This is a genomic window from Streptomyces albiflavescens, assembly GCF_014645835.1.
Taxonomy (GTDB): domain Bacteria; phylum Actinomycetota; class Actinomycetes; order Streptomycetales; family Streptomycetaceae; genus Streptomyces; species Streptomyces albiflavescens.
The window spans coordinates 1-55,651 of record NZ_BMMM01000027.1; the positions used below are offsets into that span (position 1 = coordinate 1).

Below are 55,651 nucleotides of genomic sequence, written 5' to 3' on the forward strand. Positions count from 1 at the left end.
AACGATCTTGGACGCCCTGTCTGCGTTGCCGGACACACCGTCAGCATTCGGAATGACTCGTCTAGGGCTTTTGTCCGGTGCGGCGAGAGTGCGTGCCGGGCGTCGCGACGCCGCGGAGATCCATCAGAAGCCCCCTAGCCCACAACGGCCGGTGGGCTGGTCTCGAATGCCTGGGCGGTCACCCCCATGGCCCGCAGCAGCAGCCGGTCGCGCACGCCGTCCGGGAGGAAACGCAGCAGGGCGAGCACCCGTCCGTCGCGTCCGGTGGTGTAGAGCGTGTCGGGCCGACGGGCGGTCAGGGCTCGTACGACGGCGTTGACGGCCGGGGCGACCGGCCCCAGCGGCTGGCGGGCCGCGGCGGTCCGTACGGCGTCCAGGGCGCTCGCGTACCGGTGCTGGGTCTCCGGCGAGCCGGCCCAGCCGATGTCGGCGCTCGCCTTGTCCGCCGTGGTGAAGATGGCGGTGTCCATGGCTCCCGGCTCGACCAGGGAGACCTTGACGCCCTGGTGGCGCAGTTCCATCCGCAGGGCCTGAGTGAGCGCCGACAGGGCGGCCTTGGAGGCGGCGATCGGGCCGAAGAAGGGCGGTGTGACGCGGGCGGACACGGCACCGAGGTTCACGATCCGGCCGCCGGCCGCGCGCAGGGCGGGCAGGAAGCCGCGGATCACCGCCGCCTGCCCGATCACGTTGATCTCGAACTGGCGGCGCCAGGCCTCGGCCGGCACGAGTTCGACGGGGCCCTGCCCCATGATGCCCGCGCTGTTCACCAGGGCATCGAGGCGGGGCCCCACCATGTCGGCGGCCGCCGCGATGGACTCCTCGTCGGTCACATCGAGGAGGACGGGCGTCAGGCCCGCGTCGCGCAGCGCTTCGGCGTCCGCGAGTTTGCGGTGCACGGCGTACACGATCCAGCCGTCGCCGCCCAGCCTGCGCGCGAGGGCGCCACCCACACCTCCGGTGGCGCCGGTGATCACAACGGTTCGGGGAGGGGTCAGCTCAGCCACAAGGGCCGCCTTTCACAAGGGAGTTCGCTTTCCCTTCCACCCTCCGCCCGGCCGCGTCCCCGGTGAAGAGTGCAGAATTTACTGGTGGCAGCGACACCAGGATCAGCACCCGGCACCGGCGACCAGGCCCGCGAGGCGCGCACCCCGGTTCCGGACGATCACGGCCGCAAGGCCCTCGCCGCGTTTCTGCGCTCCCGCCGCGAACGCGCCGACCCCGCGGGGACCGGGCTGCCACCGGGTGGCCGCCGCCGTACTCCCGGGCTGCGCCGCGAGGAGGTCTCGCTGCTCTCCGGGGTGAGCCTGACCTGGTACACCTGGCTCGAACAGGGCCGGGACATCCATGTCTCCCCGCAGATCCTGCTCGCCCTGGCGCGCGCCCTCCGGCTCGACGAGGTGGAGCGGGCCCACCTCTTCCGGCTCGCGGGCCTTCCGGCGCCCGAGCCCGCCGAACGCTCCCTGGAGGTCCCGGACGCCGTCCGCGCCTTCCTGGACAAGCTGATGCCCAACCCGGCGTTCGTCATCGACCGCTGCTTCGACATCCTCGCCTGGAACCCGGCGCAGGAGCGCATCCTCGGCCCGGCCCTGCTGGACCGCCCGCGCCGCGAACTCAACAGCGCCTGGATGCTGTTCCGCGTCCCGGAGATCCGCGCGCTGATGCCGGAGTGGGAACGGGAGGCCCGCTGGATGGCCGGGCTGCTGCGCCAGCAGGCGGCGTACGAACTCGACAACCCGCGCTTCTCGGAACTGGTCGCCGAACTCGTCGACACCAGCCCGTACTTCGCCGCGGCCTGGGAGACCCACGACGTCGTGGAGTTCCGCTCCTCCGTACGCCGCTACCGGCACCCAAAGGTCGGCGACCTCGAAGTGTCGTACGTACGCCTGGCAGTGGAGGAAGCACCCCGGCTGAGCCTGATCTGCCACTTCGCCGAGCCGGGCAGCGCGTCCGAGGAACGGCTGCGCAGGCTCGTGGCTCTGGGCCGATGACGACTCTCGTTACGCTTCGTGGGTGACCACTACAGATTTCGCCACGTACATCGCGGGCCTGCCCCGCGTCATCGTCGGCGCCGCCGCCCTCTTCCGCGACGCCGATGGCCGGGTGCTGCTCGTCGAGCCGAACTACCGCGAGGGCTGGGCCCTTCCGGGCGGCACGGTCGAATCGGACGACGGGGAGACCCCTCGGCCGGGCGCGCGCCGCGAGACGGCCGAGGAGATCGGCCTCGACATCGAACTCGGCCCGCTCCTCGCGGTCGACTGGGTGCACGGGACGGCGCGACCGCCGCTGGTGGCGTATCTGTACGACGGTGGAGTCCTCGGTGAGCAGGAGCTCAAGGCGATCCGCTTGCAGGAGGAGGAGCTGCTGTCCTGGCGGCTTGTGCCGCGCGAGGAGCTGGCCGAGTACCTGCCGGGCGCGCTGGGGCGTCGTGTCCTCGCGGGGCTCGATGTGCTGGCAGAGGGCACGGGGACGGCGGAACTGGAGAACGGCCATCGGGTGGGCTGACGGGGCAGGGCAGGGCAGAAGGCAGGCATACCGCTGTTGCCCCCGCCGCTCGCCCGCGGCGGTCAGGAGGCGAGGATCCTGCGCTTCTGATCCTCGAATTCGGCCTCGGTCAGAACGCCCTGGGCCTTGAGCTCCCCGAGTTGCTTCAGCTGATCGATCTTGCTGCTCATGTCGTCGACCGGCGGGGCGGGAGGGGGCGCGGCGGACGGCGCGGGCTGCGGCGGGGCCTGCTGATACTCCTGCTGATAGTCCTGCTGAGCCCATCGCCCCTGCTGACGGCGTGACACACGGTTCGACACGGCAGTCGCCGTACCGGCCACTACGGCTGTGCGGGCGACCCCGCGAAGGAGACCTGGCACGGCGGTTTCCTTTCTCGCAGGAGGCATGTGCAACAGACGCCTCCCCGGCCGACGCGCACATATCGGCGCACCGGGCACTTCCATTGGAGCACCGCATGAATGCCCTCGCACATCGACCTCGGCGCCGCCCTGCGTACATGTCATTGGGCCGTTCAGACCGAGCGGCAACCCCGACCGTGTGACGGGAGACGCGCCACCGAGCCGTGCTGTCCCACCGGTGCTTTCGTGGTGGGGCGGATTCTTCCGGATGTCCGCGTCGGACCCACAGGGAGACACGAGTGGATACCAGCGCCAGCACCGTTCCCCAGCCCCTTGCCCACCCCTTCCTCAAGGGTCAGAAGGCCTTGGTGACGGGCGCGAATTCCGGCATCGGCAAGGCCACGGCGATCGGTCTGGGGCGAGTGGGCGCCGATGTGGTGGTGAATTACGTGGCCGGGCGGGACGCCGCCGAAGAGGTGGTGCGCGAGATCGAGAGTTTCGGCGTCCGTGCCTACGCGCACGAGGCGGACGTGTCACAGGAGGACCAGGTCGTCGACATGGTTTCCCGCATGGTCAAGGAGTTCGGGACCATCGATGTCATGGTGGCGAATGCGGGGCTCCAGCGCGATGCCCCCATCACCGATATGACGATGGCACAGTGGCAGAAGGTCCTTGACGTCAATCTGAACGGGCAATTTCTGTGTGCCCGCGAAGCGACCAAGGAATTCATGCGGCGAGGCGTCGTCCCGGAGGTCTCCCGTTCCGCCGGGAAAATCATCTGCATGAGTTCGGTCCACCAGATCATCCCCTGGGCGGGCCACGTGAATTACGCGTCGTCCAAGGGCGGGGTGCAGATGCTCATGGCGACCCTCGCCCAGGAACTCGCGCCGCACAGGATCCGGGTGAACGCCGTTGCTCCGGGAGCGATTCGCACCCCCATCAACCGCAGCGCCTGGGACACCCCGGAGGCCGAGGCCGAGCTTCTCCGGCTCGTCCCTTACCGCCGCGTCGGCGACCCGGACGACATCGCGAACGTGGTGGCCGCTCTGGCCTCCGACTTCTTCGACTACGTCGTGGGGACCACGATCTACGTCGACGGCGGCATGACCCTGTTCCCCGGTTTCGCCACGGGCGGCTGAAGCCCACTGCCCTCAGCCGTCCGGTACGAGCCACCGAGGCCCATGTGCACAGCGCGATCGACCACCTTCTGGCGGACGGGCCGCCCCAGCTTCTGCCCGCCCGGGAGCTGATGGCCTTCACCCTCGCCTCCCACATCCTGCTGGTGCCCTTCGGCGTGGCCCTGCCCGCGATCACCCTCCTGATGCACTACCGCGGGCTGCGCAAGGGTGACGCCGTCGCCCTGTTGCTGGCGCGGCGCTGGTCGGCGGTGATGGCCGTCCAGTTCGCCATCGGCATCGTGACCGGCACGGTGCTGTCCTTCGAATTCGGTCTGCTGTGGCCGGGGATGATGGGCCGGTGGGGCGACGTCTTCGGCCTCGGCTTCGGGGTCGAGGCATGGGCTTTCTTCCTCGAAGCAATCCTCATCGCCATCTACCTGTACGGCTGGCGCCGGCTCAACCCCTGGACGCACTTCTGGCTCGGCCTGCCCCTGCCGTTGACCGCCCTGCTGGGGGCGTTCGGCATCGTGGCCGCGAATGCCTGGATGAACACCCCGCGCGGGTTCACGCTCGACCGGTCCGGCAACCCCGTGAACGTCAACGTGCGGCAGGCGGTCTTCACGCCGATGTTCGGCCCCGAGTACTGGCACTTCGTGGTCGGCGTCATCCTGACCGCCGGATATGTCGTCGCCGGGGTGTACGCAGTCGGCCTGCTGCGGGGCCGCCGGGACCGCTACCACCGGCTCGGCTTCACCGTGCCGTTCTCCGTCGCCGCGATTCTCACCCCCGTGCAGTTCATGCTCGGGGACTCGATCGCCCGCTCCATCTTTCACCAGCAGCCGGTGAAGTTCGCGGCCGCCGAGATCGTCTGGAAGACCGGCACCCACGTGCCGGAGTACATGTTCGGGCGCCTGCATCCCGACGGGACGATCTCCGGCGGGATCAAAATTCCCCAACTGGACTCGATCCTGGCCGGATTCAGCCCGGACACCAAGGTGACCGGGCTGACGTCGGTCCCCGCGAGCGACCGCCCCACGGCGACCCAGGCCACCATCGTCCATTGGGCGTTCGACATCATGGTGACGATCGGCAGCCTGCTCGTCCTGCTCGCGCTCTGGTACGGCTGGTGCTGGCTGCGCCGCCGCGATCTGCCCAGGTCGCGCTGGTTCCTCCGGTGCGCCGCGCTCGCCGGCGCCGCCTGCCTGGTGACCGTGGAGTGCGGCTGGATCACGACCGAGGTGGGCCGGCAGCCCTGGATCGTCTACCAGAACATGCGAGTCTCGGAGGCGGTGACCGGCACCCGTGCCTCGTCCCTGTGGGCGATGTTCGGCCTCGTCGTGGTGGTGTACGCGCTTGTCTTCGGTTCCTTCCTGGCCGTCCTGTTGAAGATGAGCCGCCGGTGGCGGCTGGCCGACGAGGGCGCTCTCGCGGGAACTACCGCCGAGGACCTGGAAGGCGACACCCCCTACGGACCCCGCCCGTTGTCCGCGGCCGGAGGCAGGGACAGGGGAGACGAATGATCGAGGACGTGGTCGCCTGGGTGCTGCTGGCCGCCGTGGCCGCGTACGCGTGCGCCGGTGGCACCGACTACGGCGCCGGATTCTGGGACCTCGTCGCGGGCGGCGCCGAACGCGGCAAACGCCCCAGGTGGCTCATCGACCACGCCATGGAACCGGTGTGGGAGACCAACAACGTCTGGCTCATCTTCGTCCTGGTCATCACGTGGACCGGCTTCCCGGTCCTGTTCCAGACGATCTTCTCGGCCATGTGGCTCCCCCTGGCGCTCGCGGCCGTGGGACTCGTCCTGCGCGGCGCGGGGTTCGCCCTGCGCAAACCCACGCGGCGCCTCGCCCGGCGCAGGGTCTACGGCGCCGCCTTCGCCGTCTCCTCCCTTCTGACGCCCTTCTTCCTCGGAGCGGCGGTCGGGGGGCTCGCCACGGGCCGGGTGGCTCCCGGCACGAAGGCGTCCGCCGACGCATGGTCCAACGGGACGTCCGTGATCACCGGGCTCCTCACCGTCGCCGCGACCGCCTTCCTCGGGGCGGTGTTCCTCACCGCCGACGCCCGCCGCTTCGAGGCCGCGGACCTTGTCGGGTACTTCCGGCTGCGGGCCTGGTGCAGCCTCGGCGTCCTCGCCGTGCTGGCGGTCGTCGGCCTCGCCGTGACCCACAATGACGCGCCCTACGTCTACGACGGGCTGACCAGCGGAGTCAGTCTCGCCCTCGTCCTGGTCGCCGTCGTCAGCGCGTTGGCGACCGCGGGTCTGCTGTACCGCACCGCGACGGGATGGGCGAGGATCACCGCCGTCGGCAGCGTGGCCCTCGTCGTCGTGGCGTGGGGGCTGGCCCAGCGGCCGTATCTCATCCCCACCTCACTGACCGTGTCCCAGGCGGCCGGCGCGTCGACGACGCTGCGCTGGCTGATGCTGGTCACCGTCGTCGCGGTGGTGCTCGTAGGACCGCCCCTGGTCCTGCTCTACCGGCTGGACACCCGCGGGGTCCTCCAGCCCCTCACCGAGGCGGACCTGCGCAATACGGCGCCCGGACGCGAACCGGAGAATCCGTGACCGGGGCCGCGAAAGAACCGCCGATCGTGGTGGTCCTGGGCGTGTCGGGTTCCGGGAAGAGCACCGTCGGCAAGGCGCTCGCCGAGCAGCTCGGACTGCCGTTCGTCGAGGGCGACGACTTCCACCCCGCCGCGAACATCGCCAAGATGGCTGCCGGCCACGCCCTGGACGACGCCGACCGCGAGCCCTGGCTGCGTAGCCTCGCCGACCGTATCCGTCAGTCCGCCGAGGCAGGTGAGGGGCTGGTCGTAGCCTGCTCGGCCCTCAAGCGCGCATACCGCGACGAGTTCCGTGCGGCCGCGGGCTCACGGCTGTGGTGCCTGTACCTCGTCCTGGACCGGAACACCGACTTCGACCGCGTGTCCCGGCGCACCGGTCACTTCATGCCCGCGCGGCTGGTCGACTCCCAGTACGAGACGCTGGAGCCGCTGGGACCGGACGAACCGGGCATGAGCGTGGACGCCACTGCCGACCTCACGGCGAATCTCACCCGGGCGCGGGCCGCCGTCGCGCGCTTCGGTGAGGGCACGGCCCGCTGACGGGTCAGCCGCTCAGGAGTACGGCGACGTCTCCGGACTGCGGGGTCGGGCCGCCGGTACGGGTGACTCCCGAGCAGCGGTTGGGCCACGAGCGCCGCGGAAGCGCCGGTGAACAGCGCGCCGGACCAGATCAGCCGCACCACGAACCGGCGCGTGTGGGCGATGAACCTCCTCAGGTCCAGGCCGAGCCCGGCATCGTAGAGGATCACGGCGACGGCCGGCGAGACCAGCGGCTGGAAGCTGCCGCACCTCGGTGCGATCTTCATCCGTCGGGCCCGTTGGGTGCCCCGCCGAAGGCGGCCCAGCTCACGCTCGCGGTCGCGCGGGCAACTCATCGGCCTGTGCCGCGTCGCCGTCGCACCGGCTCCGCGGCTACGCCGTCCGCCTGACGGCGTGCTCGCGTCGGCGTTCGCTCACCCGCCGCCAGATCGCCCGCTGGCATTTGAGCGTGCCGGTCCCGACCGCGATCAGCAGGACGATGTTGAGCAGGAGCTGGAGCAGCGAACCCCAGGCCTGGTCCCAGCTGCCGAACGCCAAGGAGACCGCGATGTCGGCCCCGGCCGGAATGGTGGTCACCGAGATGAAGACGCCGAGCAGTGCGCTCGTCCGCTCCTCGGCCAGCGAGACGATGCCGACGATCCCGGCCAGCACCGCCACCACGACCGAGTAGAAGTCGGGGGTGTCGATCAGATGCGACACGGGCCTCAGTCCCAGCTCGAAGGCCGGCGGTTGCAGCCCGAAGCCCCGGACGAGGAGGGCGAAGAGAAGGGTGGCGGCAATGGCCAGCAGGAAGCCCACGAGCAGGGCCGTGAGGCCCTTCCGGATTCTCGGCCGGGAGCGGCGGTCGATCCCGAGGGCGACGCTGGTGATGGCTCCGTACTCGGGTCCGACCACCATGGCCGCGACGATGAGGATCTGGGAGTTGGTGAGGATGCCCACCGCGCCGATGACTCCGGCGATGGCCAGGAAGAGGTAGAAGCTCGGCGAGTATCTGCCCTCGGCCCGGATCCGGGCCTCCACCTGCTCCCACACCGGCGCACGCAGCCGGGCCCCGAGCACCTCGGCTCCGACCTTGTCCGCGCGCTCCGAGAACACCGTGTCGACCGGATCGAGGACGATGGAGCCACGGTGTTCGATGCCGAGATCCCGCAGGCCGCGCAGCACCTCGTTGGCGGCCCCGGTCAGGATGTCGCACTCGATGGCGTCGCCGTCGGGGTTGCGGACGCCGCCCACCTGGAGATGCAGGTTCAGGACACACGGCTCGGCGGTCAGCAGGGCCATGGTGCGTTGCGTGAGGTCCGGCGGGCACACCGCTCGGACGTGGATCATGTCCATCCGGACCTCCGCGTATCGGTGCGGTGCGCGGGTTGTGGCCCGGACAGGCCGCTCATCCCTCATTAACGCGGCGGTCCCTGCGCCCGGCAACTCGGCGTGCCGGAATCCGGCGGCTGCCGGATGGTGGGGACATGCGGACGTCCGACGAGCTGAGCGAGGCCGACTTCCGGTCGCTCTACCGACGCTTGCGTGGCATTGCCCCCGGCGGTGCCAACCGCCGGGGCGCCCTGGATACGATCACCGAAGAGCAGGTGCTGGCGGCCGTGCGCGAGGTCCGGTCGGGGCGCGCGGTGTCGCTGGCCGCCCCCGTGAACACCCGCACCGAACCCGACGACGCCGATCCGGCCCAGCACCGGCTCACCGCCCCGCCCGGCGGCCGACCGAGCTCAGAGGGCCTGGAATTCGCCCGGGACCGCTTCGCCATGAACATTCACGGCGACGTGGACAGCCACATCGACGCGCTGTGTCACGTCATCTACGACGGCACGCTGCACGGCGGCATACCGGCGGCGGACGCACTGACGCCGGACGGAGCCGGCGTCCTGTCCATCGACCTGGCCGACGACGGCATCGTCGGACGCGGGGTCCTCCTCGACATCCCGCGTCTGCACGGCGTCTCCTGGCTCGAACCCGGATCGAACGTGACCGCCGAGGACCTCGTCTGCGCGGAGGCACGGCAGGGGCTCCGGGTCGGCCGGGGCGACATCCTCCTCGTACGGGTCGGGCACCGCAGGCGCCGCGAGGAGCTGGGTCCCTGGGACACGGCCAACGCTCGTGCCGGACTGCATCCGACCGCCATGGAGTTCCTGGCCGAGCGGGGGGTGGCCGTACTCGGCGGTGACGGCAACAACGACACGGCCCCGAGCGCGGCGCGGGGCATCGCGTTCCCGGTGCATGTGCTCGCCATCCACGCGATGGGGCTGCATCTGCTGGACTATCTGCGGTTCGAGGACCTCGCGCCGATCTGCGCGCGGGAGGGCCGCTGGTCGTTTCTCTGCGTGATCGCCCCCCTCCGGCTGCCCGCGGCCACCGGCTCCCCCGTCAATCCCCTCGCGATCCTGTAAAGACCCGGCCAATCCCCTCACCATCCCGTGAGAGCCGCCCCATCCCCTCACCATCCCGTGAGAGCCGCCCCATCCCCTCACCATCCCGTAAGAGGCGAACCCGCTCAGGCGGTCAGCTGGTAGATGCTTCTGCCCACCAGCCAGAGCCCCAGCAGCAGCGACAGCGACACGACTGCCTGGTCCTGATGGCTCTCCAGCCATGTACGGAGCCTCCCGAGGCGTGCCCGGGCCGGGCCGGGGGCGAAGGTCGCGTAGATCTCCATCGTCAGCAGGCTGGAGGTGGCCAGCAGGCAATAGCCCAACAACGCCGCGTACGAAGCCGCATGGGAGAGATCGGCCTGCACCACGGTGGCGGCACCGGCGGCTACCAACCCCCACGGCTGGAGGAAGAGTGCCAGTCCGGCCGCCGTCCATGGAGAGACCCGGTCGAGCCGCGACATCAGCCCGGACGACTTGTGCCGTGTGCGCGGCCTGCGGCGGGCGTGGTCGGCGTACCAGACGAGCCCGACGCCGAGGGCCAGTTTGGCGGCCAGCGCGGCCGTGGAGGGCGGGGACCTCGGCGGCGGTGGCTCCCCGCCGGTCATCAGCAGCACCGCCGCGATGATCCCGACGAAGGAGGCCAGCCACGCGAGGACGAAGGCCAGCCCGTTCCAGATCCCGCCCCGCGCCGACAGCACCAGGACGAATGCGGTGATCGGCAGAGGGTACAAGGTGATCGCCAGGCCGATGAGGACCAGGTCAAGGACCATCGCTGCCCCCAGGTGGCCTCGCGCTCCCCGCAGCAGCGGCGCCGCCGACATACCGCATGATCCCATCGTCACCGCGCCCGCCCGCACCCACAAATCCGCGGTTCCGGCCGGAACGCCACCTCCGGTCCGCCTCCCCCGTATGGCGCAACGGCGCTCGCGCCGCAGGTCCCGCCGCCGCCCGGGGCGGCACCCTGGTGGCGTGGTCACGCCCCGGGGCGTGGAGCTCAGGCCCGACCGGGGAGCAGCATGCGCGCAGGCAGAGGATCCGGCTCGCCCAGTGGCGGCAGGGCAGGCCGCCCGCGCGGGCGGGCGGCGGATCTGCGGGCGCGGCTGCTGCGGCTGAGGAACACCGTCGAGAGGCGGTTCCCGGTGATCACCCGCCTCACTTCCCACCTGATCGCGGTGAACCTGCTGGACTCCGCGACGCGGCTGGCGGCCCAGGCCTTCCTGACCGCCGTTCCCCTGCTCTTCCTGGTCGCCTCCTTCGCCCCGCAGGACGTGCGCAACCAGATCGTCACCTCGCTGCAGGACGTCCTGGGCATCGAAGGCTCCGCCGACCAGCAGCTGAAGCTGGTCATGCAGGCCGATCCCGCAAGCCTGCGCCAGAGCACCGGGGTGGTGAGCGGGCTGATGGTGCTGCTCTCCGCCACCGCGGTCAGCCGCGCCATGCAGCGGCTGTGCCAACGCGCTTGGCGGTTGCCGAGTGCGGGCGCGAGAGTCGCCGCCTGGAGATGGCCCGTGTGGATCGCCGTCTGGCTGGCCGTGTTCGTTCTGCAGGGGCCGCTGCGGAACGGATTCGGCGTGGGGCTGTGGCTGGGCCTGCCGCTTCTGCTGGCCACCGAGGTGGGCATCTGGTGGTGGACCCAGCACCTGCTGCTGGCCGCGCGCGTGCCCTGGCTGCCGCTGCTGCCCGGTGCGCTACTCACCGGGGTGGCCGTGACCGTACTGACGGTGATCGCCAAGCTGTACGTGCCCGCCGCGCTCAACCACAGTCTGGACCGGTACGGGTCACTGGGTGCGGTCTTCACCCTGCTGTCCTGGCTGATCGGACTCTGCGTCGTCGTGGCCCTCGGCATCACCGCTGGTGCGGTCATCGCACGCGAACCCGCCGTGTCCAGGCGCCTCGGTTCACCCGACCGGCCCAACTCGCCGGAATTTTAGCCCGGAGATACGTTGGTGGTCGGGGCAGATTTTCCTCTTCAACCGGCGGCATCCGGCGCATGCTCCGAGGACGGTGGCCGACATGACCGACGCACAGCACTATGACGTCATCGTTATTGGCACCGGTGCGGGCGGTGGCACGATCGCTCACCGACTTGCTCCCACCGGCAAACGGATCCTCCTTCTCGAACGCGGTGGCTATCTGCCCCGGGAGCGCGACAACTGGGATTCCACCGCGGTTTTCGTCAAGGGGAAATACCGGGCTCCGGAATTCTGGTTCGACAAAGACGGAAACCAGTTCCCGCCCGAGGTCAATTACTACGTGGGCGGCAACACCAAGTTCTACGGCGCCGCGCTCTTCCGTATGCGCCCGGAGGACTTCGGTGAACTCCGCCACCACGACGGCATCTCCCCCGCCTGGCCACTGAGTTACGAGGAACTCGAGCCGTACTACACGCGGGCCGAACACCTCTATCTCGTCCACGGCCGGCACGGCGAAGACCCGACCGAGGGTCCCACCAGCGCGCAGTACGCCTACCCGCCGGTCCAGCACGAGCCGCGCATCCAGCAACTGAGCCACGACCTGGAAAAGCAGGGGCTGCACCCCTTCCACCTCCCGATCGGGGTGAACCTCACCCAGGACGACCGGGGCCGGGCCGCACACACCAGCGCCTGCATCCGCTGCGACCGCGTCGACGGCTTCCCCTGCCTGGTCGGCGCGAAGTCCGACGCACAGGTCATCTGTGTCGACCCCGCCCTCGAACACGCCAATGTCGAGATGGTCACCCACGCGCATGTGCAGCGCCTCGCAACCGATGGGACCGGCCGGAGTGTCACCTCGGTCATCGCGACGGTGGGCGACGGGAACCCCTCGACCGTGGAGTTCAGCGGCGACATCGTGGTCGTCGCCTGCGGCGCCGTCAACTCCGCGGTCCTCCTGCTGCGTTCGGCCGATGACCGCCATCCGCAGGGCCTGGCCAACAGCTCGGACGTGGTGGGTCGGCACTACATGAGGCACAACAACCTGGCCCTGATGGCCGTGTCCAAGGAACCGAACGACACCAAGTTCCAGAAGACCCTGGCGCTGCACGACTGGTATCTGGGATCCGACGACTGGGACTATCCCCTCGGCGGCATCCAGATGCTCGGCAAGTCCGACTCCGAGCAGATCCACGGCGAAGCGCCCCGCTGGGCCGGGGCCGTCGCCCCCGACATGCCCTTCGAGGTACTCGCCCACCACGCGGTCGACTTCTGGCTGTGCGGAGAGGACCTGCCCGCCGCCGGCAACCGCGTCACCCTGGACCGGGACGGCGGTATCCACCTGGCCCTCGACGAGAAGAACAACATCGCCGGGCTGAAGCGACTGCGGCACAAACTGCAGGACATGCTCAGCCACTTGGGCATGCACGAACACCATCTCCTGTCGCGCAGCATCTACCTGCACAAGGGCATGCCCATCGGCGCCACCGCGCATCAGGCGGGTACGGTCCGCTTCGGCCGTGACCCCCGCAGTTCCGCTCTCGACGTCAACTGCAAGGCCCACGACCTCGACAACCTCTACGTCGTCGACACGAGCTTCTTCCCGAGCATCGGAGCGGTCAATCCCTCGCTGACGGCCATCGCCAACGCCCTGCGCGTCGGTGACCACATCGCGGAGCGGTTGCAATGACCGTCAACCACCCGGCCGATGGCGGCTCCCGGCACCGCACACCGCAGGAGCGAGCCGCGCGCGGCAAGGCCGCCCGATCTTCCGTACCCCGCTCCAGCCAGGCCGAGTTCGCTCCCTCGGAGAAGCGGCCCGACCCGGTGGACATCATCGAGGCCCAGTCGGCGACGCGGGTGCCCGAGCTCGTCCCGATCCGCTACGGCAGGATGACCGAGTCGCCGTTCCGCTTCTACCGGGGGGCCGCCGCCATCATGGCCGGGGATCTCGCCGACACCCCCCGGTCCGGGATCAGAACGCAGTTGTGCGGGGACGCGCACCTGCTGAACTTCCGGCTGCTGGCCTCTCCGGAGCGCCGCATGATGTTCGACATCAATGATTTCGACGAGACGCTGCCCGGCCCCTGGGAGTGGGATGTCAAGCGACTGTCCACCAGTTTCGTCATCGCCGGCCGGGCGAACGGCTTCAGCACCAGGGAGCGCGCCGACGTCGTACAGTCGACGGTCCGGTCCTACCGGGCGTGGATGCGGCATTTCGCCGGGATGGCCAATCTCCCCGTGTGGTATGCCCAGTTCGAGAAGGAGTGGGTGGAGGAGCAGTTCGTCCAGGAGGTGGGCGCACGGGCCCGCGACCGCTGGTCCCGGTCGGTGGCGAAAGCACACACCAGGGACAGTATCCAGGCCTTCGACAAGCTCACCCACATCGTCGACGGGAAGCGTCGCATCGCCCCGGATCCGCCACTGATCACGCCGCTGCACGAGCTGCTTCAAGGTGTCGAGCGCGGCGCTCTGGAGAAGGTGATCCGGCGTCTGATCGATCGTTACGGCCGGACCCTGCAGTCGGACAGGCGGTTCCTGCTGGAGCAGTACCGGGTGGTCGACATGGCCCGCAAGGTGGTCGGGGTCGGCAGCGTGGGCACTCGCTGCTGGATCGTGCTCCTGCTCGGCAGGGACGACATGGACCCGCTGCTCCTGCAGGCCAAGGAGGCCGACAAGTCGGTGCTGGAGCCCTTCGCCGGCTCCGGCGACTACCGGACACAGGGCGAGCGCGTGGTCTCCGGCCAGCGGCTCATGCAGGCCACCAGCGACATCTTCCTGGGCTGGGAACGGGCCGACGGCTTCGACGGCCGCCGACGGGACTTCTACGTACGGCAGTTGCGGGACTGGAAGGGCATCGCCGAGCCCGAGTCGATGGTGCCGACCGGAATGCGGGCCTTCGGTGAGCTGTGCGGTGCCACGCTGGCCCGCGCGCACGCGAGGTCGGGCGACCGGATCGCCATCGCGGCGTATCTGGGCGGGGGCGACGTCTTCGACCGGGCGCTCGTGACCTTCGCCGAGCGCTATGCCGACCAGAACGAGAAGGACCACCAGGCACTCGTCGACGCCGTCCGCACGGGGCGGGTAACCGCTGAAGCAGCCTGAAAGGAGACCGCCATGGATCGCTATCCGCCGATCGCCGACCATGGGCTCGTCGGGGACCTGCAGACCGCGGCTCTGGTGTCGTCGAAGGGGGTGATCGACTGGTTCGCGGCACCGCGCTTCGACTCGCCCAGCGTCTTCGCCGCCCTGCTCGACCACGACGGCGGCGGCTATTTCCGCTTCGCGCCCGAGCACCCCGAGGGAACCTGGAAGCAGCTCTACTACCCGGACACCGCCCTCGTGGTGACCCGCTTCATGTCACCCGACGGAGTCGGCGAGACCATCGACCACATGCCGGTCCAGACGGGCCTGGCGGCGACCGACCGGCACAGTCTGGTGCGGGTCGTACGCGCGGTGCGCGGCACCGTGCAGTTCGCCCTCGAATGCCGACCCCGGTTCGACTATGCGCGGGCCACCCATGAACTCGACCTGACGCCCGACACGGCGACATTCCGGTCCCCGGGGACGACCGCCTACCTCCAGAGCACCATCCCACTCGATCGGGACGGGCAGGACGTCCGGACCACCATCACCCTCAACGACGGAGAGACGGCGGCCGTGGTGTTCACCGTGTGCGCGCCGGACGGAGAGGCGCCACCGCCGCCCACCACCGAACGGATCACCAACGAGCTCTGGGAGAACATCGACTTCTGGCAGAAGTGGGTGCGTACCTCGCGTTATCGCGGGCGTTGGGCGGCGATGGTGCACCGCTCGGCCATCACTCTCAAGCTCCTCACGTACGCACCCTCGGGGGCACCGGTCGCCGCCGCCACCATGGGACTGCCCGAACAGGTCGGCGGTGAGCGCAATTGGGACTACCGCTACACCTGGGTGCGGGACGGCTCCCTGTCGGTGCGGGCACTGCTCGACCTCGGCTTCGTGGAGGAGGCGACCCGCTTCACCCACTGGCTCGGCGCCCGCCTGGCCGCCCACGAGGGACCGGACGGCGAACCCCTTCAGATCATGTACCGGGTCGACGGCGACCCCCATCTGACGGAGGAGATCCTGGAGCACTTCGAGGGCTACCGCGGCTCCTACCCCGTCCGGGCCGGCAACGCCGCCTCCGACCAGCTGCAGCTCGACATCTACGGCGAGGCCCTCTACGCCCTGGCCGAGAGCCGCTCGATCGGGGAACAGGCCGGCTATCACGGGTGGAAGGGCCTGGCCGGCACCCTGGACTGGCTCGCCGACTCCTGGGACCGGCCCGACGAGGGCATCTGGGAGACCCGGGGAGGACGCAAGGACTTCACCTACAGCCGGGTGATGTGCTGGACCGCCTTCGACCGCGGTCTGAAACTGGCCGCCGAGTTCAGCAGGCCGGCCGACACCGTCCGTTGGACCCGGGCCCGTGACACGATTTTCGAACAGGTCATGGAACGCGGCTGGAACGAGAAGGAGCAGACCCTGGTCCAGTATTACGGCGGCGACGTGCTGGACGCCTCCCTGCTGCTCGCCCCCCGGGTCGGATTCCTGTCCCCCCGGAGCCCCGGCTGGCTCAACACCCTGGACGCCATGGACCGCGTCCTCGTCTCCGACAGCCTCGTCTACCGCTACGACCCCGAGGCCTCCCCCGACGGACTGCGCGGCTCCGAAGGAACATTCAGCCTGTGTACGTTCCTGTACGTCGATGCCCTCGCCCGCGCGGGGCGGCTCTCCCAGGCCCGCTACGCCTTCGAGAAGATGCAGACGTACGCGAACCACGTCGGCCTGTTCGCCGAGGAGATCGGCCCCAGCGGGGAGCAACTCGGCAACTTCCCCCAGGCCTTCACCCATCTCTCCCTCATCATGGCCGCGACGACGCTGGACGACGCTCTGGATCGGCTCCCGCACTGAACGCGGGGATTCCCGGCCCCTGCGGCAGCAACTCGGTGGTCAGGAAGGACACCACGCGATCGCTCGGATCCCCTACCGGAGGCCACCATGGGTCAAGTTCTCGGTGATGTCCTGGGTTTTGCGGCGGCCGTCGCCGTCAGCCCGCTCCCGATCGTCGCGATGATTCTCGTCCTCGCCACACCTCGGGGACGGCGCAACGGGTTACTGTTCGCCGCCGGCTGGGTTCTCGGGCTCTCCGCGCTGGGCGCGATAGTGCTGGCGATCGCCGGACCAGGGGGCGCCTCCTCCAAGAGTCAGCCGGCTACCTGGGTGGGCGGCCTCAAGCTTGCCCTGGGATTGCTGCTCGCCCTCTTCGGCCTACGGATGTGGCGTCGGCGCCCGAAGGATGCCTCGCAGGCGCAGCTGCCGAAGTGGATGTCCACGATCGACCGACTCGCACCGTTGAAGGTGTTCGGACTTGCAGTGGCACTGGCAGCGCTCAATGCCAAGAACGCCCCGCTGACCATCGCCGCGGCCGCCTCGATCGCTTCGGCCGGGCTTCCTGTCGGGCAGCAGATCGCGTCGCTGGCGATCTTCGTACTGATCGGCTCACTCGGACTGCTGGCTCCGCTGGGGGTCTTCCTGATCGGGGGCGATCGGGCAAAGACCACGCTCGGCAACTGGAAACAGTGGGCCGCACAGCACAACATCGCTGTGATGGCCGTCTTGTTCTTCGTTCTGGGACTGAAACTGATCGGCGACGGTATCGGCATTCTCACCTCCTGACAGCGGCCACAGAACCCTCCCTCTGGCGAAACATGTCGGATATGCCGGAGGCCGCCGGGAGTATTTCCCGAAGCGTGCCGGACAGTCCCTTCGGCACACCCCATCCGCCCAGTTCGGAGGCGTACTTGACCTGTTCCGTCCGCCCTCGGACGCCGGGGTGACCGACGCGCGCACGTCCCTTTCCCGGGGTGCGGGCGACGTGCGCGCGGGATAGGCTTTTACGGCAAGGTCAGGTTCTCCCGGCGGTTTTGCGGACGCGGGAACCTCATTCGCGATGATCGACTCTTCCTGCGGAGACCTTTGACGAGCGTGGTGCACCCTTACCCTTCGTTTTCGCAGGGGTGAGAAGCGGCCGAATCCTTCCTCGAAGGCGTGCCTCGCGCTTTGGGCGCCGTAGTAGTGCCGCCCCAGGGCCCGCAGCGTCCCTGAAAGGGAGCTCGGGATGAAAGTTGTCGTTGATCTTTCCCGGTGTCAGGGATATGCGCAGTGCGCGTTCCTGGCTCCGGACGCTTTCCGGATGCACGGCGAGGAAGCGCTGATGTACAACCCGAACCCCGACGACGTGCAGCGCGAACAAGTGCTGCGCGCCGCGGCGGCCTGCCCGCTCCAGGCCATCCTGGTCGACCAGTTGGAGGGGCGGGACGCACCGGTGGAGGCGACACCGTCATGAGCAGCGCCGACACCTTGGAAGCGTTCAAGCGCGACGGCCGCATCGTGATCGTCGGGGCGTCACTGGCGGGACTGCGGACCGCGGAGGCGCTGCGCGACAAGGGCTTCACCGGATCGTTGACCATGATCGGTGACGAGTTGGGCGAGCCCTACGACCGGCCCCCGCTGTCCAAGCAGGTCCTGACCGGGTGGGTTCCGGCCGACGGCACCGTGCTGCCGCGACGTCGCGACATCGATGCGGAGTGGCTGCTGGGCGTGCCCGCCGACGGGCTGGACCTGGCGACCAACCATGTACATCTCGCCGACGGCCGCGAGGTTCCCTTCGACCGCATGCTGATCTCCACCGGTGTACGGGCTCGGCCCTGGTTCGTCGAGGCCGAGGCGGCCCTGGACGGAGTGTTCGTCGTCCGCACGCGCGAGGACGCCGAAGGCCTTCAGCAGGCGATGGCCGCCGGGCCCTCCCGGGTACTGATCATCGGTGCGGGCTTCACCGGCTCCGAGATCGCCTCCATCTGCCGCGAGCGTGACATCGCGGTGACCGTCGCCGAGCTCGCGCCGGCCCCGCTGGTCGGGGGACTCGGCGCCATGATCGGTGAGGTGGCTGCGGACATTCAGCGCGCTCATGGTGTCGACCTGCGCTGCGGTGTCAAGGTCACCCAACTGGAGGGCGACGCGCAGGGGCACTTCCGCCGTGCCCACTTCGACGACGGCAGCACCGTCGACGCCGACGTGGCCGTGGTGGCACTTGGGGGCATCCGCAACACCGAGTGGCTGCGGGACTCGGGACTGGCGGTAGGCATATGGGGAGTCGCCTGCGACGCGGGCTGCCGCGCCTTCGACCTCAACGGCCTGGTCACCGACGACATCTTCGTCGCCGGAGACGTGGCACGCTGTCCGAACCCGATCTACGAATACCGGTTCATCTCGCTGGAGCACTGGGCGAACGCCGTGGAGCAGGCCGAAATCGCGGCGCACAACATGCTCAGCGCCCAGGCGGACCGCTGGCCCCACCTGTCCATCCCGACGTTCTGGTCGATCCAGTTCGGCATCAACATCAAGTCCGTCGGTGTACCGACCTTCGCCGACGAGGTCGTCGTCACCCAGGGCTCCGTGCCCGACCACCGCTTCGTCGCCGCATACGGGTACCAGGGCCGCGTCACCGCGGCGGTCAGTTTCAACAACGCCAAGTGGCTGGACCACTACCGGCAGTTGATCGAGACGGCCGCGCCCTTCCCGCCTCCCTGCCCCACGCCCGACACGCCCGCCGACGCGAAACCGGTGCCCGTCGACTTCCCCGGCCCCACTCTGCTCGCCCAGGGCGCCACGGTGGTCGTCACCGGCCATGACCCGGGCGAGCGTCGCGTCACCGCCATGCGGCAGCACCGGTAGGAGGGAGAGCGACATGACCACGACCGAGGCGCCGGACCTCCTGCACCGGATCCTGGACTACTCCTCCCGGTCCGACCCGTACCCGCTGTACGCCGAACTGCGCGAGACGCCGGTGGCCCTGCAGGAGGACGGCAGTTACGTCATCAGCACCTATCGCGAGATCGCCGGCATACTGCACAACCCACACCTGAGCTCCGACGTCCGCAATCTGTCGCGGCCGATGCCCGGGGCCGAGGAACGCGCCACGCCGTCGTTCATCAACCTCGACCCGCCCGAGCACGACCGCCTGCGGCGCCTGGCCATGCGCCACTTCGGTCCCCCGCACACCCCGGGGCTGGTGAGCGGCATGGCACCCGACCTGACGAACATCGTCAGCAGCCTCATCGACGACTTCGCGGGCAAGGAGCAGATCGACATCGTCGACGACTTCGCCTACCCGTTCCCCGTCACCGTGATCTGCCACCTGCTCGGCGTGCCACGCGAGGACGAACCGCGGTTCCGCGTGTGGGTGAACGCCATCATCGACTCGATCAACTACGACCCCAAGACAGACCCGAAGGAAAAACTGGACAACGGCGTGCAGGCCACCAAAGACCTGCGCCAGTATCTCGGCGGGCTGCTGGAGCAACGCCACGGCCACCCCGGCGACGACCTGCTGACACGGTTCGCCAACGACGACGGGCCCGACGGGCGGATGACCGACGAGGAAATCATCAGCACTGCCAACCTGCTGCTCATCGCCGGCCACGAGACCACCGTCAACCTCATCACCAACGGCATGCTGACGCTGCTGCGCCACCCCCAGGTACTACAGCGGCTGCGCGACGAACCGGACCTGGTCGTGCCGCTGGTCGAGGAGCTGCTGCGCTACGAGCCCCCCGTGCACATCATTCCGTGGCGGGCGGCGTACAGCGACATCACCGTCGCCGACACCGTCATCCCCAAGGGCTCGCAGATCATGCTCATGCTCGCCTCGGGCAGCCGCGATCCGGACCGTTTCGGCGATCCCGACCGCTTCGACCCCGACCGGCAGGACAACCAGCACCTGGGCTTCGGCAGCGGCATCCACCTGTGCTTCGGCGGCCCGATGGCCCGGCTGGAGACCCAGATCGCGCTGACCGAGCTGGTACGTCGCCTGGAGGGGCCCAGGCTGGTCGCCGACCCGCCGCCGTACCGGCCCAGCCCCGTCCTGCGAGGTCCCATCCACCTCCCCATCGAGCAGAGCTGATGGCGAACGCGACTGCCGGGGCAGTGGCACATGTGCGCCGGCGCCGCGCTCACCTCAGTGGCTGTGGCCACCGGTGTCGGACTCGCTCACCGTCAACGGCAGACGTCATCGACGCCGAGCAGCACGACCCGGGAGACGGGTGCGCCTCGATATCCGTTCGCTGATATCCGTTCGCTCTGAGCGGGCAGGCGTCCTACTCTCGCCCCATGAACAGGCCCCTCGTCGCCATCCTCAGTGGCGCAGGTATCTCCACCGATTCCGGAATCCCCGATTATCGCGGGCCCAACGGGCTGTGGCGGCGGGATCCGGAGGCCGAAAAGCTTGTGACGTACGAGTACTACATGGGGGATCCGGAGATCCGGCGCCGCTCCTGGCAGATGCGGCGGAAGAACCGGACGCTGAAGGCGGAGCCGAACGCGGCACACCGCGCGGTGGCCGAGTTGGAGCAGTCCGGGGTACCGGTACGGGTGATCACGCAGAACGTGGACGGGCTGCACCAGCTCGCCGGGATGCCGGCGCGGAAGGTGCTGGAACTGCACGGGACCGCACGGTCCGTGGTGTGCACCAAGTGCCATGCCAAGGCGCCGATGGAAGACGCTCTCGCGCGGGTCGAGGGCGGTGAGGCGGACCCGCCGTGCCTGGAATGCGGCGGCATCCTCAAGTCGGCAACCGTCATGTTCGGCGAACGGCTCGACCCGGTGGTGCTGGGTGAGGCGGTCGCGATCACCAAGGCCTGCCAGGTGTTCATCGCGGTCGGGAGCAGTCTGCAGGTGCAGCCCGCCGCCGGGCTCGCCGGCGTTGCCGCCGATCACGGGGCGCGGCTGATCATCGTCAACGCCGAGCCGACGCCGTACGACGAGCGGGCCGACGAGGTCGTACGCGAGCCGATCGGCACCGCCCTGCCCGAACTCCTGCGCAGGCTGAGCGGCTAGCGGGCCGAACGGCCGGCGGGCCGAACGGCTAGAAGAGGGCCGCTCCGCTCTCGAAGTCCAGCAGCCGCTGCTTGCGGTCCAGGCCGCCGCCGTATCCCGTGAGGCTGCCGTTCGCGCCGACGACGCGGTGGCAGGGCACGATGATGCCGATCGGGTTCTTGCCGTTGGCGAGGCCGACCGCGCGGGAGGCGCCCGGGTTGCCGAGGGCCTCGGCCAGTTCGCCGTACGAACGGATCTCGCCGTACGGGATCTTCCGGAGCTGTTCCCAGACGCTGCGCTGAAAGGTCGTGCCGGCCAGACGCAGTTCGAGCGTGAATTCTTTCAACTCGCCTGCGAAATAGGCCCGTAGCTGGTCGGTCGCCTCGTCGAAGAGCGTGTCGTCGCGTTCACCGAACGCTTCCTCGGGCGGGCGATGGCGCTGGCCGACCATGTAGAGCCCGCACAGGACACCGTCGTCGGTGACGAGCGTCAGGGGGCCGTACGGGCTGTCGATGACCGTGTGCTGTTTCACCGGGTGTCCTTGAACTTGCCTATACGGGAAGGAAGTTGATCGGGTGACTGTCGGTCGCCCACAGGTACTGGACGGCGTACGCGCGCCAGGGTCGCCAGGCCGCGGCGCGTGCCGTGAGGGCGGCCGGAGTGGACGGGAGGCCCAGCTCTTGGGCGGCGCGCCGGATTCCCAGGTCGGTGGGGAGGAAGGCGTCGGGGTCGCCGAGGGCACGCATGGCGATGACGTCGACCGTCCAGGGACCGAAGCCGGGGAGCGCCAGCAGCCTGGCGCGCGCCTCGGCCCAGTCGCTCTCCACCCCCAAGTGGAGCCTTCCGTCGGCGAGTTGGCGTACCAGCGTGGTGAACGTGGTGCGGCGGGTACGTGGCATCGCGAGTGACTCGGGGTCGAGTGCGGCGAGCGCCGCGGCCGAGGGGAAGAGGTGGGTGAGGCCGCCCTCCGGGTCGTCGACCGGCTCGCCGTGCGCGGTGACCAGGCGGGCTGCGTGGGTGCGGGCGGCTGCCGTGGAGACCTGCTGGCCCAGCACCGCTCGTGCGGCGAACTCGGCCTCGTCGACCGTACGCGGCACCCGGCGTCCGGGGGCCTTGTCGACGAGCGGGGCGAGCAGCGGGTCGGTGCGCAGTTGGTCGTCGACCGCGACGGGGTCGGCGTCCAGGTCGAGCATCCGGCGGCAGCGGCTGATGGCGACGGGCAGGTCGCGCAGATCACTGAGGGTGAGGCGGCACGCGATGTGGTCCGATTGCGGCGTCAGGGCGACGATCCCGTGCCCGTACGGAAGCCGTAGGGTCCGTCGGTACGCCCCGTCGCGCCACTCCTCGACGCCGGGTACGGCGGTCGCCGCCAGATGGCCGAAGAGGTTGTCGGGGTTGAGCGGGGCACGGAAGGGGAGCCGGAGGCTCAGCACGCCGGGCGTGACCCCTGCCCGCTTCTTGGGCAGGCGGGCACGCAGCTCGCTCGGCGACAGTGCGAAGACCTCACGCACGGTGTCGTTGAAGGTGCGGATGGAGGAGAACCCGGCCGCGAAGGCGATCTCCGCCATCGGCAGCGGGGTGGTCTCGATGAGCAGCCGCGCGGTCTGAGCGCGCTGGGCCCGGGCGAGCGCCAGCGGCCCCGCGCCCAGCTCGGCCAGGAGCTGGCGTTCGATCTGGCGGGTGCTGTAGCCGAGCCGGGTGGCCAGGCCGGGGACGCCCTCGCGGTCCACGACGCCGTCGCCGATCAGCCGCATCGCGCGGGCCACCAGGTCGGCGCGCTGGTTCCACTCGGGCGAGCCCGGGCTGGTGTCCGGGCGGCATCGCTTGCAGGCCCGGAACCCGGCCTGCTGGCATGCGGCCGCACTGGGGTAGAAGGTCATGTTCTCCGGCTTCGGCGGCACGGCCGGGCAACTGGGCCGGCAGTAGATCCGTGTGGTCAGCACCGCCGTGAAGAACCATCCGTCGAAGCGCGCGTCCTTGCCCTGGACAGCGCGCACGCAGCGCTTGGTGTCCGTGTGCATCCCGTTCCGCATGCCTCAAGCATCGGGCATGCACGGGGGCGGGGCTGGCGAGAATACGACATGTACCTCACCCGGCCTGCGGCCGACCCGCGGGCCTCCTTCGGCCGGGGGTTCGGCCTGCGGCGTCCGTCTTCCGCCACGCGGACTCCCTCAGCAGCCGCAGTCCATTGAGGCCGACGAGGACGGTGGAGCCCTCGTGGCCCGCGACGCCGAGCGGGAGCGGCAGGTGGCCGAGCAGGTCCCACAGGACCAGGGCGGTGATGAACGTACCCGCGACGACCAGGTTCTGGGCGACCAGGCGGCGGGCGGCGCGGGAGAGCCGTACGGCCGCGGGGATGGCCGCCAGCTCGTCTCGGACGACAACGGCGTCGGCGGTCTCCAGGGCGAGGTCGGATCCGGCGCGCCCCATCGCGATCCCCGCGTGGGCGGCGGCCAGGGCGGGCGCGTCGTTGACGCCGTCACCGACGAACAGCACGTTGCGGTCGGCGAGTTGGAGTACGGCGTCGACCTTGTCCTGCGGCAGCAGTCCGGCACGTACGTCGGTGATGCCGGTGGCGGTGGCCACCCGGGCGGCGGCACGCGGACTGTCGCCGGTGAGCAGCGCGGGTGAGGCGCCGGTCAAGGCGGCGAGCGCGGCGACGGTCCGGGGGGCGCCGGGGCGGAGGCGGTCGGTGAGGGCGAGGGTGCCGACCGGCGTGCCGTCGCGTGCGACGAGGACCACCGTGCCGTCGTCGGCTTCCGTGCGCGGGACCGGACGGCCGGCTGCACCGGCGTCGGCTTCCGCGTGCGACGCCGGAAGGGCGACCACACCGGCGTCCGACCCCCCGCGCGACGCGACGTCCGCGGGCGGCCGCGGGCGGCCGACCGTGATGACGTGGCCGTCGACTACGGCACTGACACCGTGCCCCGGCTTCGCCGTGAAGTCGGCGGCGGGTGCGAATCGCAGGCCGCGGGCGCGCGCGGCGGCGACGACGGCACGGGCGAGCGGGTGTTCGCTGGGATGCTCGGCGGAGGCCGCCAGCACCAGCAGGGCGCCCTCGTCCAGCCCCGAGCCCGGTACCGGCCGCACGGCCGTCACCTCGGGGGCGCCTTCGGTCAGCGTGCCGGTCTTGTCGAGGGCGACCGCGTCGATCTCGCCGAGGCGTTCCATGGCGAGGGCCGACTTGACCAGCACGCCGTGCCGTCCGGCGGTGGCGATGGCGCAGAGCAGCGGCGGCATGGTGGCCAGCACCACCGCGCACGGCGAGGCGACGATCATGAAGGTCATCGCCCGCAGGAGCGCGCCGGTGAGGTCCGCCCCGAAGGCCACGGGCACCGCGAAGACGGCGAGCGTGGCGGCCACCACGCCCACCGCGTACCGCTGTTCGATCTTCTCGATGAACAGCTGCGTCGGCGCCTTGGTCCGCGAAGCCTCCTCGACGAGGGTGACGATCCGGGCGATCACCGAGTCGGCGGGGTCGCGCTCGACACGGACGCGCAGCGCACCGGTGCCGTTGAGGGTGCCCGCGAAGACCTCGTCGCCGGGTGTCTTCACGACCGGCAGCGGTTCGCCGGTGATGGTCGCCTGGTCGGCCTCGCTGGTGCCGTCCAGTACCCGTCCGTCGGCACCGATCCGCTCGCCGGGGCGGATCAACAACACATCTCCGACGGCGAGTCGAGCAGTGCGGACCGACTCCTCGCCGTCGGTGGTCAGCCTGGTCGCCGTGGCGGGCGCGAGATCGAGCAGACCGCGCACGGAGTCGGCGGTGCGGGCGGTGGCGAGGGCCTCCAGGGCACCGGAGGTGGCGAAGATGACGATCAGCAGGGCGCCGTCCAGGACCTGCCCGATCGCGGCCGCGCCGAGGGACGCGACGATCATCAGCAGGTCGACGTCCAGGGTCTTCTCGCGCAGTGCCCGGAGCCCTTCGAGGGCGGGCTCCCAGCCGCCGGCGGCGTACGCGATCGCGTAGAGCGGGCCGTACGTCCACCCGGGCGCGCCACCGAGGTGCAGCGGGAGCGCGAGCAGGAAGGCGGCCGTCGCGAGGAACGCCCAGCGGGCCTCCGGCAGGGCGAGGACGCGGGTGCGGCGGCGAGGAGGCGCCGAGGCAGGGCGAGAGTGGGAGTCACGTGAAGCACCATACAGGAATACATGAAGACTCATTCATTTCTTCATGTGTGGTGGGTAAGATACCGCCCATGGGTCATGGAGCCGTCACCACCGCGCGGGACGCCACCGAGCGCGTACGTCTGGACGCTGTCAACGTCGCGAAGGTGGCCACCACGCTCCAGGCGCTGTCGACCCCCTCCCGCCTGCTGATCCTCGCGCGGCTGCGCGAAGGCCCGCTCCCGGCAACGGAGTTGGCCGCCGCGGTCGGCATGGAGCAGTCCGCCTGCTCGCACCAGCTGCGTCTGCTGCGCAACCTGGGCCTGGTCGTCGGCGAGCGGAGCGGACGCTCGGTGGTGTACGCGCTGCACGACCACCATGTCGCCGAACTCCTCGACCAGGCGGTCTACCACGTAGAGCATCTGCGGCTCGGCCTCAGTGACACGCCCGAGTGAGGTGAAAACGGCGCCCGCGCGCCAGATGTGGCCGCTGTACGCCGCCGGGTTCACCACCGCGTTCGGGGCGCACGGCATCGCCGCGAACCTGGGCGGGCACTCCGCGGACCGGGTCACCTCGCTGCTCGTCCTGGGCGGGCTGCTGGCCCTCTACGACGGGGCCGAGGTGCTGCTCAAGCCGGTGTTCGGCACGATCGCCGACCGGATCGGCGCCCGGCCCGTACTGCTCGGCGGGCTCGTCGCCTTCGCCGCGGCGTCCGCGCTGTACGTCGTGGTGGACAGCCCCGGCCTGCTGTGGGTCGCCCGCCTCGGTCAGGGCGCGGCGGCCTCCGCGTTCTCGCCCGCGGCCTCCGCGCTGGTGGCCCGGCTCAATCCGTCCGCCAAGCACGGGCGGGTGTACGGGAGTTACGGCTTCTACAAGTCCATCGGCTACACGCTGGGGCCGCTGCTGGGCGGTGTGCTCGTGTGGGCGGGCGGGCTGCGGCTGCTGTTCGGTGTGCTCACGGTCCTGGGTGCGGTGGTCGCCGTATGGGCCCTGCTCGCCGTACCGCGCGTGGCGCCGCTGCCGCGTGCCCGGCAGACCGTGCTCGACCTGGCGCGCCGTCTGGCCGACCCCGCCTTCCTCACCCCGACGGCGGCGCTCGCGGGCGCGACCGCCGCGCTCTCCGTCGGGGTGGGCTTCCTGCCGGTCTCCGGCGCGGGCGCGGGCCTCGGCACCGTGGCGACCGGCGCCGCCGTGTCCGTCCTCGCGGCCTGCTCCGCCCTCGTCCAGCCGCGAGCCGGGCGGGCGTTGGACGCGGGCCGACTGACCGCCCGCACGGGCATCGGCGCCGGCCTGCTGACCGCCGCCGCGGGGCTCGCCTGTGCGACGATTCCCGGGCTGACGGGCGTGCTGCTCGCGGCGGCCCTGATCGGCGTCGGCACCGGTCTGATCACCCCGCTGGGCTTCGCCGCCCTGGCGTCGGGCACGCCTCGGGAGCGGCTCGGACAGACGATGGGCGCCGCCGAGTTGGGGCGTGAACTGGGGGACGCGGGCGGGCCGTTGCTCGTCGCGGGCGTCGCCACCGCGGCGACACTTTCGTACGGGTACGCGGTTCTCGCCGTGTTGCTGGCGATCGGTCCGGTCGTCGGCGTGCTGCTCAGGAGCGGTGCGGGAGGTGGGCCTCGGGAGCGGGTCTAGGGGGTTTCTGATGGATCTCCGTGGAAGAAGGAGCGGCGTTCGGTGCGTGCTCTCGGCGTGCCGGGCGGAAGTCCTCGATGGGGGTCCCCCCGCGCGAGCGAAGCCGAGCGTGGGGGAGGAGCTACTAGGGCTTTTGTCCGGTGCGGCGAGAGTGCGTGCCGGGCGTCGCGACGCCGCGGAGATCCATCAGAAGCCCCCTAGGGTCCCCTCCAGATGTGCGGCCCATCAACCCCGGTGGCGTTGCGTCCCCTGTACTGCTCCAGGCGGCTCGCTCTGCCGACCGACGGAGGTGTCAGCGGGGCTCTTCTCCCTGCGCGACCTCCACCTCGTGGTGAAAGGCGAGTACGCCGGCCGCCGAGGCGCCGGCCGAGAGGGTCGCACAGACGGCGAGGAGCAGGGCGATCCAGGAGGCGGCGCGGGGGTGGCGCGGGGGCGCGGCGAGGAGGGCGGCGACGCGCTGGGGGACGGGGCCGGTGGTGGCGGCGGGGGCGAAGTCCGGACGGGCGGACCGGGAAGCCCGGGTGGCCAGCGCGGCGCGGGCGATGGCGCGGGCGATCAGGCGCCGGTCCCCCACTGCGACGGCGGCGGCCTCGTCGGCGGCGCGCTCGGCGGCGAGCGCGATGGTCGCGCGGACCGGGCGCAGCCCGGGGTGGCAGTGCGCCGCGAGTTCGGCGGCGACGAGGAAGCGGTGGTGACCGCCCGCGTTGTGGGCCCGCTCGTGGGCGAAGAGCGCCTCGCGTTCGTCGGGGCCGAGGCTGCGGAGCATCGCGGTGGTGACGACGATGCGGCGCGGACGGCCCGGCAGGGCGTACGCGTCCGGGTGCGGCGACTCGATGACGCACAGGTCGCCCGCGGCGGGCCGACTGTCGGCCTGGGTGCGGGCGGTGCGGAAGGCGCGGAGCTGGCGCAGGGCCGAGCGTCCGAGGGTCCAGGCGCCGATGGTCAGGGCGCCGGTGGCGGCCGCCGCGGCGGGCAGGACGACCAGGTCGGACGCGGTGCGCAGGGGGTGGATGAGGTCACCGAGGCCCGCGAAGAGCGGCAGCTTGAGCAGGCCGGTCAGCAGCAGCGCGCCGAGCGCGGCCACCGAGGCTCCGGCGAGCACCACGACCGCGAGGGTCAGGGCCCACAGCGCGGTCACGGGTACGAGGCGGTCGAGGCAGCGGCGGGCCACCGCCGGCACCGCGAAGGGCATCAGCAGCGGGATCAGCAGCAGCGGCGTCATTGCCGTCATTCCTCACCCGATTCCAGCAGATCGCGCAGGAGACGCTCGTCGTCGGGGCTGAGCTGGGCGACGAACCGGGCCAGGGCCGTCTCGCGGTCGTCGTCCCGGTCGAGTTCGCTGTGCATGCGTCGGGCGGTGAGACCCGGCGGGTCCTGGACGGGGAAGTACGCGTAGCCCCGGCCCTGCCGCTCGCGGCCGACGATGCCCTTCTCGTGCAGCCTGGACAGGATCGTCGTCACGGTCGTACGCGCCAGTCCGGAGTCCAGTTCCAGCTGTACACGCCCGGGCGTGAGCGGTACCCCGGCTGCCCACAGTGCGGCCATCACACTGGCCTCGAGCTCGCCCGCCGGTCGGCGTTCGTCCTTCGCGCTGGTCATGGGAACGATCCTCACCCCGCCATCGTCTACAGTTCTGCAGACCGTCTACAGGATTGTAGTCACTCGGGTGCGTCTCGACCGTACCCGCCCGTCCAGTATGAGAGGGCCCGCGACCATGGCCGCACCTTTGTTCACAGCGTCACAGCTCGCCGTGAATCTTCTCAGCGCGCAGTCCCTGCTCGCCGCCTTCGGTGTGCTGGGGGTGGGCGTGGTGATGTTCGCGGAGACCGGGCTGCTGATCGGCTTCTTCCTGCCCGGTGACTCCCTGCTGTTCACGGCCGGTCTGCTGTGCACCGGGTCGGGTGACGGAGGCCTGAAGCTGTCGCTGGCCCCGCTCCTGGTCGCCGCCGCCGTGGGCGCGCTGGCCGGCTCGCAGACCGGTTACCTGATCGGGCGGAAGGCCGGCGGCGCCCTCCTCGCCCGCAGCGGCTCGCCCCGGCTGCACGCGGGCGCCCAGCGCGCCGAGGAGCTGCTGGAGCGCTACGGATACGCGAAGGCGATCGTGCTGGCCCGCTTCGTGCCCGTGGTGCGTACGGTGCTCAATCCCATGGCGGGCGCCCTGCACGTGCCCGTGCGGACCTTCACCCTCTGGCAGGTGCTCGGCGGCCTCGTCTGGAGCCTCGGCCTCACGCTCGGCGGGTACGCACTGGGCTCGTCCATTCCGAACGTGGACAGGTATCTGCTCCCGATGATCGCCCTGGTCGTCGTCGTGTCCCTGATCCCGCTCGCCGCCGAGCTGTACCGCTCCCGCCGGGCGACCACCGCGGATAAGGGGGCCCAGGGATGATCCTGGCCTTCGACGGCTCCCCGATCGACGGCTCTGCCTACATATATGTGGTGGACCTCGCCCAGGACTCCCCCTCGTGGCTGGACAGCCTGGTGTCCGCCTGGGCGACGTACGGGCTCGGACTGTTCGCCGTCCTCATCGCCTCTGCTGATAGCGCCACAACTCGCGGAGACGACGCCGTACGAGACCAATTGGACGCCGTACGAGACCAAGTGAGGGAGAGGCATGCGCCACAGGATCCTGGTCGTCGAGGACGATCACGCCCTGCGTGATGTCCTGCGGCGCGGCCTTCGGGACGAGGGCTTCGACACCGTGCCCGCACAGGACGGCGCGACCGCGCTGCGGTTGGCCGGGGACGACGTCGACGCGGCCGTGCTCGACGTCGGGCTGCCCGACGCGGACGGACGGGACGTGTGCCAGGCGATCCGGGCCAACGGCTTCCTCTCACCCGTCATTTTCCTGACGGCCCATCACCACCTCACGGACCGCCTGGCCGGCTTCTCGGCCGGGGGCGACGACTATCTGCCCAAGCCGTTCCATCTGACGGAACTGGCCGCCCGGCTGCGGGCGGCCCTCAAACGCACGGGCTCGGTTCCGTCCGCGACGACCGGCGACCTGGTCCTCGACCCGGTGGGGCACAGCCTTACGGTCCGAGGCACCCGAGTCGGCCTGACTCCCACGGAGTTCCGCCTGCTGGCGGCGCTGATGGCGGCGTCCGGGGACATCGTGCGCCGACGGGAGCTGATCAGGGCGGGCTGGCCCGAGGGCGCCCAGGTCAGTGACAACACGCTCGACCAGTATCTGACCCGGCTGCGCCGCAAGCTCCGGGACAGCGGCAGCGAGCTGACCGTCACGACCGCGCGCGGTATCGGGCACCGCCTGTCATGAGGGCATCCGTCTCACGGTGGTGGCCCCACTTCACCCGGCGGCTGTACTCCCGGTGGTGGCCCCACTTCACCCGGCGGCTGCGCTACCGGTGGTGGCCCCGTACGCTGCGCGGCCGGCTGTCGCTGGTCGCGCTGACCACCGCCACGCTTCTGATGATGATCCTCACCGTCGCGTTCAACTCCGTCGTACAGCGCCACCTCCAGCACCAGGCGGACGACGAACTGCGCACGCGGGCCGCCGCCGTCGCCGCGACCGTCGACACCAGCGGCCCCCGGGTACGCGTCCTGGAGACGCCGGGCGAGGAGTTGCTCGACACGAACGTATGGATCTACGCGGGCGACCGGCTCCTCGAAAAGCCTCCCTCCGCGACCGCCACCGGCCCGTTGACCCGCGCCGCCGACCGGCTCGCCGCGCGGGGCGGCGGACAGTGCGTCACCGCCCACAGCCACGGCCCCGTCCGGCTGTGCTCACGGCCGGTGCCCGGCGGCAAGGGTGCCGCGATCGTCGTCACCGCGCTGGATCTGTCCCCCTATCGCAGCTCGGCCGAGGCCCTGCTCCTCGCCTCGATCGCGCTCGACGCCGTCATGCTCGCCTGCACGTACGCGTTGACGCGCCTGGCGGTGGGGCGCGCGCTGCGGCCCGTACGCACCATGACCGAGCACGCCACGCGATGGAGCGCCATAGCCTCCGAGGAACGCTTCGGGAGCGTGGCCCGGCCCACTGAACTCGCCCAGCTGGGCAGGTCGTTGGACGCGCTCCTGGACCGCATCCGCGCGCTGCTGCGTCACGAGCAGCAGCTCACCCGGGAGCTCTCGCACGAGCTGCGCAATCCGCTCGCCCGGATCATCGCCGAGCTCGACTGGTGGCAGGCTCGCCCCCGCTCCGCCGCCGACACCCGGAGCACGCACGAGACCATCGCCGACGCCGCCCGGTCCATGCGCACGATCTGCGACACCCTCCTGGACGACGCGCGCGACAGTACGGCCGGGACGCCCGGCACCACCGACGTACTGCCCGTACTGCGGCGGCTCGCGGACCGCGCCGCCGCAGCCGAGAAGGTGGAGGTCGTCGTCACCGGACGGGACGCCGAGCTGTCGGCCGGGGTGCCCGACGCCCTCCTGGAGCGCATCGTCAGTCCCCTGCTCGACAACGCGCTGCGGCACGCGCGGGCGCGGGTCGAGGTCCGGGCCTGCGCGCGCCCCGGCGGCGTACGCGTCGATGTCACGGACGACGGACCCGGCGTACCCGCGTCGTTCGCGCCGCAGCTCTTCCAGCCGGGGCGCCGCGCCGATCCCGGGGACGGACACGGCGGAGCGGGCCTGGGGCTGCCGCTCTCGCGACGCCTGGCCCGCTCCGCAGGCGGCGAGGTGCACCACGACGAGCGGCACACCTCGGGGGCGAAGTTCGTGGTCAGCCTCCCTGCGGGGTGAGGCGCTCGGCCTCGGCGACGTCCCGGCGCGTGACCGAGAGATACGCGACCAGGCCGAGGATGACCGCGAGGAACAGCACGCTGGTGACCACGGTGCCGAAGCCCAGGCCGCCGTCGCCGGTCGGCTGCGAGAGGTAGTCACCGATCGAGGCGCCGAGCGGGCGGGTGAGGATGTACGCGATCCAGAAGCTGAGCACGGCGTTCAGACCGAGCGCGAAGTGCGCGACGGCCACCGCGGCGATGGCGAGGCCGAACAGAACGGCGGAGACCCAGTAGCCGAGGGCCATGCGCTCGGCGACCAGGTCACCGGCCGCGGTGCCCAGCGCGAAGGTGAACAGCACGGCCAGCCAGTAGTAGGCCTCGCGCGACACCGTGTCGATGCTGTGGATGGACAGCGTCCCCTCGCGGCGGTACCAGACGAAGAAGACGACGGCGAGGGCGACGGCGAACACGGCGGTGCTGGTCTCCAGCGGCACGCCCAGGTTGTCGGTGAGGTTGTCGCTGATCAGGGTGCCGACGATGCTGATCAGAGCCACGGCGAGCCAGTAGACACCGGCCTGGTAGGCCTTCGTGCGGAACTGGACGACGAGGACCACCGCCAGCAACGCGCTCATCAGCAGCGACACACCGGTCAGGCCCAGGCCCAGCTTCTCGTTCAGGAGGTCCGCCGCGGTCTCGCCGACCGTCGTGCACAGCACCTTGATGGTCCAGAAGTACGCGGTGACTTCGGGAACCTTGTTCCAGCGCAGGCGGTGACCGGGGGCGGCCTCGGTGCGGGCGTACGCCGCGGACGTCTCGGAAGTTTCGGATGTCATGGGACGGGACCCTGCCAACCGGCGCCTGAACACATCCTGACTGCCCGACCGGCTCCGCACCGAGGTCGCGCGGTCCCCGTACGAAGGACAGGTGAGCCGTACGGCGGTTCACAGCACCCGGCGGCGCACCAGCACCCCGAGCGCCACCAGCCCCGGAAGCAGCGGCAGCCATACCGTCAGCAGGCGGTAGCCGAGGACCGCCGACGCCGCCGCGCTGCCCGGTGCTCCGGCGAGAGTGAGGGCCAGGGCGAGTGCGGCATCCAGGGAGCCGAGGCCGCCCGGGGTGGGCAGCAGGACGGCGGCACTGCTCGCGGCGAGGTACGCCAATGCCACCTGCGCCGGGGGCAGCGGCAGGTCGATGGCCTGTGTGACGGCGATGACCACGCCGGCGTGCAGCGCGGCGAAGGCGAGCGAGCCGCCCCACAACGCGGCCGCCCGCGCGGGGACTTCATGCACGGCGTGGACGTCCGTCAGCACGGCTCGCAGCACGCGTCGCAGCGGCCCCGACAGCAGGACCACGGCGGTGGCGACCAGCGCGACGGCCACCGCCCATGCCGCCGCGGAGACGTGCGGGAAGCGGAGTGCGCCGGGGCAGGCCGGCGCGAGCGCGACGATCAGGCAGCCTCTGACCACGGTCGCCGCGGTGGCCTTGACCGCGAGCGCGGTGGCCGACCGGGTGACAGACAGGCCGCACCGGGTCAGGAAACGCAGATTGACGGCGCCCGCCCCGAGACCGGCGGGCAGGACCTGGTTGGCGGCGGAGGCGGCGAACTGCACCGCCAGCAGGCGCCGGGCGGGCAGCGACCGGGTCACCGCGCCCTGCTGGGCGAGGGCCGAACACGCCCAGGTCGCCAGGGTGGCGGCGGTCGCCACGAGCAGCCAGCCGCGGTCGGCGACGGCGAGCCGGCCGGCTCCGGTCTCGATCACCGGCCAGTGGCGCCGTGCGAGATACACCGCGCACATCACCACGACGAGGGCGCCTCCGGCGTGCCAGGAGACGCGTCTGCCGACGGGCACCAACTTCCTGGGGGACGCCGGCCGGTCGACGGTCGACGCAGGGGCGTCGGGCGGGACAGTCATACCGCTCCGCCTCGCGCCCCTGGTGCGACATAGACCCACAGATGACCGGCAGGGTGCGGGGCCCAGTCGAGGGCGTACGCGGGCGGCCGTCCTCCCGGCGTGGTGAGTACGCCGACTGGCTCGCGCCGTGCGGACCGCACAATGTCCGTCTCGGTGGTGTTGGCGTTGTGGCCACTGGTCTCGGCGGAGGCGCAGCCGGCGTAGTAGGCGATCGGGATTGCCTCGTCCCCGGTCAGCAGGCAGGGCGGTCGTACGCCGAGCCGGTGCAGCTCGGCCGCCGTGGCCGCCCAGGCCCGGTGGGAGGCGGTGGTGCGCTGCACGGTGGCCTGCAGGACCGCGAATTGGACCGCCAGGTGCCCGGCGAGGCCGAGCGTCACCAGGGTCACGGCCACCGGGCGCCAGGCCCGGCTCGGGGCGGTGACCAGGTGGACGAGGGTGTCGGCGACCGGGATCGCGAGGAGGGCGTAGACGGGGAGCAGAAAGCGCGGGGCGGCGTATCCGATCATGAACAGGTACGGGATGCCCGACGTCGTGGCGCAGGCCAGGAGCGGCAGCGTGCTCGCGGTGCGCCGGGCCTTGACGGCGACCACCAGACCGAGGACGGCGAGCAGCGGCAGGACGAACCACCAGACCATCACCGCCGGGTTCGGCAACGCGCCGGTGCACGGGCGGCACAGGGTGCGTCCGCCCAGGCTGCGTAACTGGTCGCCGACGGCGACGTTCCAGCCCAGGCCGCCCTGGATACGGGAGGCGTCCGCGAGCCGTTGACCCAGGCCGCCGTAACTGACGTACGCCTCGACGACCCACTCGCCCGCCCCGGCCGCCAGACCCGCGACAAGCGCGACGAGCAGTCGTGGGTGGCGCCATCCGCGGACGGCCACGGCGAGGACGAAGAGCGGCAGGGTCGTCCAGACCGCGTCGGTGGGCCGTATCCACGCCATGAACGCGGTGCTCAGGCCCACCCCCCACAGCGCCGCACGGTCGGAACGGTCCGCCCGGGCGCGCAGGAAGCAGCCGACGCAGGCCAGGGCGCCGATCGCCACCCAGTAGTTGGGCATGGCCTGCGGACCGTAGAACAGAGTCACCCACAGCGTCGCGAACAGGGCGCCCGCCGACGCCAGCACCCGAACCGGGAACAGTCCTCGCCAGACACGCAGCGCCACGTACAGGCCGAGTCCGGACAGCAGGGCGAGGTAGACGCGCAGCAGCGTCGTGGACGACGACCAGAAGGCGATCGGCGCCACGAGCAGCTCGACTCCGCGGGCGCGCGGCGCGCTGAAGAACGCGGCGGGGGCGTGCGGGCCGACCTGGCTGACGTACACGGTCTCGTCCCAGCCGAGGCCCATTCCGGGCCGTACGAGGATGAGTTGGGCCACGGTGAAGGCGACGGCCACCAGTGCCGTCCACCGCTCGCCGCGGGGGCGCCTCGACGCGCGGGCAGTCGAGGGCGCGCCGCGGCGCCGGGCGCCGACGAGCGGGACGTTCAGGGTCTTGACCATCGTCCACCCTTCAGTCCTACAAGCTGTAGGGTCCCTTCACCCTACAAGACGTAGGGTGAAGGAGGGAGTCGGGAAACAAGGGGGGAGCCGGAAAAACACCGCCAAATTACCCCACGCCAGACAGGGTTGCAGTCCGGAACCGGCATGCGGAGTCCGGCCCCGTGGCCGCGCCCCTACGCGCTGTAAGGTGGCGAGCATGGCTGGCACACGCCCCCACGGCAGAGCGGAACGGCGCAGCGCCGGCGAGTTGGAGAGCGAAGTCCTCGCCGCCCTCTGGGCCACCGATGACGCCCTGACGCCCGCCGAGATCCATGCCGAGATCGGCGGCGGTCTCGCCTACAACACCGTGCACACCATCCTCAAGCGCCTGTACGACAAGGGCCTGGTGCTCCGTGACGTGGACGGCCGGCGCGGCGCCTACCGGCCCGCCAAGAACGCGGCCGAGCTGACCGCCGAGGCCATGCATCAGGCCCTCGACCGCGGCCCCGACCCGATCGCGGCCCTCCAGCAGTTCGTCACCGGGCTGAGCCCCCGGGAGGAAGAGGCCCTGCGCGACCTCCTCGGAGGGAACGGGTCATGAGGATCGACGTCTACGTTCCACTCGTCCTGTCGCTGCTGCTCCCGGTGATCGCGCCGCAGGTGGGCAGGCGGGTGTCGCCGGCGTTGGCGGCCCGCGTCCTCACCGTCGCCGCCTCACTCACCGCGGCCGCCTCCACCTGGGCGATGGTGCTGCTCGCCGCCACGCTGATCGACAGGGCACCATCGGTGGCCGCGGAGGCCAGTGAGGACGGTCGGGCGCTGCCCGAGCCGGTCCCGGAGACCATCGCCGTCGTGGCGGTCGCCGTGCTCGGCGTGATCGCCTTCCGGCTCTTCCATGCCGTACGAGCGCACTACGCGACCCGCAGGGTCCTGCTCCGGCTGTGCGAGGGGCACCCGCCCGACAGCGAACTCATCGTCGCCGCGTCCTCGACCCCGCACGCCTTCGCGATCCCCGGTACGCCGGGCCGGATCCTGGTCACGTCCGCGATGCTCGGCGCCCTGGAGCCCGCGGAGCGGCGCGTCCTGCTGGCCCACGAACGCGCTCATCTCGTCCACCGGCACTCGGCGTCGGCGACCGCCCTCGCGCTGGCGGCCGCGGCCAACCCGCTGCTGGCGCCGGTACGCACCACCGTCACGTTCCTGCTGGAGCGCTGGGCCGACGAGGTGGCCGCGGGCAGCGTCGGCGACCGCCGTACCACCGCACTCGCCCTGGCGCGCGCCGCCCTCATCTCCCAGCGCGCCCGCGCGGGATGCGCCCTGCACTTCTCCGAGCACGCCGTCACCCGCCGGATAGCGGCGCTGCAGACAGCCCCGCCACCCGACCTGTGGCCCATCGGGGCGGCCGTCCTCGCGCTGGGCGCGCTGCCCGCGCTGGGTGCGGTCGACGCGACCGGTGATCTGCTGCGACTGCTGGCCGAGACACTGCCCGGCTGGTAGGCACGGACCGCGGTCCTCGCGGGCCCGGCCGGCGGCCGAGGCCGGGCGGAGCAGGCCCAGCGGGGTACCTCCGCCATGGCTTGGTGATCGACTTCATGACGAGTTCACCGGCCGCGCCGGCCAAGTGATCGGCTACGACCGCCGCTCCTTGAGGTGGGCGTAGCCCATGAGGCCGACGAGGATCGTGAGGAGCACGGCAGAGGAGCCCACGGTCCCGAGGTCGAGGCCGCCCTTGGCGACCGGCTTGGTCAGGAAGTCGCCCGCGGTGGCGCCGAGCGGGCGGGTGAGCACGAAGGCGAACCAGAACAGCAGGACATTCGGCACGACCGGCACGCGCGTCAGCGCGAGGAGTCCCGCGAGCACCCCGCCCACGAGGAGCGCGCCGCCCGCGTAGCCGAGTCCGGAGCTGTCGGACAGGAAGTCGCCCATGGAGGTGCCGAGCGTGTTCGACACGAGGATCGCCGACCAGAAGAGAGCCTCGCCCCGGAAGGTCACGATGTCGCGGATGACGAACGTCTGCCCGGTGAGCTTCCAGACGACGAAGATCGCGATGAGCAACGAGATCAGGATCGCGGCACCGGCGGGGTACCCGAGGCCGAGACCCTGCGGACCCCAGCCGAGCGAGGTGGCGCCGCCGGAGAGGTACTTGGCACTGGCGTCCCGGTTCATGAAGTCGGACATCGTGGTGCCGGCCATGCTGGTCGACAGGATCACGGTCCAGTAGAAGAACGGGTTGTACCGCCGCGACCTCAGCTGTACGACCAGCGTGATCACGAAGATCAGGAACAGCAGGATGGTGGTGAGGAAGTAGCCGAGCTTGAGGGTCTGGGCGAAGAGGTCACCCGCCGTCTCACCGAGGGTCGTCGCGGCGATCTTCATGACCCAGAAGGCCAGCGTCACCTCGGGCAGCTTCTTCATCACATACGCGCCGGGATCGGCGACATGCGGATCGGTGACACTCGGATCACTGGCGAGTTCCGACTTGTCCATTGTTCAGTTCTCCCGTGGGGGGTACGGTGCACATGCCCGCAGGGCATGATCATCAACGTGGCATGCGCACCCTGAACACATCCTGAACGCGTGGATCAGCCGCCGGCCAACGCCCCGAGGGGCCCGGTATGGCGGCGATAGTCGACCGGTCGTACACTCGCTTCATGGGACGGACCAGCGACGCCAGGGAGAAGATCCTCAGCGCTGCGCGCTCGCTCATCGAGCTGCGCGGCTACTCAGCTCTGGGCGTCGCCGAGATCTGCAAGACGGCCGGCGTACCCAAGGGCAGCTTCTACTACTTCTTCGAATCCAAGGAATCGCTCGCCCTGGCCGTGATCGACGAGCACTGGGCCGGTCAGAAGCGCACCTGGACTCGCATCCTGAACAGCGACGAGGAACCTCTGCGGCGCCTGTTCCGGCTGTTCGAGGAGACGGAAGCCGCCCAGCGTGCCGGCCAGCAGAGCTGCGGCACCGTCTCGGGCTGCCTCTTCGGAAACCTCACCCTGGAGATGAGCAACCAGACCGAGGCGATTCGCACACGGCTGCAGGAGATCTTCGACGCGCAGGTCGAGATGGTCGAGGCGGTCATCGCCGAGGCCCTCGAGCGCAAGGAGGTGACCGCGACCGACACACGGCAAGCCGCACAGGCGCTGGTCGCCCAGCTCGAAGGGCAGGTGCTGTTCGCCAAGCTCTACAACAACACCCACCGGCTCAACCTCCTGTGGGTGAACTGCCTGGCCCTGCTCGGTGCTCGCGCACCGCACGAGGCCGTGGCCGGCGCCTGACCGATCGATTCCCCCGAGGGCCGGCCTCCGCCCTCTCTTCGGCAATCGTGCCGCTCCTCCGGTTCGCCGCCGCAACGCCCGTGCGAGACCTGACCCCGCCCCGCTGACGTGCGCTGGAAGGCTGCGCCTACCAGGTGGGAGGAAATGGGTCCCGCCCCCGACCCTGTTGAGCTTTGACTTCTGTTCGTGGATACGTCTAGGGTGCATTAGTCGACCGGTCGGCTAGTGCGTCGACGGCGGCATGAGCGCCGGTCACTGACCCGCACGGCATCGCTCGCGAGGCGCGGTCACGAGGCCGCGCCACCGATTCCACCGACAGGAGAACCCTGATGAACAGCACGACGGACAGCGAAGCGATCCTGCGCGGCGTCCTCGACGCGTGGAAGGCCGCCGTCGACGGGCACGAACCGGAACAGGTCGCCTCACGGTTCACCGAAGACGCGATCTTCCAGGGGCTGCGCCCCTACAGCGTCGGAAGGCCCGGCATCGCCGCCTACTACGACTCCCAGCCCCTCGGGTTGACGGCCGAATACCGGATTCTCGAAACCCGGCGCCCGGCCGACGGCCTCGTCCTGGGCTACCTGAGCGTCGACTTCTCGTTCACCGACCGGCCCACCATCCACGTCAACCTCGTCGTACTGGTGAAGCACCTGGAGGACGGCTGGTACATCAGCCACTACCAGGTCTCCAAGCTCGACTGACACTCCCCGCTCAGCCGACTTGCGCGCAAGGCTGCCGACTTGCGCGCAAGGCTCAGCCGAGTTGGGCGGCGAACGCCTCGTACGCAGGCTGATCAAAGAGGACGAATCTGACCTCCTCGACCGCCGTCTCGGTGGCCCGCACCGTCTCCACCGCAATGCGAGCGGCGTCGTCCATCGGCCACCCGTAGATACCGGCGGAGACGGCGGGAAACGCGACCGTACGAGCGCCGAGCTCGTCGGCCACCCTCAGCGATTCCCGGTAGCAGGAGGCCAGCAGCGCCGACCGGTCCTCCCCGTGGACAAAACGCGGTCCCACGGTGTGGATCACCCAGCGCGCGTCCAGGTCCCCCGCGGTGGTGGCGACCGCCTGGCCGGTGGGCAAGCCCTTGCCGTAGTGGCCGGCACGGAGTTTGCGGCACTCGGCGAGGATGGCGGGGCCTCCTCGGCGGTGAATGGCTCCGTCGACGCCTCCGCCGCCGAGCAGCGAGGAGTTCGCCGCGTTGACGATGGCGTCCGCGGTCTGCCGGGTGATGTCGCCCTGGACCAGCGTGATCGTGGTCATGACTGCCTCAGCCTCCTCCAGACGGCCTTCGCCGCGTTGTGCCCCGACATGCCGTGCACGCCGGGCCCCGGCGGGGTGGCCGCCGAGCAGAGGAAGACGGCCGGGTGCGGGGTGCTGTACGGGAACAGGGACAGTTTGGGGCGCAAGAGGAGCTGGAGCCCGGAGGCGGCGCCGCAGGCGATGTCTCCGCCCACGTAGTTGGCGTTGCGGGAGGCGAGCTGGGGCGGGCCCGCGGTGGCGCGCGCCAGTACGCGGTCGCGGAAGCCCGGCGCGAACCGCTCCAGCTGCCGCTCGATGGCGTCCGTGAGGTCACCCGTCCAGCCGTTCGGAACATGTCCGTACGCCCAGAACACCTGCTTGCCGTCGGGTGCTCGGGAGGGGTCCACGACGCTGGGCTGCACGGTGATCAGGAAGGGCGTGTCGGGCGCCCGCCCCTCGCGGGAGGCCGCACGCAGCGCGGTACCGATCTCCGCGCTGCTCCCCCCGATCTGCACGGTCCCTGCGGTGCGTGCCTCCTTGGCCGTCCACGGAACGGGCCCGTCCAGCGCGTAGTCGATCTTGAAGACGGCCGCCCCGTACCGGTAGCTCTCGTAGTACCGCCCGAAGCCCGCGATCCGGGCCAGGGCGGTGGGCGAAGTGTCGAAGACGTACGCGCGCGCGGGGGGCAGGTCGTCCAGGCGCTTGACCTCGTAGTCGGTGTGTACGGTGCCGCCGAGGTCCTTGAGATACGCGGTGAGCGCGTCGGAGACGGACTGGGAGCCGCCGCGCGCGACGGGCCAGCCGCGAGCGTGCGCGGCCAGCGCGAAGACCAGGCCGACGGCGCTGGTGGCGAAGCCGTCGAGCGGGGCGACCACGTGCGCCACGAGCCCGGCGAACAGGGCCTTGGCGCGCTCATCACGGAAGCGGCGGGTCAGCCACGTCGACGGCGGCAGTCCGGCGAGGCCGAAGCGGGCGAGGGTGACCGGATCGCGGGGCAGCGCGGTCAGTGGCAGCGACATGAAGTCGTGCGCCAGCGTGTCCCACTTCGGCAGGAACGGCGCGACCAGCCTGCGGTACGTGCCCGCGTCACGCGGTCCGAACGAGGCGGCCGTCTCGGCCACCGACCGCGAGAGCACCGCCGCCGTGCCGTCGGGCAACGGGTGCGCCATGGGCAGCTCGGCGTGCAGCCACTCCAGTCCGTACCGCTCCAGGGGCATCGCCCTGAACGCGGGCGAGTTTATGCCCAGCGGATGCGCGGCCGAACAGGGATCGTGCCGGAATCCGGGCAGCGTCAGCTCTTCGGTGCGCGCTCCCCCGCCCACGGTGTCCCGCGCCTCGAAGACGGCCACGGAGAAGCCCCGGCGGGCCAGCTCCACGGCGGCCGTCAGTCCGTTAGGCCCCGCACCCACTACGACCGCATCGAGCATCGACGGCACCTTCGGACTCCTTCGTCAGCCGACGGCCACTGAGATCAGGATATGCCGGAGGACTGACAGCCTTGGCGGCGCGGGTGGTTGAGGACGGAGGCCTCGCCGGGGCACGAGCCGGCGGCACCCGCCTCGGAACGGGCGTGGGATCCCTTGATCGGGCCCGGCCCGCCGCCCGATCAGGCTCCGGCCGCCAGCAGTGCCGCCACTCGGCGGGCCGTGGCCTCGTCCCGGGCCGCCGTGAACGGCAGCACGTTGCCCCCTGTCACGCGGAACGGCTCGCCCGTGAGGGTCAGGTGGACGCCTCCCGCCTCCTCGACCAGCAGCAGGCCCGCCGCATGGTCCCATGCGGCCTCCCAGGAGAAGGCCGTGGCGTCCAACTCGCCGCGGGCGATGGCCAGATACTCCAGCCCCGCCGAGCCGCACGGGCGCGGAACGACTCCCTCGACGTACAGGCCGAGGAGCGCGCGCTTCTGCTCGTCCGTGGTGTAGTCGGGGTGGGACGTGGCGATGTCCAGGTCGCGGCCCGGCTCGGGCGAGCCGGAGCGCAGCGGCACACCGTCGAGCACGGCGCCCCGGCCGCGTATCGCCGTGGCGAACTCGTCGCGCACGGGAGCGTACGTCCAGGAGGCGAGCACGACGCCGTCCAGCGCCAGCGCGACCAGCGTGCAGAAGCCGGAGTCGCCGTGCACGAACTGCCTGGTTCCGTCGACCGGGTCGACGATCCAGACCGGTGCCTCGCCGCGTATGGCTTCATACGTCGCCGGATTGGCGTGCACCGCTTCCTCGCCGACCACGACCGAACCGGGCAGCAGCTTGGTGAGGGCCTCGGTGAGGTACTCCTCGGCCTTGCGGTCGGCGTCCGTCACCAGGTCGTGGGGGCCGGCCTTCTGGTCTATCTCGTGCGCGGCGAGCTGCCTGAAGCGGGGCATGATCTCGGCGGCGGCCGCCTTGCGGACTGCTTCTTCGACGTCGGACGTGCGGTGGGCGAGAAACTCGTCGATGGTTTCGATGTCTCCGATCATGGCTCCATGACAACACGCGCCACTGACAATCCCCGCCCGCCCGGTGTACTGCGGGTGGAATCGCCATGAATACCGGGGATCGTAGATCGGCTATGCCTCTTTCCCGGGATCAGTGACGCCTTTCCCGGGATCAGTGACGCCGGGCGCCGAACGGCGATGCCGACGGTCGGGGATCAGCGTCCGACCGCATACCCCTGCATCCCGCGCGGATTCGCCGCCGCCGACAGCACACCCGTCCGCGGGTCCCGGGCGACCGCGCACAGCCGCCCCTCGGACCAGGCGTCGGCGACCACGACGTGGTGGCCGCGGCGCCGCAGCTCCTCGACGACGGTCTCGTCCATGCGGGACTCGACGGTAAGGCTGCCGGGACGCATGCCGCGGGGGTAGAAGGAACCGGGGAAACTGTCGTTGTGCCAGTTCGGGGCGTCGACCGCGCCCTGGAGGTCGAGGCCGCCTCGCACCTCGGAGCGCAGTGCCACGGACAGGAAGAAGTGCGTCTGCCACTGGTCCTGCTGGTCACCGCCCGGGGTGCCGAACGCCATGACCGGCACGCCGTCGCGCAGTGCCAGCGAGGGGGTCAGCGTGGTGCGCGGGCGGCGGCCCGGCGTCAGTGCGTTGGGCAGTCCCTCTTCCAGCCAGGCCATCTGGAGCCGGGTGCCGAGCGGGAAGCCCAGCTCGGGCACGACCGGGTTGGACTGCAACCAGCCGCCGCTCGGGGTGGCGGCGACCATGTTGCCCCAGCGGTCGACGACGTCGAGGTGGCAGGTGTCGCCCCGGGTGCCGCCGTCCGGCTCCACGTCGGGTTCCGGGGCCGTCCTGGCCACTGTCGGTTCACCGGCGCCGGGTACCGCCAGGGCGTCGAAGCCCGGCTCGCCGGAGGCCACCACGCGCGCGTGCTCGCTCAGTCGCGGAGTGCGCCCTCCGGGGCTGCCGGGGCACAGCTCGTACGACGCCTTGTCGCCGACGAGCGCACGGCGGGCGGCGTTGTACGGCTCCGAGAGCAGCTCGTCGAGCGGCACCTCGGCGGCATCCCCGTACCAGGCCTCCCGATCGGCCATGGCCAGCTTGCAGCCCTCGATGAGGAGGTGGACGTAGTCGGCGGAGCCGTAGGGCGGCAGCTCGGGCGGGAGCAGCGCCAGCTGCTGCAGGAGGACCGGGCCCTGGCTCCAGGGGCCCGCCTTGCACAGGGTCCAGCCCCGCCAGTCGTACGTCGCCGGGGCCTCGTAGGTCGCGGACCAGGCCGCCAGGTCGGCGGCCGTCAGAGTGCCGGTGTGGCGCTCGCCGCTGGTGTCCATGGTGGGCCGCCGGGCCTGACGCACCAGGGCCTCGGCGATGAAGCCGGAGCGCCAGACCCGCCGGGCGGCCTCGATCTGCACCACGCGGTCCGTCTCTTCGCAGACCTCGGCGAGAAGCCGTCGCCAGGTCGCGGCGAGGACGGGATTGCGGAACAGCTCGCCGGGGCGCGGTGCCTTGCCGCCCGGCAGATACACCTCCGCCGACGAGGTCCACTCCGTCTCGAAGAGCTCGCGCACGGTCTCGACCGTCTCGCCGACGCGCTCCACGGGCGCATGCCCGTCCTCGGCGTACCCGATGGCGTACTTGAGGACGTCGGCGAGCGGCTTGGTTCCGTGGTCGCGCAGCAGGAGCATCCAGGCGTCGAACGCACCCGGCACGGCGGCTGCGAGCGGCCCGGTGCCGGGTACGAGATCCAGACCGAGCCCCCTGTAGTGGTCGATCGTCGCTCCCGCGGGTGCGACGCTCTGGCCGCACAGGACCCGCACCTCGCCGCCCGCCGGGGCGAGGATGATCGGGACCTCGCCCGCGGGTCCGTTGAGGTGGGGCTCGACGACGTGCAGGACGAATCCCGCGGCGACGGCGGCGTCGTAGGCGTTGCCGCCGTCCTCCAGGACGGCCATCGCCGACTGCGAGGCGAGCCAGTGCGTGGAGGACACCATGCCGAAGGTGCCCTGCAGCGTCGGTCGTGTCGTGAACATGCCTGCCACCTCGCTGTACGGAGCGATCAACCTCGGCCCCGACTATGGCATTTGCGCTCCCGGGAGGGCAGACCGGCAGCCCCGCACCCCACGGACCCGGTCCGGAAGGACCGGAATGATCGGAATCATTCGCCCGGGGTGGACGTTGATCCTCATGGAACGGAACGGAGGCGGTTCGGTGCACGGTGAGTACAAGGTCCCCGGCGGCAAGCTCGTCGTGGTGGATCTGGAGGTCGAGGGCGGAGTGCTGCGCCACGCACGCGTGGCAGGCGATTTCTTCCTCGAACCGGACGAGGCGCTGGACGCCGTCGATCACGCACTGAACGGCGCCCCGGCCGACACCGACGCGACAGGCCTGGCCGCCCGCATCGACGCCGCACTGCCCGAGGGCACGGTCATGTACGGGCTGACCTCGGAGGGCATCGGGATCGCGGTGCGCCGGGCGCTCGCGCACGCCACCGACTGGACGGACTACGACTGGCAGCTGATCCACGAAGGCCCCCAGTCCCCGGCGCTGCACATGGCCCTGGACGAGGTGCTGACCGCCGAGGTCGCCGCGGGCCGGCGCCCACCGACGCTGCGCGTGTGGGAGTGGGGCGCCCCGTCCGTGATCATCGGCAGCTTCCAGTCGCTGCGCAACGAGGTCGACCCGGAAGGCGCCGCGCGCCACGGCATCGAGGTCGTGCGCCGGATCTCCGGCGGCGGCGCGATGTTCGTGGAGCCGGGCAACACCATCACGTACTCGCTGTCCGTGCCCGAGGCCCTCGTCAAGGGACTTTCCTTCCAGGACAGCTACGCGTATCTCGACGACTGGGTGCTCGGCGCCCTCGGCGACATGGGGATCAAGGCCTGGTACCAGCCGCTGAACGACATCGCCACGGACCAGGGCAAGATCGCGGGCGCCGCGCAGAAGCGTGTGGTCGGACCCGTAGACGGGGGCGGGCCCGCAGGGCCCTCGGTCGGGGGTGGTGGTGAGCGACGGGCGGGAGGGTCCGGCGCCGTGCTGCACCACGTGACCATGTCGTACGACATCGACGCCGACAAGATGCTCGAAGTGCTGCGCATCGGCCGGGAGAAGCTCTCCGACAAGGGCACGAAGAGTGCGAAGAAGCGGGTCGATCCGCTACGCCGCCAGACGGGGCTCACACGCGAGGCGGTCATCGAGCGGATGATCGACTCGTTCCGCGGCCGGTACGGACTGGCGGACGGCAAGGTGACCCCGGAGGAGCTGGGCAGGGCGGAGGAGTTGGCACGGTCGAAGTTCGGGTCTGCGGAGTGGACGGCGCGAGTGCCGTAGCCCTGGTGCTCGGTGGACGGCACCCTGCCACCGCGGGTGCCGATCAGAACTCGGAGGTGTCGAGCTCCATGTCGAATGGATCAGGCAACGCGACAGGCGTTCCGAACGGCAGCGGTCCCACCACCCTGGTGTAGCCGAGTCGGCCTGGTACTGCGTACAAGGTGCAGGATCGCTCCTGACGGTCGACAAGCAGATACAGCGGTGCGCGGTACTCCGCACAGCGGGCACGTTTGACCGTGCGGTCGGTATCCCCATTGGACTCCGAGGTGACCTCGACGATCAGCAAGGTCTGGTCGGGGAGCAGGGCGCCCGCGCCCTTGGCCACGTCGCTCGGCACGACTGCCAGATCCGGCACGTACCAGTTACTCGTCCCCGGCAGGTCCAGGTTCCCGGAACCGGCCCGGCAGCCCAGTCTGCGCAACACCGGCCCCAACTGCTCGCGGATCAGATCGGCGACGTTCTCGTGATCCCAGGACGGCACGATCGGCTGGATGACCCCCTCGACGATCTGCACCCGGTCACCCTGGATGTGCTGGATCGCGTACTTCAGTGCGGTTTCCGGGTCGGTCACTGCATACGCGTGCGGCTGAGCGCTCATCGGTTCTCCGTCGGACATCGTGACTGCAGCATGACCAGCTCCCCGGTGTACCGCAATCCGCCACACGCGTTGGGCGATGCAGCGCGCGGCTCACTCAAACCGGTGATCTCCGTGCCGAACAGCCACCAGCCCCGACTCGTACGCGAACACCACCAGCTGGGCCCGGTCGCGGGCGCCCAGCTTCGTCATCGCCCGGCTGATGTGGGTCTTGGCCGTGAAGGGGCTGATGACCATGTGCGCGGCGATCTCCTCGTTGGTGAGGCCGCGCGCGGCGAGTGCGGTGACCTCGCGTTCGCGGCGCGTGAGGTGCTCCAGGCCCGGCGCGGTCGCCCGGTCCGGCGGCCGCGCGACGAACTCGCCGATCAGGGTGCGGGTCACGGACGGGGACAGCAGCGCCTCCCCATGGGCGACGACCTCGATGGCCTGCAGCAGGTCGGCGGGCTCGGTGTCCTTGAGCAGAAAGCCGCTGGCACCGGCCCGCAGCGCCTCGAAGACGTACTCGTCCAGGCCGTAGTTGGTGAGGATGACGACGCGCACGTCGGACAGTTCGGGGTCGGCGGCGATACGACGGGTCGCCTCGATGCCCGTCATCACGGGCATTTGTACGTCCACGAGGGCGACGTTCGGCACCTCGGCCCTGACGAGCGCGAGCCCCTCCGCTCCGTCGGCGGCCTCGCCCACCACCTCGATGCCTTCCTCGGCGTCGAGCAGGGCGCGGAAACCGGCCCGCATGAGGGCCTGGTCGTCGATGAGCGCGACCCTGATCACGACACGTCCTCCGGTATGCCCAGCGGCAGTTCGGCCCGTACCGAGAAGCCGCCCTCCGCGCGCGGGCCGGCCTGCAGAGTGCCGCCGAGGGCCGTGACCCGTTCACGCATGCCGGTGAGGCCGATGCCGGGTCTGGGCGGCGGGGCCGGCTGGGCGGCGCCGTCGTCGTCCACACGGATCGTCAACTCGCAGGGGGCATAGCGCAGTTCGACGGTCACCTTGGCCGGGCCCGCGTGCCGGGCGACGTTCGTCAGGGCCTCCTGCACGATGCGGTACGCGGCGCGGTCCACGGTCGCCGTGAGCGCGCGCTCCTCGCCGGTCACCCTCAGGTCCACGGCGAGACCGGCGGCGCGGGCGCGCTCCACGAGCAGCGCGGGGGTGCCGGTCGGCTCGTCGGTGCGCAGCACCTCCAGTGTGGCGCGCAGTTCGCGCATCGCCTCGCCGCCCGCTTCCTGGATGGCGAGCAGCGCGGGCGGCACCTCCTCGCCGCGCTTGCGGGCGAGGTGGACGGCAACGCCCGCCTGGAGCTTGACGATCGAGATGCTGTGCGTGAGCGAGTCGTGCAACTCCCGTGCGATCCGCAGCCGTTCCTCTCCCGCGCGCCTCAGTGCCGCCTCCTCGCGGGTGCGCTCCGCCTCCAGCGCGCGCTGTTCCGTCTGGCGCAGGTACGCCTGCCAGTTTCGGTCGGCGAGGCCCGTCACCAGGGCACACAGGAACCAGCCCACGAGCAGCAGCGTCCGCTCGACGATCTCCTGTGTCGTGGGGCCCGCCGTCACATATCCCGCCAGGAACAAGGCACTTGCCAGCGCGGCCACGGCTCGGTGGCCCGCGCGGGCTGCCGTGTGCACGGCGGCCAGGACGGGGAGGGCGGAGAGAGAGCCGGGCTGGGCGTGGATGACGTACGCGGTTGTGGTGGCCGTGGTGATCGCCAGTACGACGCGGGGCGCTGCGCGGTAGGCCGCGAGGGTGAGGGAACCGAGGGTGATCAGGGCGTAGTCGACGAGGGTCGTGCCGTCATGGAAGGCGGCTGCGGTCACGACGAGGCCACCGATCACCACCGCGAGGGTCGCGTCGGTCAGGCGCCTGCGGGTGGCCCGGTCGAGCTGCATGTTCGGCACCATATGCGGCTGGGCCGACAGCCGCGTCAGACCTGTGGATGGCTGCGGGGGTACTCCCGGCGCAGTAGGTCGCGCCGCGCGCGGGGTCGGTGGGGGTAGTCGGCATTGCCTTCGGGTGTACGACGTCTGCGGGTGCCCTCCTGGGCCAGGGTTTCAAGGGCACCCGGCACCGTCGGCCGTGCCCACCCGTTCCGCCCGGCGGCGGGACTGCCCACAGCGGTGAGCGATCACGGCCGGCGGCCACCGCCGGCCCACAGCCCACAGCCCACAGCCCACAGCCCACAGCCCACAGCCCACAGCCCACAGCCCTGAACAACCGCCCACAGCCCCGGAGGTCACCCGTGCCCAGCCCCTTCCGCCACACCACCCCGCCCCCACCCAAATCCGCCACCGGCGTCACCGAGGCCGTCTACGCCCAACTCGCGGAGGACTTCGGGATCGAGCGGGCGGTCACCTTCGTCGTGCTCTCCTCCGCGCCCGAAATCATGGCCGCCGCCTGGGCGTTGATGCGCGAGTCGCTCATCGCGGGCGACGGGGACAGGACCGGGAAGGAGCTCGCGGCGCTGGGGGCGTCCCAAGCCAATCGGTGTCCGTTCTGTGTGGACGCGCACACGATGTTGCTGCACGCCACCGGGGACCACTCCCTCGCCGAAGCCATGGTGCGCGGTGAGACCCCCGCCGACGAGCGGCACGCGCGCGTGCTGGCGTGGGGCAGGGCGAGCCGGACCCCTGGAGCGGCCGAGTTGACTCCGTACCCCTTCCCCGTCGGCCACGCCCCCGCCTACATCGGCACCGTCCTCTCCTTCCACTTCATCAACCGGATCGTGTCCTCCCTGCTGACCGAGAATCTGCTGCCGGGCAACATCCAGCGCTTCCGGGCCGTCCGGAGTCTCGCGGGACGGTCGGTCGCCAGGACGGTGCGCCGACGTCCCCCCGCCGGGGCGGGCTTGATCCTGCTCGACGACCCGGGTCCCGGGCCGGACTGGGCGCAGGGAACCACCGTCGGCCCGGCCTACGCCGCGCTGCGCGACGCGGCCACCGCCGGGGCGGGGCTCCTGGACGAAGGCGACCGGAACCTCGTACGGGAAACGCTCCAGACGTGGGACGGCACGCATCCGCCGCTCTCCTGGGGCGCGCTCCCGGACCGTTCCCGTCCCGGCGCGCGTCTCGCGCTGCTGGCCGCCCTCGCCCCGTACCGCATCACGGACGAGGACGTGAGGGCCTGGCGCAAACCGAACCACACCGACCACTGCCTCGTGCATCTCGTGGCGTACGGCGCGTTCGCCGCCGTCGACCGCATCGAGAGCGCGCTTCCCGTCCGCACCGTCAAGGAGACCTCGTGACCCGCATCACCAACTCCGTTCAGGCACAGGCCTGGAACGGCACCGTCGGCACCCATTGGGCCACTCACCAGGAGCGTTACGACGCGATGCTGTCGGGCGTGAACGACGCGCTGTTCGCGGGCGCGGCCATCGCGGCGGGCGACCGCGTCCTCGACATCGGTTGCGGAGCCGGGGCGACCACGCGGATCGCCGCCCGGCTGGCCGCGAGCGGACATGCTGTGGGAATCGACATATCGGCACCCCTGCTCGACAGGGCGCGGGCGATCACCACCACCGAAGGCGTCACGAACGTCGCGTACGAACTCGCCGACGCGCAGATCCACCCCTTCCCGCCCGCCGGCTACGACGTGGTCATCAGCCGGGGCGGCGTGATGTTCTTCGCGGACCACGCGGCCGCCTTCCGCAATCTGGCGGGGGCGTTGCGGCCGGGAGGGCGGCTCGCGTTCGTGTGTCCGCGGCCCGCCGGGCCGGATGTCGAGGAGTCACGGGCCCTCAGCCTGTTCGGCGAGCTGCTGGAGGGACCGGACGCCGGCACCGTCGCCGCGCAGGTCGCGATGGCGTCGCTGTCCGACCCGGCACGGATCCCCGAGGTCCTGCGCGGGTACGACGACGTGACCGTGACCCCGGTGGAGACGGAGACGGTGTGGGGGCGCGACGCCGCGGACGCCGTCGACTTCATCCTCTCCCGGGCGCCGGGGCGGACGGTCGCCGCCGACACACGCGCGGCTCTGGAGGACTCCTTGCGCCCGTACGAGACGGATCGCGGCGTCCGCCTCCGGGCCGCGCTCTGGCTGGTGACGGCGAGGGCGACCACCAAGGACGCGGCACGGCGACCCACACCCCGTCAACAGTGAGCCACTGTCACCACACAGGCACGGAGCGAGTTTGCACTTCCGCCCCACAGTGACTCATGTGACACTGGCGTCCCGTCCGCAGTGCGGACTCCTCCGCACCGTCCCCCACGAGAAGTGCGCCTTGCGTTCTCTTCCTCTGCCGCTCGCTCTCACCGCGCGCCTGCTGCCGGTCGCCGTACTCGCCTCGGCGGGCTGGGCCCTGACGTCCGGTCCGTTCGGGGCGACCCCCACCGCCGAGCACAAACCCACACCAAAGGCGACCGATACGGCATCCGCGCCGTCGACATCCGCGGCCACCAAGACGTACACCGCGTCGCCCGCGCCCTGCGGCGGCGTGCCGGAGGCGACGGTCAAGTCCCTGGTCCCGGGCGCCAAGACGGCCGGGCAGGAGATCGCGTCGACCGACAAGTCGGTGCGCCGCACCTGCTCCTGGAACGCGCTGAAGGGGTTCGACTACCGCTGGCTCGACGTCTCGTACGAGATCAAGGCGTCGGACGAAGCGGCACAGAAGTCCTATAAAGACCGCATTGCGGACAAGAGTGGCGGCGGGGCGGTCCCCGGGCTCGGCGACACGGCCTACTCCGTCGTGAACCTCACCACCGAGGACAAGCAGCAGACGCGCGAGGGAGTGGTGATGGCCCGCGTCTCCAACGCGCTGGTCGTCATCACGTACAACGGCAGTGACTTCGAGACGAAGAAGGCGCCGGGTACGGACGAGATCAACAAGGGCGCCATCAAGGCCGCCAAGGACGCCGTGGCAGCACTGGAGAAAAGCCAGTAATAGTGCGGAAGAACCGGAACAGGACCTGAGGACCGGAGCAGGATGTGAAGACCGGAACAGGACCTGAAAACCGGGACAGACCCGACAGAACGCAGTAGAGCCGACCCGGACGAAGCGGTCGGCTCTACTCAAGAACACCTAAGTCGGATACGTCAGACAGTGGCCTTCTCCTTGCCCCGCAGCAGCATCAGCACCACGTACAGAACCATCGACGTACCGAGTCCGACCGCCCACCCGTAGTCGGCCAGCGACTCCAGCGCAGGGATGGGCCGGCCATCGATCAGCGGATGGAAGTCGGCGCCGCCGATGGCGAGGACGCCGCCGGTGACGAAGGCGACGACGGCCCGCCAGTTCCAGCCACCGTCGTACCAGTAGCGGCCGCCCGTGCGGTACAGGTCGGCGAGGTCGAGCTTGGTGCGGCGCAGGATCCAGTAGTCGGCGATGAGGATGCCGGCGACCGTACCGAGCAGACCACCGACCAGACCGAGCCAGGTGAAGATATAGCCCTGCGGGTCGGAGTACAGCTTCCAGGGGAAGATCAGCACGCCGAGGACGCAGGTGGCGAGGGCGCCGGTGCGGAAGTTGATCTTTCGCGGCGCGATGTTGGAGAAGTCGAACGCGGGCGAGACCAGGTTGGCCGCGATGTTCACGGACAGGGTCGCGACCAGCACGGTGACCAGGGCGAAGAGGATGCCGGCGACGTTGTCCGTCTTGGCGGCCAGCTGGACCGGGTCCCAGATCGCCTTGCCGTACACGGCCTGCGAACCCGAGGTGACCATGACCGACAGGAAGGCGAAGAGCGTCATCGTGGTCGGCAGACCGAGCGCCTGACCCCAGGTCTGCGCCTTCTGGCTCTTGCCGTACCGGGTGAAGTCCGGGATGTTCAGCGACAGCGTGGACCAGAAGCCGATCATGCCCATGAGAGAGGGCCAGAACAGCTTCCAGAAGTCGCCGCCCCAGCCCAGCTTGGAGGGCTGGTCGAGCAGCGGGCCGAAGCCGCCCGCCTTGCTGCTCATCCACCACAGCATCACACCGGCGCCGACGAGGACGAAGGGCGCGGCCCAGTTCTCGAAGCGGCGGATCGTCTCCATGCCCCGGTAGATGATGGCGACCTGGAGCACCCAGAAGATCGCGAACGACAGCCACATGGTCCAGGCGTAGCCCCCGACCTCGGACGCGTTCTTCCAGCCGTCGCCGAAGAGCTTCCCGGCGAGGAAGTAGATCGCCTCGCCGCCGATCCAGGTCTGGATGCCGAACCAGCCGCAGGCCACCAACGCCCTGACGACAGCGGGAAGGTTGGCGCCGCGGACACCGAAGGAGGCGCGCGCGAAGACCGGGAACGGTATGCCGTACTTGGGTCCGGCGTGCCCGGTGAGCAGCATCGGGACGAGCACGATCAGGTTGGCCAGCGCGATGGTGAGCACGGCCTGCTTCCAGTCCATGCCGACGGCTATCAGACCGGAGGCCAGCGTCCAGGAAGCGGTGTTGTGGGCCATGCCGACCCACAGCGCCGAGAAGTTGTAGGTGGTCCAGGTGCGCTTCTCGACCGGGACCGGCAGCAGGTCCTCGTTCGCGTAGGGGCCGCTCGGCGCCGGGGCGTCGGGCGCGATCTCCACCCGGCCGTCGGGGAGCGTGACTTGAGCGGCGGGCGGGCTGTCCGGGGGGACGGTCTCGGTCATGGGCAGGCCAATCAGATGAGGAGAGGGACGGGAGAGGCCGTGCGGGTGACGCCGTGGGGGGTGAGCGGGTGGGGCCGGTCCCCTTCCCGGGACGGCGGGAAGGGGACGTTCGGGGAGGGAGCGGGAGCCCCGGCAGGGCCCTGGTGCGCGGTCAGCCGTTGATCGCCTGAGCCGCGGCAGGGCCCTGGTGCGCGGTCAGCCGTTGATCGCCGGGATGACCTTCGTCCCGTACGCGTCGATGGTCGCCTCCTGCGCGTCGTGCATGTCGTACACCGCGAACTGGTCGACGCCGAGCTCGCGCAGCGCGTTGAGCTTCTCGATGTGCTTCTCGGCCGGGCCGATGATGCAGAACCGGTCGACGATCTCGTCGGGCACGAAGGCGGTGTCGGGGTTGTCGGCGCGCCCGTGGTGGGAGTAGTCGTAGCCCTCGCGGGCCTTGATGTACTCGGTGAGCTCGTCGGGTACGGCGGCCGAGTGCTCGCCGTACTTGGCGACGAGGTCGGCGACGTGATTGCCGACCATGCCGCCGAACCAGCGGCACTGCTCGCGCGCGTGGGCGAGCGCCTCCGGCGAGTCGTCCTTGGTGATGTACGCGGGCGCGGCGACGCAGATCTTGACGTCGGAGGGGTCACGCCCGGCCTCGGCGGCAGCGTTCTTCACTGCCTTGACCATGTACTCGGTCAGGTACAGATCCGCGAGCTGCAGGATGAAACCGTCGGCCTCCTCACCGGTCATTTTCAGCGCCTTCGGGCCGTACGCGGCCATCCAGACAGGGAGTTCGGCGCCGGGCTTGACCCACGGGAACCTGATGACAGTGCCGCCGAGGTCGGCCTCGTCGCCCCGCCCGAGCGCCCGGATCACCTTCATCGCCCCGCTGATCCGGGCGAGGGTGTTGGGCTTGCGGCCGGCGACGCGCATCGCCGAGTCGCCGCGGCCGATGCCGCACACCGTGCGATTGCCGTACATGTCGTTGAGCGTCGCGAAGGTGGAGGCGGTGACCTCCCAGGTGCGGGTGCCCGGGTTGGTGACCATCGGGCCCACCGTCAACTTCTCGGTGTTCGCGAGGATCTGGCTATAGATCACAAAGGGTTCCTGCCACAGCACGGCGGAGTCGAAGGTCCAGCCGTAGGTGAAGCCGTTGCCCTCGGCCCGCTTCATCAGCTCGATGACGCGGGAGGCAGGGGGGTCGGTCTGCAGCACGAGTCCGAAGTCCATGGCGCCACTCCTAGTCGCTCAGAGAAGGTACTGACAGGTGGAGCGGGGCGTGTAGACGCCGTGGCCGGCACGTCCGGTGAACTCCCGCTCGGTGATGACCGGTTCGCCGCGTGAGAGCACGGACTCGACACGGCCGGTGACGTGCTTGCCCTCGTACGCCGAGTAGTCGACGTTCATGTGGTGCGTCTCGACCGACATGACCTGCTCGGCGTGCGGGTCGTAGATGACGATGTCGGCGTCGGCGCCGGGCGCGATGGTGCCCTTCTTCGGGTACAGGCCGAACATCCGCGCCGGGGTCGCGCAGGCGATCTCGATCCAGCGGCGGCGCGAGATGTGCCCGTCGACGACGGCCTGGTGGAGCAGGTCCATGCGGTTCTCGACGCCCGGAAGGCCGTTGGGGATCTTCGAGAAGTCGCCGCGGCCGAGCTCCTTCTGGCCCACGAAGCAGAAGGGGCAGTGGTCGGTGGAGACGACCTGGAGGTCGTTCGTACGCAGTCCACGCCACAGCGCCGCCTGGTGCTGCTTGGGGCGAAGGGGCGTACTGCAGACGTACTTCGAGCCCTCGAAGTCCGGCTCGGCCAGGTTGTCGGTGGACAGGAACAGGTACTGCGGGCAGGTCTCGCCGAAGACGTTCAGGCCCTCGTCGCGCGCCCGTGCCAGCTCGGCGACTGCCTCCTGCGCCGAGACGTGCACGACGTACAGCGGGGCGCCCGCGACCTGTGCGAGCTTGATGGCGCGGTGGGTGGCCTCGGCTTCGAGCAGTGCCTTGCGGACCTCCCCGTGATAGCGGGGATCGGTCTCCCCGCGGGCGAGCGCCTGCTCGACCAGCACATCGATCGCGATGCCGTTCTCGGCGTGCATCATGATCAGACCGCCGTTCTCGGCGGAGCGCTGCATGGCGCGCAGGATCTGGCCGTCGTCGCTGTAGAAGACACCTGGGTAGGCCATGAACTGCTTGAAGGAGGTGACGCCCTCCTCGACCAGCAGGTCCATCTCCTTGAGCGTCTCCTGGTTCACGTCGGAGACGATCATGTGGAAGGCGTAGTCGATGGCGCACTTGCCGTCGGCCTTGGCGTTCCAGGCGTCGAGACCCTCGCGCAGCGAGTGGCCGACGCTCTGCACCGCGAAGTCGACGATGGTGGTGGTGCCACCCCAGGCCGCGGCCCGGGTGCCCGTCTCGAAGGTGTCGGAGGCGAAGGTGCCGCCGAACGGCAGTTCCATGTGGGTGTGGGCGTCGACGCCGCCCGGGATGACGTACTTTCCGGTGGCGTCGATGACCCGTTCGGCCGTCCACGACTCGGCCGCCGGGGTGCCGGTCGCGGCGAGAGCCGCGATCCGGCCGTCCTCGATCAGGACGTCGGCGTGGATCTCGTCGGACGCGGTGATGACGAGGCCACCACGGATGACGGTACGGCTCATGCTCCCTCTCCTTCCGGTCGTGCGTGCACTGAGGGAATCCGATTGCTGTTGAGAGCTGCGGTCGACACTGTTCCGGCCGGGGGTCCGGAGGTTGTCCCCGGGAGCCGCGGCCCCGGGAAGGAACACGGTCCCGCGGGCCCGGCCTCCCGCGGTCCGGGCCCGCGGGAGGCCGGCGACTACGGCGCGGTCAGCGGCCCGTAGGTGCCCGGAGCACGGTCGCGGTAGAACTGCCACCGGTCGCGCACCTCGCGGAGCTTGGCCAGGTCCAGGTCGCGGACGACGAGTTCCGTCTCCTTGTCGCCGGCCACCTCGCCGACGAACTGGGCTTCCGGGTCGACGAAGTACGAGGTCCCGTAGAAGTCGTTGTCGCCGTACTCCTCGACGCCCACCCGGTTGATCGCGCCCACGAAGTACTCGTTGGCGACGGCCGCGGCCGGCTGCTCCAGCTGCCAGAGGTAGCCGGACAGACCGCGCGAGGTGGCCGACGGGTTGAAGACGATCTCGGCACCCGCGAGGCCCAGCGCACGCCAGCCCTCCGGGAAGTGCCGGTCGTAGC

The 55,651-nt window shown here is 70.7% G+C and carries 53 protein-coding genes (1 of these 53 cut by a window edge); 29 read left to right on the plus strand and 24 right to left on the minus strand.

The window, feature by feature from the left end; genetic code table 11:
- Positions 1-134 precede the first annotated feature (134 nt).
- The gene (locus IEY95_RS44165) at positions 135-1,004 is read right to left on the minus strand and encodes an SDR family NAD(P)-dependent oxidoreductase (RefSeq protein ID WP_189191945.1); all 870 of its coding nucleotides are present in this window, start codon (positions 1,002-1,004) and stop codon (positions 135-137) included.
- 84 nt (positions 1,005-1,088) lie between these two features.
- On the opposite strand from IEY95_RS44165, the gene IEY95_RS44170 reads away from it, so the two are divergent.
- Both IEY95_RS44170 and IEY95_RS44175 read left to right on the plus strand, forming a co-directional pair.
- Positions 1,089-1,988, plus strand: coding sequence for a helix-turn-helix transcriptional regulator (locus IEY95_RS44170; RefSeq protein WP_189191946.1), 900 nt, complete (start codon positions 1,089-1,091; stop codon positions 1,986-1,988).
- Positions 1,989-2,010: 22 nt separating this feature from the next.
- Positions 2,011-2,502 carry an NUDIX domain-containing protein gene (locus tag IEY95_RS44175; protein WP_189191947.1) on the plus strand — a complete coding sequence of 164 codons (492 nt, stop codon included), beginning with the start codon at positions 2,011-2,013 and terminating at the stop codon, positions 2,500-2,502.
- Positions 2,503-2,564: 62 nt separating this feature from the next.
- On the opposite strand, the gene IEY95_RS44180 is transcribed toward IEY95_RS44175, so the two are convergent.
- A complete protein-coding gene (locus IEY95_RS44180) occupies positions 2,565-2,861 on the minus strand; it encodes an SHOCT domain-containing protein (protein ID WP_189191948.1) in 297 nt (98 codons plus the stop codon).
- Between the two features lie 278 nt (positions 2,862-3,139).
- Here IEY95_RS44180 and IEY95_RS44185 point away from each other — a divergent pair, with 278 nt between their 5' ends.
- From IEY95_RS44185 to IEY95_RS44200, 4 genes are all read left to right on the plus strand, one after another.
- The gene (locus IEY95_RS44185; protein ID WP_189191949.1) at positions 3,140-3,979 is read left to right on the plus strand and encodes an SDR family oxidoreductase; all 840 of its coding nucleotides are present in this window, start codon (positions 3,140-3,142) and stop codon (positions 3,977-3,979) included.
- Positions 3,980-4,089: 110 nt separating this feature from the next.
- On the plus strand, positions 4,090-5,478 hold the full coding sequence (locus IEY95_RS44190) for a cytochrome ubiquinol oxidase subunit I (RefSeq protein ID WP_189192046.1): 1,389 nt from the start codon (positions 4,090-4,092) through the stop codon (positions 5,476-5,478).
- On the plus strand, positions 5,475-6,524 hold the full coding sequence (locus IEY95_RS44195; protein ID WP_189191950.1) for a cytochrome d ubiquinol oxidase subunit II: 1,050 nt from the start codon (positions 5,475-5,477) through the stop codon (positions 6,522-6,524). The genes IEY95_RS44190 and IEY95_RS44195 overlap by 4 nt, the downstream gene beginning before the upstream one ends.
- The gene (locus IEY95_RS44200) at positions 6,521-7,063 is read left to right on the plus strand and encodes a gluconokinase (RefSeq protein ID WP_189191951.1); all 543 of its coding nucleotides are present in this window, start codon (positions 6,521-6,523) and stop codon (positions 7,061-7,063) included. The genes IEY95_RS44195 and IEY95_RS44200 overlap by 4 nt, the downstream gene beginning before the upstream one ends.
- 372 nt (positions 7,064-7,435) lie before the next feature.
- Here IEY95_RS44200 and IEY95_RS44205 read toward each other — a convergent pair whose 3' ends face one another.
- Positions 7,436-8,398, minus strand: coding sequence for a DUF389 domain-containing protein (locus tag IEY95_RS44205; protein WP_189191952.1), 963 nt, complete (start codon positions 8,396-8,398; stop codon positions 7,436-7,438).
- A 131-nt stretch (positions 8,399-8,529) separates the two neighbouring features.
- Here IEY95_RS44205 and IEY95_RS44210 point away from each other — a divergent pair, with 131 nt between their 5' ends.
- Positions 8,530-9,462, plus strand: coding sequence for a cyclase family protein (locus IEY95_RS44210; RefSeq protein ID WP_189191953.1), 933 nt, complete (start codon positions 8,530-8,532; stop codon positions 9,460-9,462).
- 104 nt (positions 9,463-9,566) lie between these two features.
- Here the strand turns inward: IEY95_RS44210 and IEY95_RS44215 are convergent, their stop codons facing one another.
- Positions 9,567-10,211 (minus strand): GAP family protein, encoded by a 645-nt coding sequence (locus tag IEY95_RS44215; protein ID WP_189191954.1) that lies wholly within the window; start codon positions 10,209-10,211, stop codon positions 9,567-9,569.
- A gap of 246 nt (positions 10,212-10,457) precedes the next feature.
- Here IEY95_RS44215 and IEY95_RS44220 point away from each other — a divergent pair, with 246 nt between their 5' ends.
- From IEY95_RS44220 to IEY95_RS44260, 9 genes are all read left to right on the plus strand, one after another.
- Positions 10,458-11,372 (plus strand): YhjD/YihY/BrkB family envelope integrity protein, encoded by a 915-nt coding sequence (locus IEY95_RS44220; protein ID WP_189191955.1) that lies wholly within the window; start codon positions 10,458-10,460, stop codon positions 11,370-11,372.
- An 82-nt stretch (positions 11,373-11,454) separates the two neighbouring features.
- The gene (locus IEY95_RS44225) at positions 11,455-13,041 is read left to right on the plus strand and encodes a GMC oxidoreductase (protein WP_189191956.1); all 1,587 of its coding nucleotides are present in this window, start codon (positions 11,455-11,457) and stop codon (positions 13,039-13,041) included.
- Positions 13,038-14,456, plus strand: a complete 1,419-nt coding sequence (locus IEY95_RS44230; protein ID WP_189191957.1) for a DUF2252 domain-containing protein — start codon at positions 13,038-13,040, stop codon at positions 14,454-14,456. The genes IEY95_RS44225 and IEY95_RS44230 overlap by 4 nt, the downstream gene beginning before the upstream one ends.
- 12 nt (positions 14,457-14,468) lie before the next feature.
- On the plus strand, positions 14,469-16,286 hold the full coding sequence (locus IEY95_RS44235; RefSeq protein ID WP_189191958.1) for a glycoside hydrolase family 15 protein: 1,818 nt from the start codon (positions 14,469-14,471) through the stop codon (positions 16,284-16,286).
- 87 nt (positions 16,287-16,373) lie between these two features.
- On the plus strand, positions 16,374-17,051 hold the full coding sequence (locus IEY95_RS44240; protein WP_189191959.1) for a GAP family protein: 678 nt from the start codon (positions 16,374-16,376) through the stop codon (positions 17,049-17,051).
- Positions 17,052-17,493: 442 nt separating this feature from the next.
- Positions 17,494-17,721, plus strand: coding sequence for a ferredoxin (locus tag IEY95_RS44245; RefSeq protein ID WP_189191960.1), 228 nt, complete (start codon positions 17,494-17,496; stop codon positions 17,719-17,721).
- Positions 17,718-19,109 carry an NAD(P)/FAD-dependent oxidoreductase gene (locus IEY95_RS44250; RefSeq protein WP_189191961.1) on the plus strand — a complete coding sequence of 464 codons (1,392 nt, stop codon included), beginning with the start codon at positions 17,718-17,720 and terminating at the stop codon, positions 19,107-19,109. The genes IEY95_RS44245 and IEY95_RS44250 overlap by 4 nt, the downstream gene beginning before the upstream one ends.
- 13 nt (positions 19,110-19,122) lie before the next feature.
- Entirely contained in the window at positions 19,123-20,337 is a 1,215-nt protein-coding gene (locus IEY95_RS44255; RefSeq protein ID WP_189191962.1) for a cytochrome P450, read from the plus strand.
- 206 nt (positions 20,338-20,543) lie between these two features.
- Entirely contained in the window at positions 20,544-21,269 is a 726-nt protein-coding gene (locus tag IEY95_RS44260; protein ID WP_189191963.1) for an SIR2 family NAD-dependent protein deacylase, read from the plus strand.
- 28 nt (positions 21,270-21,297) lie between these two features.
- Here IEY95_RS44260 and IEY95_RS44265 read toward each other — a convergent pair whose 3' ends face one another.
- From IEY95_RS44265 to IEY95_RS44275, 3 genes are read right to left on the minus strand one after another with little or no spacing between them, the layout of a single operon-like run.
- Entirely contained in the window at positions 21,298-21,780 is a 483-nt protein-coding gene (locus IEY95_RS44265) for a methylated-DNA--[protein]-cysteine S-methyltransferase (RefSeq protein ID WP_189191964.1), read from the minus strand.
- 19 nt (positions 21,781-21,799) lie between these two features.
- The gene (locus tag IEY95_RS44270; protein WP_308429415.1) at positions 21,800-23,281 is read right to left on the minus strand and encodes an AlkA N-terminal domain-containing protein; all 1,482 of its coding nucleotides are present in this window, start codon (positions 23,279-23,281) and stop codon (positions 21,800-21,802) included.
- Between the two features lie 55 nt (positions 23,282-23,336).
- Positions 23,337-25,409 (minus strand): heavy metal translocating P-type ATPase, encoded by a 2,073-nt coding sequence (locus IEY95_RS44275; RefSeq protein ID WP_189191965.1) that lies wholly within the window; start codon positions 25,407-25,409, stop codon positions 23,337-23,339.
- Positions 25,410-25,444: 35 nt separating this feature from the next.
- Between IEY95_RS44275 and IEY95_RS44280 the strand changes: the two genes are divergently transcribed.
- Together IEY95_RS44280 and IEY95_RS44285 are read left to right on the plus strand one after the other, a co-directional pair.
- Entirely contained in the window at positions 25,445-25,807 is a 363-nt protein-coding gene (locus IEY95_RS44280) for an ArsR/SmtB family transcription factor (protein WP_229703792.1), read from the plus strand.
- 25 nt (positions 25,808-25,832) lie between these two features.
- The gene (locus IEY95_RS44285) at positions 25,833-26,987 is read left to right on the plus strand and encodes an MFS transporter (protein ID WP_189192049.1); all 1,155 of its coding nucleotides are present in this window, start codon (positions 25,833-25,835) and stop codon (positions 26,985-26,987) included.
- A gap of 292 nt (positions 26,988-27,279) precedes the next feature.
- On the opposite strand, the gene IEY95_RS44290 is transcribed toward IEY95_RS44285, so the two are convergent.
- Both IEY95_RS44290 and IEY95_RS44295 read right to left on the minus strand, forming a co-directional pair.
- Positions 27,280-28,209 (minus strand): M48 family metalloprotease, encoded by a 930-nt coding sequence (locus IEY95_RS44290; protein WP_189191966.1) that lies wholly within the window; start codon positions 28,207-28,209, stop codon positions 27,280-27,282.
- Positions 28,210-28,214: 5 nt separating this feature from the next.
- Positions 28,215-28,586, minus strand: a complete 372-nt coding sequence (locus IEY95_RS44295; RefSeq protein ID WP_189191967.1) for a BlaI/MecI/CopY family transcriptional regulator — start codon at positions 28,584-28,586, stop codon at positions 28,215-28,217.
- 97 nt (positions 28,587-28,683) lie between these two features.
- Here IEY95_RS44295 and IEY95_RS44300 point away from each other — a divergent pair, with 97 nt between their 5' ends.
- From IEY95_RS44300 to IEY95_RS44310, 3 genes are all read left to right on the plus strand, one after another.
- A complete protein-coding gene (locus IEY95_RS44300; RefSeq protein ID WP_229703793.1) occupies positions 28,684-29,373 on the plus strand; it encodes a DedA family protein in 690 nt (229 codons plus the stop codon).
- A gap of 225 nt (positions 29,374-29,598) precedes the next feature.
- The gene (locus IEY95_RS44305) at positions 29,599-30,261 is read left to right on the plus strand and encodes a response regulator transcription factor (protein WP_189191969.1); all 663 of its coding nucleotides are present in this window, start codon (positions 29,599-29,601) and stop codon (positions 30,259-30,261) included.
- Positions 30,258-31,691: a sensor histidine kinase gene (locus tag IEY95_RS44310; protein ID WP_189191970.1), complete on the plus strand. Its 1,434-nt coding sequence runs from the start codon at positions 30,258-30,260 to the stop codon at positions 31,689-31,691. Before IEY95_RS44305 ends, IEY95_RS44310 begins: the two co-directional genes overlap by 4 nt.
- Here the strand turns inward: IEY95_RS44310 and IEY95_RS44315 are convergent.
- From IEY95_RS44315 to IEY95_RS44325, 3 genes are all read right to left on the minus strand, one after another.
- Positions 31,672-32,505 (minus strand): COG4705 family protein, encoded by an 834-nt coding sequence (locus tag IEY95_RS44315; protein WP_189191971.1) that lies wholly within the window; start codon positions 32,503-32,505, stop codon positions 31,672-31,674. The two genes, IEY95_RS44310 and IEY95_RS44315, sit on opposite strands and share 20 nt — an antisense overlap.
- A gap of 108 nt (positions 32,506-32,613) precedes the next feature.
- On the minus strand, positions 32,614-33,585 hold the full coding sequence (locus IEY95_RS44320; protein WP_189191972.1) for a lysylphosphatidylglycerol synthase domain-containing protein: 972 nt from the start codon (positions 33,583-33,585) through the stop codon (positions 32,614-32,616).
- Positions 33,582-35,084, minus strand: coding sequence for a hypothetical protein (locus tag IEY95_RS44325; RefSeq protein ID WP_189191973.1), 1,503 nt, complete (start codon positions 35,082-35,084; stop codon positions 33,582-33,584). Before IEY95_RS44325 ends, IEY95_RS44320 begins: the two co-directional genes overlap by 4 nt.
- A 196-nt stretch (positions 35,085-35,280) precedes the next feature.
- On the opposite strand from IEY95_RS44325, the gene IEY95_RS44330 reads away from it, so the two are divergent.
- Positions 35,281-35,664 (plus strand): BlaI/MecI/CopY family transcriptional regulator, encoded by a 384-nt coding sequence (locus tag IEY95_RS44330; protein ID WP_189191974.1) that lies wholly within the window; start codon positions 35,281-35,283, stop codon positions 35,662-35,664.
- Positions 35,661-36,560: a M48 family metalloprotease gene (locus IEY95_RS44335; protein ID WP_189191975.1), complete on the plus strand. Its 900-nt coding sequence runs from the start codon at positions 35,661-35,663 to the stop codon at positions 36,558-36,560. The genes IEY95_RS44330 and IEY95_RS44335 overlap by 4 nt, the downstream gene beginning before the upstream one ends.
- A gap of 132 nt (positions 36,561-36,692) precedes the next feature.
- On the opposite strand, the gene IEY95_RS44340 is transcribed toward IEY95_RS44335, so the two are convergent.
- Positions 36,693-37,550 carry a COG4705 family protein gene (locus IEY95_RS44340; protein ID WP_229703794.1) on the minus strand — a complete coding sequence of 286 codons (858 nt, stop codon included), beginning with the start codon at positions 37,548-37,550 and terminating at the stop codon, positions 36,693-36,695.
- A gap of 164 nt (positions 37,551-37,714) precedes the next feature.
- Here IEY95_RS44340 and IEY95_RS44345 point away from each other — a divergent pair, with 164 nt between their 5' ends.
- Entirely contained in the window at positions 37,715-38,335 is a 621-nt protein-coding gene (locus IEY95_RS44345) for a TetR/AcrR family transcriptional regulator (protein WP_189191976.1), read from the plus strand.
- 329 nt (positions 38,336-38,664) lie between these two features.
- Positions 38,665-39,036, plus strand: coding sequence for a YybH family protein (locus tag IEY95_RS44350; RefSeq protein WP_189191977.1), 372 nt, complete (start codon positions 38,665-38,667; stop codon positions 39,034-39,036).
- Positions 39,037-39,088: 52 nt separating this feature from the next.
- Here IEY95_RS44350 and IEY95_RS44355 read toward each other — a convergent pair whose 3' ends face one another.
- From IEY95_RS44355 to IEY95_RS44370, 4 genes are all read right to left on the minus strand, one after another.
- The gene (locus tag IEY95_RS44355; protein ID WP_189191978.1) at positions 39,089-39,598 is read right to left on the minus strand and encodes an O-acetyl-ADP-ribose deacetylase; all 510 of its coding nucleotides are present in this window, start codon (positions 39,596-39,598) and stop codon (positions 39,089-39,091) included.
- Positions 39,595-41,004, minus strand: a complete 1,410-nt coding sequence (locus IEY95_RS44360) for a phytoene desaturase family protein (protein WP_189192051.1) — start codon at positions 41,002-41,004, stop codon at positions 39,595-39,597. The genes IEY95_RS44355 and IEY95_RS44360 overlap by 4 nt, the downstream gene beginning before the upstream one ends.
- 179 nt (positions 41,005-41,183) lie before the next feature.
- Positions 41,184-42,029, minus strand: coding sequence for an inositol monophosphatase family protein (locus IEY95_RS44365; RefSeq protein ID WP_189191979.1), 846 nt, complete (start codon positions 42,027-42,029; stop codon positions 41,184-41,186).
- A 173-nt stretch (positions 42,030-42,202) separates the two neighbouring features.
- Entirely contained in the window at positions 42,203-44,023 is a 1,821-nt protein-coding gene (locus IEY95_RS44370; protein ID WP_189191980.1) for a gamma-glutamyltransferase family protein, read from the minus strand.
- A 178-nt stretch (positions 44,024-44,201) separates the two neighbouring features.
- On the opposite strand from IEY95_RS44370, the gene lplAB reads away from it, so the two are divergent.
- On the plus strand, positions 44,202-45,320 hold the full coding sequence (gene lplAB / locus IEY95_RS44375) for a lipoate-protein ligase LplAB (RefSeq protein WP_189192052.1): 1,119 nt from the start codon (positions 44,202-44,204) through the stop codon (positions 45,318-45,320).
- Between the two features lie 43 nt (positions 45,321-45,363).
- Here lplAB and IEY95_RS44380 read toward each other — a convergent pair whose 3' ends face one another.
- The 3 genes from IEY95_RS44380 to IEY95_RS44390 form a co-directional block, all read right to left on the minus strand.
- Complete coding sequence (locus tag IEY95_RS44380) at positions 45,364-45,918, minus strand: Uma2 family endonuclease (protein ID WP_189191981.1); 555 nt, start codon at positions 45,916-45,918, stop codon at positions 45,364-45,366.
- Positions 45,919-46,008: 90 nt separating this feature from the next.
- Positions 46,009-46,686 carry a response regulator gene (locus tag IEY95_RS44385; protein WP_189191982.1) on the minus strand — a complete coding sequence of 226 codons (678 nt, stop codon included), beginning with the start codon at positions 46,684-46,686 and terminating at the stop codon, positions 46,009-46,011.
- On the minus strand, positions 46,683-47,795 hold the full coding sequence (locus IEY95_RS44390) for a sensor histidine kinase (RefSeq protein ID WP_189191983.1): 1,113 nt from the start codon (positions 47,793-47,795) through the stop codon (positions 46,683-46,685). The genes IEY95_RS44385 and IEY95_RS44390 overlap by 4 nt, the downstream gene beginning before the upstream one ends.
- 350 nt (positions 47,796-48,145) lie before the next feature.
- Between IEY95_RS44390 and IEY95_RS44395 the strand changes: the two genes are divergently transcribed.
- From IEY95_RS44395 to IEY95_RS44405, 3 genes are all read left to right on the plus strand, one after another.
- Positions 48,146-49,147 (plus strand): carboxymuconolactone decarboxylase family protein, encoded by a 1,002-nt coding sequence (locus tag IEY95_RS44395; RefSeq protein WP_189191984.1) that lies wholly within the window; start codon positions 48,146-48,148, stop codon positions 49,145-49,147.
- Positions 49,144-50,001 carry a class I SAM-dependent methyltransferase gene (locus tag IEY95_RS44400; protein WP_189191985.1) on the plus strand — a complete coding sequence of 286 codons (858 nt, stop codon included), beginning with the start codon at positions 49,144-49,146 and terminating at the stop codon, positions 49,999-50,001. Before IEY95_RS44395 ends, IEY95_RS44400 begins: the two co-directional genes overlap by 4 nt.
- A 121-nt stretch (positions 50,002-50,122) precedes the next feature.
- The gene (locus IEY95_RS44405) at positions 50,123-50,782 is read left to right on the plus strand and encodes a hypothetical protein (RefSeq protein ID WP_189191986.1); all 660 of its coding nucleotides are present in this window, start codon (positions 50,123-50,125) and stop codon (positions 50,780-50,782) included.
- 152 nt (positions 50,783-50,934) lie between these two features.
- Here the strand turns inward: IEY95_RS44405 and IEY95_RS44410 are convergent, their stop codons facing one another.
- The 4 genes from IEY95_RS44410 to IEY95_RS44425 form a co-directional block, all read right to left on the minus strand.
- On the minus strand, positions 50,935-52,461 hold the full coding sequence (locus tag IEY95_RS44410) for an NCS1 family nucleobase:cation symporter-1 (protein WP_189191987.1): 1,527 nt from the start codon (positions 52,459-52,461) through the stop codon (positions 50,935-50,937).
- Between the two features lie 195 nt (positions 52,462-52,656).
- Positions 52,657-53,676, minus strand: a complete 1,020-nt coding sequence (locus IEY95_RS44415) for a TIGR03842 family LLM class F420-dependent oxidoreductase (RefSeq protein WP_189191988.1) — start codon at positions 53,674-53,676, stop codon at positions 52,657-52,659.
- Positions 53,677-53,694: 18 nt separating this feature from the next.
- On the minus strand, positions 53,695-55,095 hold the full coding sequence (hydA, locus tag IEY95_RS44420) for a dihydropyrimidinase (protein ID WP_189191989.1): 1,401 nt from the start codon (positions 55,093-55,095) through the stop codon (positions 53,695-53,697).
- Positions 55,096-55,271: 176 nt separating this feature from the next.
- Positions 55,272-55,651: the end of a nitrilase-related carbon-nitrogen hydrolase gene (locus IEY95_RS44425; RefSeq protein WP_189191990.1), read on the minus strand. The gene runs 463 nt beyond the window's last position; only the last 380 of its 843 coding nucleotides appear in the window; its start codon lies beyond the right edge, outside the window; the stop codon is at positions 55,272-55,274.

Excerpts from the sequence above, each read along its gene's own strand:
- IEY95_RS44190 (WP_189192046.1), top strand. The coding sequence starts at position 4,090 with ATGGCCTTCACCCTCGCCTCCCACATCCTGCTGGTGCCCTTCGGCGTG.
- IEY95_RS44355 (WP_189191978.1), bottom strand. The coding sequence starts at position 39,598 with ATGACCACGATCACGCTGGTCCAGGGCGACATCACCCGGCAGACCGCG.
- IEY95_RS44270 (WP_308429415.1), bottom strand. The coding sequence starts at position 23,281 with ATGCGGAACGGGATGCACACGGACACCAAGCGCTGCGTGCGCGCTGTC.
- IEY95_RS44230 (WP_189191957.1), top strand. The coding sequence starts at position 13,038 with ATGACCGTCAACCACCCGGCCGATGGCGGCTCCCGGCACCGCACACCG.
- IEY95_RS44415 (WP_189191988.1), bottom strand. The coding sequence starts at position 53,676 with ATGGACTTCGGACTCGTGCTGCAGACCGACCCCCCTGCCTCCCGCGTC.
- IEY95_RS44275 (WP_189191965.1), bottom strand. The coding sequence starts at position 25,409 with ATGAGTCTTCATGTATTCCTGTATGGTGCTTCACGTGACTCCCACTCT.
- IEY95_RS44255 (WP_189191962.1), top strand. The coding sequence starts at position 19,123 with ATGACCACGACCGAGGCGCCGGACCTCCTGCACCGGATCCTGGACTAC.
- IEY95_RS44325 (WP_189191973.1), bottom strand. The coding sequence starts at position 35,084 with ATGGTCAAGACCCTGAACGTCCCGCTCGTCGGCGCCCGGCGCCGCGGC.
- IEY95_RS44295 (WP_189191967.1), bottom strand. The coding sequence starts at position 28,586 with ATGACCAGCGCGAAGGACGAACGCCGACCGGCGGGCGAGCTCGAGGCC.
- IEY95_RS44240 (WP_189191959.1), top strand. The coding sequence starts at position 16,374 with ATGGGTCAAGTTCTCGGTGATGTCCTGGGTTTTGCGGCGGCCGTCGCC.
- IEY95_RS44280 (WP_229703792.1), top strand. The coding sequence starts at position 25,445 with ATGGGTCATGGAGCCGTCACCACCGCGCGGGACGCCACCGAGCGCGTA.
- IEY95_RS44335 (WP_189191975.1), top strand. The coding sequence starts at position 35,661 with ATGAGGATCGACGTCTACGTTCCACTCGTCCTGTCGCTGCTGCTCCCG.
- IEY95_RS44315 (WP_189191971.1), bottom strand. The coding sequence starts at position 32,505 with ATGACATCCGAAACTTCCGAGACGTCCGCGGCGTACGCCCGCACCGAG.
- IEY95_RS44320 (WP_189191972.1), bottom strand. The coding sequence starts at position 33,585 with ATGACTGTCCCGCCCGACGCCCCTGCGTCGACCGTCGACCGGCCGGCG.
- IEY95_RS44195 (WP_189191950.1), top strand. The coding sequence starts at position 5,475 with ATGATCGAGGACGTGGTCGCCTGGGTGCTGCTGGCCGCCGTGGCCGCG.
- IEY95_RS44390 (WP_189191983.1), bottom strand. The coding sequence starts at position 47,795 with ATGCAGCTCGACCGGGCCACCCGCAGGCGCCTGACCGACGCGACCCTC.
- IEY95_RS44290 (WP_189191966.1), bottom strand. The coding sequence starts at position 28,209 with ATGACGCCGCTGCTGCTGATCCCGCTGCTGATGCCCTTCGCGGTGCCG.
- IEY95_RS44305 (WP_189191969.1), top strand. The coding sequence starts at position 29,599 with ATGCGCCACAGGATCCTGGTCGTCGAGGACGATCACGCCCTGCGTGAT.
- IEY95_RS44285 (WP_189192049.1), top strand. The coding sequence starts at position 25,833 with ATGTGGCCGCTGTACGCCGCCGGGTTCACCACCGCGTTCGGGGCGCAC.
- IEY95_RS44345 (WP_189191976.1), top strand. The coding sequence starts at position 37,715 with ATGGGACGGACCAGCGACGCCAGGGAGAAGATCCTCAGCGCTGCGCGC.
- IEY95_RS44215 (WP_189191954.1), bottom strand. The coding sequence starts at position 10,211 with ATGGTCCTTGACCTGGTCCTCATCGGCCTGGCGATCACCTTGTACCCT.
- IEY95_RS44235 (WP_189191958.1), top strand. The coding sequence starts at position 14,469 with ATGGATCGCTATCCGCCGATCGCCGACCATGGGCTCGTCGGGGACCTG.
- IEY95_RS44340 (WP_229703794.1), bottom strand. The coding sequence starts at position 37,550 with ATGGACAAGTCGGAACTCGCCAGTGATCCGAGTGTCACCGATCCGCAT.
- IEY95_RS44205 (WP_189191952.1), bottom strand. The coding sequence starts at position 8,398 with ATGGACATGATCCACGTCCGAGCGGTGTGCCCGCCGGACCTCACGCAA.
- hydA (WP_189191989.1), bottom strand. The coding sequence starts at position 55,095 with ATGAGCCGTACCGTCATCCGTGGTGGCCTCGTCATCACCGCGTCCGAC.
- IEY95_RS44330 (WP_189191974.1), top strand. The coding sequence starts at position 35,281 with ATGGCTGGCACACGCCCCCACGGCAGAGCGGAACGGCGCAGCGCCGGC.
- IEY95_RS44365 (WP_189191979.1), bottom strand. The coding sequence starts at position 42,029 with ATGATCGGAGACATCGAAACCATCGACGAGTTTCTCGCCCACCGCACG.
- IEY95_RS44350 (WP_189191977.1), top strand. The coding sequence starts at position 38,665 with ATGAACAGCACGACGGACAGCGAAGCGATCCTGCGCGGCGTCCTCGAC.
- IEY95_RS44410 (WP_189191987.1), bottom strand. The coding sequence starts at position 52,461 with ATGACCGAGACCGTCCCCCCGGACAGCCCGCCCGCCGCTCAAGTCACG.
- IEY95_RS44260 (WP_189191963.1), top strand. The coding sequence starts at position 20,544 with ATGAACAGGCCCCTCGTCGCCATCCTCAGTGGCGCAGGTATCTCCACC.
- IEY95_RS44225 (WP_189191956.1), top strand. The coding sequence starts at position 11,455 with ATGACCGACGCACAGCACTATGACGTCATCGTTATTGGCACCGGTGCG.
- IEY95_RS44310 (WP_189191970.1), top strand. The coding sequence starts at position 30,258 with ATGAGGGCATCCGTCTCACGGTGGTGGCCCCACTTCACCCGGCGGCTG.
- IEY95_RS44245 (WP_189191960.1), top strand. The coding sequence starts at position 17,494 with ATGAAAGTTGTCGTTGATCTTTCCCGGTGTCAGGGATATGCGCAGTGC.
- IEY95_RS44220 (WP_189191955.1), top strand. The coding sequence starts at position 10,458 with ATGCGCGCAGGCAGAGGATCCGGCTCGCCCAGTGGCGGCAGGGCAGGC.
- IEY95_RS44360 (WP_189192051.1), bottom strand. The coding sequence starts at position 41,004 with ATGCTCGATGCGGTCGTAGTGGGTGCGGGGCCTAACGGACTGACGGCC.
- IEY95_RS44380 (WP_189191981.1), bottom strand. The coding sequence starts at position 45,918 with ATGAGCGCTCAGCCGCACGCGTATGCAGTGACCGACCCGGAAACCGCA.
- IEY95_RS44250 (WP_189191961.1), top strand. The coding sequence starts at position 17,718 with ATGAGCAGCGCCGACACCTTGGAAGCGTTCAAGCGCGACGGCCGCATC.
- IEY95_RS44300 (WP_229703793.1), top strand. The coding sequence starts at position 28,684 with ATGAGAGGGCCCGCGACCATGGCCGCACCTTTGTTCACAGCGTCACAG.
- IEY95_RS44370 (WP_189191980.1), bottom strand. The coding sequence starts at position 44,023 with ATGTTCACGACACGACCGACGCTGCAGGGCACCTTCGGCATGGTGTCC.
- IEY95_RS44210 (WP_189191953.1), top strand. The coding sequence starts at position 8,530 with ATGCGGACGTCCGACGAGCTGAGCGAGGCCGACTTCCGGTCGCTCTAC.